Origin of the sequence: Bordetella sp. H567 (assembly GCF_001704295.1) — a bacterium.
Taxonomy (GTDB): domain Bacteria; phylum Pseudomonadota; class Gammaproteobacteria; order Burkholderiales; family Burkholderiaceae_B; genus Bordetella_C.
Genome location: NZ_CP012334.1, coordinates 55955 through 112415 on the forward strand (window position 1 = coordinate 55955; position 56461 = coordinate 112415).

Below are 56461 nucleotides of genomic sequence, written 5' to 3' on the forward strand. Positions count from 1 at the left end.
AATCGTTGCCGGACGATGCATCGATCCTGGATCTCTTCCACGGCTGGATGGCCACGCCGGAACAGCGGCAAGCCATCTTCGTGGACAATCCCTGCGAGCTTTATGGGTTCGAACCGCCGGCGCAATCCCGGGCGGGCGCCGGCTAGACCCGGGCGAACCCATCAGCCGGCGCTGCCGGCCTCGAAGGCCACGGCGATATCCGCGGCGAATTTGCGCAGCACGGGGACATTGCCGACCATCTGCTCGTGGTCCATGCGCGCCGTCGGCGCGGAGACGCATAGGCCGATAAAGGCATTGCTGCGCAGCGGAATGCGCACACCCACGCCCACCACGCCCGCGTTCCACTCCTCGTTGCACGAGGCCCAGCCCTGGGCCCGGATCTCGTTGAAGTGGGCGCGCAGCCGGGTTTCGCTGGTGAGCGTGCTGCCGGTGAACTTGCGCCGAGTGGAGGAACGCAGCCATTGCGACAACGCCTCTTCCGGCATGTGGGCCAGGTGCAGCTTGCCGATGGACGTGCAATGCAGCGGCCCCTTATTGCCCTGTTCCAGGTGCAGGCCGCCCGGCCGCCGCACCGCGGCGGCGTCCACGCACACCAGCTCGCCGTCCACCACCATGCTGATTTGCGCGAATTCGCCCAAGGAGATCGCCAGCGACTTCAGCAAGGCGTGCGGCTGATCGGCGTTCAGCGAGGTCTGCACGGCGTCGATCCCCAACCTGGTAAGGCGGGCCCCCGGCATTACGCGCTTGGACGACAGGTGCCGGCTGAGCACGTTGCGGTCGATCAGTTGCACGACCAGCCGGTGCGCCGTCGGCATCGCCAACCCCGTCAAGTCCGAAATCTCGGTGACGGAAAGCGGGCGGCGCGAGGCCGCCACGGCTTCCATGATGGCCAGTGTCTTGTCGATGGGGGCGTCATCCATGGCGCGATCCGGATTCCTAAATTTGAGAACAAAAATTCCGGATTCCGGGAAATCCGGCTTGTTGCGGGTAGGGGTCGAGCATAGCATCGACCCGACGCCGGACAGATCGGCGCATCCATATACAAGGGGTTTTTCATCATGGCTCACATCGGCAGCACTCCCGCGGGCGGCCACGCCGTCCCGCACGACGACAAGGCGCTCATCGCGAAGGCCGCGCGGCGCCTCATTCCGCTGATCATGGTCCTGTACGTCTGCGCCTACCTGGATCGCGTGAATATTTCCTTCGCCGCCCTGCAGATGAATGCCGACCTCGGGCTGTCGAACGCCGTCTATGGCTTCGGCGCGAGCATGTTCTTCGTCAGCTATTTCCTCTTTGAAGTGCCCAGCAACCTGATCCTGGACAAGGTCGGTCCGCGCCGCTGGATCGCGCGCATCATGATCACCTGGGGCATCGTTTCGGCGTGCATGGCTTTCGTGCAGGGAGAGAAAAGCTTCTATGTCCTGCGCTTCCTGCTTGGCGTGGCCGAGGCGGGCTTTTTTCCGGGCATCGTCATGTACATCAGCTACTGGTTCCCGAAGTCGTACCGGGCACGCTTTACCAGTATTTTCATGATGTCGATTCCCATATCGGGGTTAATAGGCAGCCCGATCTCGGGCTATGTGCTGGACGGCATGAATGGCGTCGGCGGCTTGCCGGGCTGGAAGTGGATGTTCATCATCGAAGCCCTCCCGGCCGTGGTGCTCGGTGTCGCCTGCCTCTGGCTGCTGACCGACCGTCCTTCCAAGGCGGGCTGGCTGTCGCCCGCCGAGCGCGAGCGCCTGGAAGGAATACTCGATGAAGAGCGGCGCGGCCTGGAGGCCGTGCGCAAGTACAAGCTGTCCGAGGCGTTCACGTCCCCCGGCGTGCTGTTGCTCGCCGGCATTCTTTTCTGCATTGTTTTCGGCGTCACGGGCATCGCCTTCTTCCTGCCGCAGATCATCAAGAGCTTCGGCTTTTCCAATACCGCCGTGGGCCTGCTCAGCGTGTTGCCCTTCCTGGCCGGCGTGTGCGCCATGTATCTGTGGGCACGCCATTCCGACATCAAGGGAGAGAAGATCCGCCACCTTGGCGTGGCGCTGGTCCTGGCGGCGGTGGGCTTCGTATTCACGACCTTCATGCTCGGCAACCACGCCGCCGCGCTGGCCGGACTGATCGTCGCCGCCGCGGGGGTATATGCCGCCAACACCATGCTCTGGACGCTGCCTACCTCGGTGTTGACCGGGACGGCGGCCGCCGCGGCGGTGGCGCTGATCAATTCGCTGGCCAATCTGAGCGGCATCCTGGCGCCGCCGCTGCTGGGCTGGAGCCGCGACGTGACCGGTGGCTTCGCCGCGACCGGCGCGATCTTCGCGGGTTTCGTTATATTGGGCGCGCTGTTGACCTGGGCCTTCTCGCATAGCGAGCTGGCCAAGGCCGAGCGCATGAATCAGGAGAATAAGCCTCATGCCCTTGCAGCACATCGCCGTTCGGCCTGACGGGGATGCCCGCCTGGCGCCCTACGGCCTGGTCTTTCCGGTCACGCCGGGCGACGAACGCATCCCTATCCCCCTGGACGCCATCGGGGCCGAAGCGCGCGGCGCATTCACGGCCACGGTGATCCGCGCGCGCTCCAGCCGGGCGGCGGGGCCGCTCGGCATCCTGGAACGGCATCCGTATTCGGTGCAGGCCTTCGTTCCGCTGGGCGCGTATCGGCTGGTGGCCGTGGCGGCGCCGCGCGGACAGCCGCCGACGCGGCTCGGTCAATTGACCGCCATCCATATTCCCGCGGGCTGGGGTTTCGCCTGGCACCCCGGCGTCTGGCACACTGGAATGATGGGCGACGGCATGGACGCCGCGCTTGTCTCCATGGTGCGCCGCATGCCGGACGGCGCCGACACCGAAACCACCGCCCTCCCGTTTTCCATCGACCCCGCGGAGCCTCACACCGATGTCCAATAGCAATCATCCGGTGCGCGACCTGGCCGGATACGGCAGGACGACGCCCGATCCTCAATGGCCCGCGCAGGCGCGCGTCGCCGTCAATATCGTGATCAATGTCGAGGAAGGCTCCGAGCCCTCGGTGCCCGACGGCGACGCCGACAGCGAGGTCGGCCTGATCGAGACAGGCGGGCGGGCATTCGCCGGCCGCGACCTGGGCGCGGAATCGATGTTCGAGTACGGCAGCCGTGCCGGCTTCTGGCGCTTGTGGAAAATCCTGCAGCGCCACGGGGCGCCCGCGACCTTTTTCGCCTGTTCCCTCGCGCTGGAACGCAATCCCGCCATCGCCGCGGCCATACGCGAGGGCGTCGCGGCCGGAACCTATGACGTGTGCGGCCATGGACTGCGATGGGAACGCCACCAGACGCTCAGCGCCGAGGCCGAAGCCCGCGCCATCCATGCCGCCTATGATCAGATCGCCGCGCTGACCGGCGCGGCGCCGGCCGGCTGGTATTGCCGCTATGCGCCCACTGTGCATACGCGCGAGATCGTGGCCGCGCATGGCGGCTTCCTGTACGACAGCGACGCCTATAACGATGACCTGCCTTACTGGACCACGGCCGGCGGCCGCCCCCATCTGGTGGTGCCTTACACCCAGGTCATGAACGACGCGAAATTCCTGCGCGGCGGACTGAACACCGGGGGCGATTTCTTCGAGGTGCTGCGCGAACAATTCGATGCGCTGTGGGATGAAGGCGCGACCGAGCCGAAGATGATGTCGATCGGCCTGCATTGCCGCGTGGCCGGCCATCCTTTCCGCGCGACCGCCTTGTCCCGGTTCCTGGAATACATCGCCCAGCGCCCGAATGTGTGGCTGTGCCGCCGCGCGGACATCGCGCGCCACTGGATGAAGCACCACCCTTACCAGCCGCCCCGGTGACATCGCTCGTGGTGTAAACCACGATTCACCGCGGCCTGGCCGCCGCGGCTACTGCTGCTTCTGCTGCTGGTTCAGCGCCTGCGCCATTTCCAGATGGTGGCGCAGTGCCGGCAGCAGGCCTTGCGCGAAGGCGCGGATATCGGCGTCGTTGGCCCCGCTGGCGGCGGTCTCGAACTGCTTGATGGTCGCCTCATGCGCGGCAATGCCGATGCGGTCCACATAAGCCTTGTCGAAGGCATTGCCGGAGAACAGGTTCAAGCCCTTCAGCTCGGTGGCCTGCATCATGGACGGCGCGGTGGGCGGGTTGTAGCCCTTGCGCGTCGCCAGCGCGACCAGCTTCTCGTTGGCGGCCGTATGGTCCTTGATCATCGTTTGCGCGAAGGCACGCACTTCGGAACTGCTGCTCTTGTCGAGCGCCATCTTGCTGCCCTGGATCTCCGCCTGATTGCCTTGCGCGGCATTTTCCAGGAAGGTTTGGTCACTGCCGGACAACATGGGCCCGCGACCGCCGTTGTCGCGGCTGGCACAGCCGGCAAGGCCGACGAACGCGGCAATGGAACACAGCAAAGCAGCACGGTAGAGTTTCATAGTCTATCCTTCAGGATCTTGGGTTGGAGCGCGCGAACAGCACGGGCCATGCCCGCATGCTCACGAACCGCCATCCCTGACCGCGTCCTCGCGCTGTTGGCGCGCGCGGTTGCCGCCCTCCACGCCGGTATCGGCCGGTGAAGGCCGATACAGCGCACCGTCGGTCGACCCTGCCGGCGGCGCATCTTCCATCTGCTTCTTGTGCTGCATATCGGCGGCGATGGATTCCGTCATGCCCGGCAGCAAATGGTGCATGACGTACACGCCGCGCGCCTTCCAACCCACCGGCAGCGTGTCCTGGGGATGCACGGACACCCATACGATCGCGTCCACCACCGTCTGGGGGTCGTCCATGGACACCATGCGCGGGGTGCGGCCACTGTAGTTGGCCGCGTGCTGCAGCACCGGCGTATCGGCCGCCCAGGGCAGGACGGTGGCCACGCTGATGTCCCGCTGCCCGCTCAGGCGTATCTCCTGGTCCAGCGCCCGCCCCAGGCTCAGCACTGCCGCCTTGCTGGCCGAATACGACGCGTGATAGGCCAGGGGCACGACGCTTTCCGCCGAACCGACGTTCACCAGCGTCCCGTGGCCTTGCGCGCGAAACAGGCGCATGGCGGCATGGCTGCCGTAGATGACGCCCATCACATTGGTCTGCACGAGGCGCGCATGGTCTTCGACGGGAATGTCCTCGAAGCGGCCGATGGCCACCACGCCCGCGTTGTTGATCCACACATCCACGGCGCCGAAGCGGGCGACCGCGGCCTCGGCCAGATGGCTGACGTCCTGCGCCTTGCCGACGTCGGTCTCCACCACCAGCGGGACGCCGCCACGGCCGCGCACCTCGTCGGCCACCTCCTGCAGCACCGTCGCCCGCCGCGCTGCCAGCACCACGTTGGCGCCCTGGCCGGCCAACTCCAGCGCCACGCCGCGCCCGAATCCGCTGGAGGCGCCGGTCACCACGAAGGTCTTGCCGGCGATACGCGGCCGGTCGTCCGGCCCGATGCGCGGCGATATGGCGCAACCGCCCAGCATGAGCGCAATCAGCAGGGCAACGAACACGCGCACACGGGGGAGGAGGATTCCGATAGGGACAGGCGGGCGCATTTCGCTCTTCGGCTCCATAACAGGGGGCGGCACGCGCAACCGCCATGCCGGGCACGGGCGGCGCGTTGGCGGCAGGCGCGCCGCTTCCGCGTGGACGTGATCATGATCGTACGCGTACGATGGCATCAATGGCGCGGCTGAACCTTGAACGCCGGTGGCGGACCCGCACGGCGGCGGAGACCTAGCATGGCACGATTACTGTCGGTCAACGTCGGCTTGCCGCGCGACGTCGAATGGAAGGGGCGCACCGTCCGCACCGGGATCTGGAAGTACCCCGTTGCCGGCCGCTGCCACGCCGGGCGCCTGAACCTGGACGGCGACGGCCAGGGCGATCTCGCCGGCCACGGCGGCGAACAGCGGGCCGTCCTGGTCTACCAGGTCGAGGCGTATCGCCACTGGGAAACGACGCTGGGCAGGAAGGACTTCGTCCTTGGCCAATTCGGCGAGAATTTCACCGTCGAAGGGCTGGCCGACGCCGAGGTCCGCATCGGCGACCGCTACCAGATCGGCACCGCCCTGTTCGAGGTCACGCAGCCGCGCGTCACCTGTTATCGCGTCGGCATCCGGACCAACGAGCCCAGGATGCCGGCCCTGCTGACCTCCAGCGGACTGCCGGGTTTTTACTTGCGCGTCCTGCGTGAAGGCGAGGTGGGCGCCGGCGACGAGATCACGAAGGTCGGCGAAGCACAGGACGCGTTGACCGTGGCGGAAACCAACGCGCTGCTCTATTCGCCGGCGCATCCGCGCGAACAGCTGGAACGCGCGCTTCGCATCCAGGCGCTTTCGCCGGGATGGCGCGCGTCGTTCGAGGCGCTGCTGAAACAGCCGGCGAATTCCCCGGCGGGCGGCAATGCCGGGCTCGCGCCCACGGCGGCGGGGCATCCGGCCGCGCCGGGGTTCCGGCGGCTTGCGGTGGCGGCCGTGCGGGCCGAATCGGCCGACGTGCTGTCGCTGACGCTGCAGGGCACCGATGGCCAGCCGCTGCCCGCGGCGCTGCCCGGGCAGTATGTCGTCCTGCGCCTCCCACTCGCCCCGGATGGCCCGCCCATCTTCCGCAGCTATTCCCTTTCCAGCGCCGACGCCGCGCAAGGGTACCGGATCAGCGTAAAAGTCGAACCCAACGGCAAGGCCGGCAACTACCTGCGCGAGCATGTGCGGGTGGGCGACGTCCTGGACGTCAGCGCGCCGCGCGGCAGCTTCACGCTGCAGCCCGGCGACGGGCCGGTGGTGCTCCTGAGCGCGGGGATCGGCGCGACGCCGGTGCGGGCAATGCTGCACGCCCTGTCGGAGGCACGCTCCACGCGGCGGGTGCTGTGGCTGCACGCGGCGCGCGATGGACAACACCACCCCTTCGCCGCGGAAGCGCGCGGCCTGGTGCAATCGCTGGCCCATGGCAGCAGCCGGGTCTGCTATAGCCGACCCGGCCCGCTGGACCACGCGGGCCGGGACTTCGATGCCCTGGGACATTTGTCGCCGGAGACCCTGAAGGCATTGGACGTGTTGCCCGCCGCGGATGTCTACCTTTGCGGACCGCCCGCATTCATGGCGGATATGAAAGCGGCGCTTGCGTCCCTGCACGTCGCGCCGGAGCGCATCCATGCCGAGATCTTCACTGGCGGCGAATCGCTGACCCCGGGCATCGCGCCCGCTCCCGCGCGGCCACCGCATCCCCCGAAGGACGAGGCGGACGCGGGGCCCCTGATATCGTTCGCGCGCAGCGGCATCGCGGCACACTGGAACGCCGCCACCTATCAAAGCATCCTGGAACTGGCCGAGGCCTGCGACGTACCCGTGCGGTGGTCATGCCGCGCGGGCGTGTGCCATAACTGCGAAAGCGGATTGGTCTCCGGCACCGTCGTGTACCAGCCCGATCCGCTCGATGCGCCGGCCGCCGGCAATGTCCTGATCTGCTGCGCGCGGCCGCGGGGCGATGTGGTGGTGGATATCTAGAGCCTGTTGACGCTACTGGCATTGCCGTACAAGCCATGCGGCCGGATCGACGTCACGGCTCCTTGGCCGGTGGCGGACGACCTTCACCCTGGCGTCGCGTATACGTCGGGCTTGTAGATTTCCATGAAGATATGGGGCGACTTCAGCGGCGTCCACCCCAGCTTGGCATACAGCCATGGCCGTCTCCTTCGCATGGTGGGGCGATGATAAAGCCGTTATGCTAACGCGCTGTCGAGGGACGCTCCGCTGCCGGGAGCGGCACCGTTTGCCTGGACTCCGGACAGTACCCACCTGGAAAGGCGCCATGCCCGCTCTTCAACGTATCGTTTCCGGCCGTGCCGTACTGGCCGCGGAAACCGTCGGTACCGGCCATCCCGTTGTCTTCCTGCACGCCGTCGTCGGCGATCGGCGCATGTGGTCGGCGCAACTCGATGCCACCGGCCGCCAGTGCCAGGCCATCGCCTACGATCGGCGCGGCTTCGGCGAAACAAGCGCGCAGGAAGAAGATGCCTCGGCCGTGGCGGATCTGATGGCGGTCATCGACGGCGTGGCGGGCGGCGCGCCCGCCATCCTGGTCGGATGTTCGCAAGGCGGCAGGATCGCGCTGGACGCGGCACTGCGCCATCCCACGCGGGTGCGCGGCCTGGTGCTCATCGCGCCCAGCGTCACCGGCGCGCCGGACATCACCCATCCGCCCGAAATCGCGGCCATGCTGGCCCGGCAAAAACAGGCGGAAGACGCGGGCGACCTGGACAGGCTCAACGCGATCCGGGCCCGGCTCTGGCTGGACGGTCCCCTGGCGCCGGAAGGGCGCGTGGCGGGCCCTGCCCGGGCGCTGTTCACGGACATGAACGCCATCGCGCTCCGGTCCCCGCCCGTCGGAGCCAGCCTGGATACCGCTGCCGCCTTCCCGCGCCTCGGCGAAATCAGCGCGCCCACGCTGCTGCTCTGGGGAGAGCTCGACTTCCCGCACATCCAGGAGCGTTCCCGCCATATCGCGCACACGATGCCCAACGCGACGGGCCAGGCGATCGCGGATACCGCACATCTACCCAGCCTGGAGCGCCCTCAGGACGTAACGCCATTGATCCTGGACTTCGTCCAGCGCTGCGCCCGCGCTGGTCATTAGCCGTGCCCTGGCGCTGCGCACCGCACATTCCCGAATGCCTGGGGACGGGCACACAGGTCGCCTGGCGCCTGGGATGGCGGTCGATAGCCGCTTACTCGACCGTCACGCTCTTCGCCAGGTTCCGCGGCTTGTCCACGTCCGTGCCACGCGCGCAGGCAGTGTGATACGCCAGCAGCTGCAAAGGTATCGTGTGCAGGATCGGGGAAAGCTTCCCATAATGCTCCGGCATACGGATGACATGCGTGCCGTTGCCGCTGGAGATATGGCTGTCCGCGTCCGCGAAGACATACAGCTCGCCGCCGCGGGCGCGCACTTCCTGCATGTTCGACTTCAGCTTCTCCAATAGCGCGTCGTTCGGTGCGATGGTGACTACCGGCATCTGCTCGGTCACCAGGGCCAGCGGACCGTGCTTGAGCTCGCCCGCGGGATAGGCCTCGGCGTGGATGTAGCTGATCTCCTTGAGCTTCAGCGCGCCTTCCAGCGCGATGGGATAGTGCAGGCCGCGTCCCAGGAACAGCGCGTTTTCCTTGCTGGCGAAGCGGGCGGCCCAGCCCATGATCTGCGGCTCCAGCGCCAGCACCGAACCGATGGCCACCGGCAAATGGCGCAGCGCCTTGATGTGATCCGCTTCCTGCTCGTCCGTCAGCCGGCCGTGCGTTTGCGCCAGCGCCAGCGTCAGCATGAACAGCGCCGTCAGCTGCGTGGTGAAGGCCTTGGTCGACGCCACGCCGATCTCCACGCCGGCCCGCGTGATGAAGGCCAGCTTGCATTCGCGCACCATCGCGCTGGTCGCGACGTTGCAGATGGTCAGCGTGTTCCCCATACCCAAGCCGCGCGCATGCTTGAGCGCGGCCAGGGTATCGGCGGTCTCGCCGGACTGCGAGATGGTGACGACCAGCGCGCGCGGATTCGGCACGCTGTCGCGGTAGCGGTATTCGCTGGCGATTTCGACGGCGACGGGAATCTGCGCCAGCGATTCGATCCAGTACTTCGCGGTCAGCCCCGCGTAGTAGCTGGTGCCGCAGGCCAGGATCAATACGGAATCCGTGTCCTTGAAAACGCGGTACGCGCCATCGCCGAACAATTCCGGCGTGATGGTCTCGATGTCCTGCAGCGTGTCGCCGACGGCGCGCGGCTGCTCGAAGATTTCCTTCTGCATGAAGTGGCGATAGGGGCCAAGTTCGGCCTCGCCGGTATGCACCTGCACGGTGTTGATCTTGCGTTCGACAGGACGGCCCTGTTCGTCGACGATCCATACGCGCGTCAACTGCAAGTCGACGACGTCGCCGTCTTCCAGATAGATGATGCGATCGGTGGTGCCCGCCAGGGCCAGCGCATCGGAAGCCAGGAAATTCTCGTTGTCGCCGACACCCACCACCAATGGCGAACCCTGGCGCGCGCCGACGACGCGATGCGGCTCATCGCGGCAGAACACCGCGATGGCGTAGGCGCCATGCAGGCGGCGCACGGCCTGCTGCACGGTGTCGAACAGGTCCCCGGCATACAGGTGATTCACCAGGTGCGCGATGACTTCGGTGTCGGTCTGGCTTTCGAAGACATAGCCGGCGGCTTGCAGCTCGGCGCGCAGCTCGTCATGGTTCTCGATGATGCCATTGTGGACCAGCGCGATGCGGGGCGCGTCCTTGCCGAAGCTGGAAAAGTGCGGATGCGCGTTGTGCGTGGCCGGCGCGCCATGCGTCGCCCAGCGGGTGTGCGAAATGCCCGTGAAGCCCGAGACACGGTCGCGGCCGATCTGCTCGGACAATTCGGAGACGCGCTCCGTGCTGCGCGTGCGGCGCAACTCGCCGTCGGCATACACGGCCACGCCGCAGGAGTCATAGCCCCGGTATTCCAGGCGGCGCAGGCCCTCGACCAGGATGGGAGTGATGTCGCGCTGGGCGACGGCGCCGACGATGCCGCACATGGGGAAGCTCCAAAAGACGTTGCGATGCGGGGATTGTGGGGGCGACACAAAGAAATCGGATTTCTTTATTTCTACGAAATTGAAATTATATTGTTTGAAATATCCGTGACGAAATGCGATTTCCAGGAGGGATAGAATATGCTCCATATATTTCATATTCCCCTTCTACACTCCCATGGCCTCCACCGAAACGCCCGATCTGGACGACCTTGACCGCCGCATCCTCGAGCAGCTGCAGACGGATGCATCCCTGACGAACCAGGAACTGGCCGAACGGGTACATGCCTCGCCGCCGACTTGCCTGCGCCGCGTGCGTCGCCTGACCGAAACGGGGGTGATCCAGAAGCAGGTCGCCATCCTCGATCCCGCCAGGCTGGGCAGCACCCTGACGGCCGTGGTCGAGGTCACCTTGGATGTGCAAGCGGCCGAACGCATGGACGAGTTTGAGGCCCGCATGCAGGCGGAACCCGCCGTCCTGCAGTGCTATCGCGTCTCTCCGGGGCCGGATTTCCTGCTGATCGCGCAGGTCAAGGACATGCCTGCCTATCACGCGCTGGTGCATCGCGCGTTCACTGCGCAGGCCAACGTGCGCAACGTCCGGACCTTCTTCTCAGTCCATCGCGCGAAATTCGACACCCGCCTGGCGATGTAGACGTCCTTCAGGACGCCTCGATGCGCCGCGCCTCGCCGCGCTCGCGCAGCAGGCGTTCGAATTGGGCCAGGTAGCGGTCGCCCATGCCGCGCACGTCGTGCTCCGCGCGCACATAGTCATACGCGCGCTGCGCCACATCCTCGCGCAGTTGCGCATCGTCCAGCAGCCGCCCCATGCCTTGGGCCAGGGCGTGATGGTCTTCCACGGGACAAAGAATGCCGCGGCCGTCGGCCAGGCTTTCCTTCAGACCGCCGGCGTCGGTCGACACCACCGGGACGCGGCGCAGGAAAGCATCGAACACGCTGCTGCCCAGCGCTTCCTCGCGCGAGCTCATGGCGAACACATCCATGGCGGCGTAGAAATCCTCCACGCCCTTGCGAAAGCCGGCGAACAGGTAGACCGATTGCAGGCCCAGTTCGGCCACCAGCGCATGGGCCTGGGCCTCGTTGTTGCCCCCCGCGCCGAAGTGCACGAAGATGAAGTCCAGCCGCGTGCTGGCCAGTTCGCCCACGGCGCGGATCATCGTCAAGGGATCCTTGTCGTGAATCAGCGCGGCCGAGGTGGCGATGATTTTCTTGCCCGGCAGCTTGAATTCGGAAGACAGCCGGGCCAGGTTGGCCATATCGACCGGCGCGGGCAGCACGGCACTGCGGATGATGACCGGCTCGATGCCCAGCCGCCGCGGCTCGGCGGCCGCCATCTCGCTGATCGCCACGAACAGATCCACGCGGCGCCACTTGCCGCCCGTCTTCCATTCCTCGTTGGGCTTGACCACGAAGGACGTGCGCCGCGAAAAGGCGATGGGGCGGCCATGCAGCGGCTTGGTCAGGACCGCCCAGGTAACCGTGTTCGCCGTCTGGGCGTGGATGATGTCGTAGCGCCGCCCGCGCGCGGCCAGGAAGCCGATCTGCCCGGGCACGTGCTTGACGGCGTGTACCGTGAACCCCTGTTCCGCGGCACGCTGCGCCAGCGGGCCGCCCGCCCGCGCCAGCAGTTCGACGTCGTGCCCAGCATCGCGAAACGCCATCATGCAGTACAGGGTTTGTCTTTCCCCGCCCCGCCAGCCTTTCTCGAAATTGAGCTGCAGGATCTTCATGCGCGCCCGATGCCCTCGTAATCGAAACCCATGGCCTTGAGCTCGGCCGCGTTGTACTGGTTGCGGCCGTCCAGGATCAGGGGCGACTTCATCAGGCCGAGAATACGTTCGAAATCCGGCGCGCGGAAGGCCTTCCATTCCGTGACGAGCAGCAGGCCGTCGGCGCCGTCCACCGCTTCGTACATATCGGCCACGAAGTCCACCTTCGCCAGGACACCGTTCGCTCGCTCCAGCACCTTGCGGGCCTCGTCCATGGCAACGGGATCATAGGCGCGGATGCGCGCGCCGCGGCGCGCCAGTTCCTCGATGACCGTCAGGCTGGGCGCCTCGCGCATATCGTCCGTATTGGGCTTGAACGCCAGCCCCCAGAGCGCGAAGGTGCGGCCGCCCAGGTCCTCGCCATAGCGGCGCACGATCTTCTGCGACAGGCGGAACTTCTGCGCTTCGTTGGCGGTTTCCACGGCGTGGATGACGCGCATGGGCAGGCCATGCTGTTCGGCCGTGCGGACCAGGGCCTGCACGTCCTTGGGAAAGCAGGAACCGCCATACCCCGGACCCGGATAAAGGAATTGATAGCCGATGCGCGGGTCCGCGCCGATGCCTCGGCGCACCTGCTCGATGTCGGCGTTCAGGATCTCGGCCAGGTTGGCCATCTCGTTCATGAACGAGATGCGCGTGGCCAGCATGGCGTTGGCGGCGTACTTGGTCAGCTCCGCGGAGCGCACGTCCATCACCATGAGGCGGTCGTGCGTACGCTGGAAAGGCTCATAGATGCGCCGCATGACACCGATGGTGTAGTCGTCGTCCGCGCCCACGACCACGCGGTCGGGGCTCATGAAATCCTGGATCGCCGCGCCTTCCTTCAGGAACTCGGGATTGGAGGCCACGCTGAAGGGATGATCCACGCCGCGCTGCGCGAGCACCTGCGCCACGGCCTGGCGCACCTTGTCGGCCGTGCCCACCGGCACGGTGGACTTGTCGACGATGATCTTGCGGCCGGCCATGTGGCGGCCAATATTGCGGGCAGCTTCCAGCACGTATTGCAGATCGGCCGAGCCATCCTCGCCCGGCGGCGTGCCGACGGCGATGAACTGGACGTCGCCGTGGCGCACGCTCTCCGCGACGTCGGTGGTGAAGTGCAGGCGCCCGCCCTTGGCATTGCGGCGCACCAGCTCTTCCAGGCCGGGCTCGTAGATGGGAATGTCGTTGCGCCGCAGGCGCTCGACCTTGCCGGCGTCGACGTCCAGGCACATGACGTCGTTGCCCATTTCCGCCAGGCAGGCGCCGGAAACCAGGCCGACGTAACCCGTACCCACCACGGTGATCTTCATTGCTGATTGCCCTTCATGGATTCATCGCCCGCGTGACCCGGGCCATGGCGGCATTATAGGAGGGGCAATGAAAAGCCCGCGACGCCGCTACGCCGCCGCCCGCGTGATCGGACAATCATGAAATAAACCGGCTGCGGGCGATGTGTAAACCGGCCACGGGCAATGCGCGCCGCCCGCTTTGCCATGAAATAAATCGCGTCCGGATGCAAGCCGCCGCCGCCACGGGCGCCCGCTTTTGCGGGGTAAACGCGACAGGCCCTAGCTTTTGCGGGCGGTCGCGGGCGTGGCCACCCGCGAGAAGCGCACCGTGTTCACCAGGACGGCCAGGCCGGCGCACACCGCGCCCAGGATGATCGCCACCAGCGGCCCGCGCGTGGGCGCCAGGCCGAACGCGGTCGCCACCAGCGCGGTGCCGAAACTCTGGCCGAAGACCCGGGTGGTCGCCTGCACGCCGCCGATGGCGCCGCTGCGGCTGCGCGGCGCGGACGAAATCATGGCGCGGTTGTTGGGCGTCTGGAAGAACCCGAAGCCCAGGCCGCAGATCAGCATGCCGGCGATGATCCAGGCGTTGGACGCGCTGTGGGGCAGCACCGCCAGCCACACCAGGCCGAATGTCATGCAGGCGGCGCCCACGCCGCTGAGCGACGCGGCCGAATAGCGATCCGATAGCCGGCCCGCCAGCGGGGCGATCACCGCGGTGCCCACGGGCCAGGCCGCCAGCAGCATGCCGACTTGCAGGTACGGCCGGCCCAGCACGGACTGGAAATAGAAGGGCAGCGAGACATAGGCGCTCATCTGCGCGGCGAAGGTGCATGCCGACGCCGCCACCGCGTAAGCCACCGGCTGGATACGCAGCAGGTCCACCGGCACGAGCGGCGCGGTCTGGCTGCTGGCGCGGCGCACCAGCAGGATGCCCGCCAGCACCGATATCGCCACCATGCCCAGGCCGCGTATCAGGTCTTCGTGCAGGTTGTCGACGCCGGTGATGAACACGCCCAGCACCACCATGCAAAGCAGGGCGCTGATCACGTCGAAGGGCGTGGTATTGCGCGGCGGATCAGGCAGGAAGCGCACGAGGAACAAGCCGAAAATGCCGATCGGCACGTTCACCGCGAAAATCCACGGCCAAGCGGCCACGGACAGGATCGCTGACCCCAGCGTGGGGCCCAGCACCGACATGACGGCCACCAGGGTGGCGTTCAGGCTGATGCCCCGGCCCAGCTTGGCCAGCGGATAAATGTTGCGTACCAATCCGCCGAACATGCACATCAGCGATGCGGCACCCACCCCCTGGAACATGCGCGCGAGGATCAGCGTCGTCAGGGAGCTGGCCATGGCGCAGCCCAGCGACGCCAGCGTAAACAGCGCCAGCCCCAGGCCGAACATGCGGCGGAAACCCACCCGCTCGGCCAGGGCTGAGAGCGGCAGCAGCATGACGACCACCGACACGCTGTACGCGTTGACGATCCACACCGCGCTGGCGGGATTGATCCGAAGGTCCGCGGATATCGTCGGCAGGGCGACGTTGGCGATGGTGGCGTCCAGCACCGCCAAGGTCATGCCCAGCATGACGACGCCGGCCGCCCAGTAACGCCGCGGGGCAGGCAGTCCTTCGAAAACCGGCTTGGGCGCTTCGGCGCCGGCCCCCTTCGACGGGGCGCCGGGTTGTTCGTCGGGAGGCAGGCTGGTCTGGTCCTTCACGATTTCTTCTTGACGGGGCGTTGCCAGTTCTCGATGGTGGTCGGCCGCGCGCGCGATACCGTCAGCTTGCCGGCCGGCGCGTCGCGGGTCAGCGTCGTGCCGGCGCCCAGCGTGGCCCCCTGGCCGACGCGCACCGGCGCGACCAGCTGGGTATCCGAACCGATGAACACATCGTCCTCGATGATGGTTCGATGCTTGTTCGCGCCGTCGTAGTTGCAGGTAATGGCGCCCGCGCCCACGTTGACGCGCGCGCCGATATCAGCGTCGCCGATGTAGGCCAGGTGATTCGCCTTGCTGTCCTCGCCGACGCGGCTGTTCTTCACCTCGACGAAATTGCCGATGTGCGTGCGGTCGGCCAGCGCGGTGCCGGGACGCAGGCGCGCGTAGGGACCGATGCGCGCGTCGCGACCCATGGAGGCGTCATGCAGATGGCTGAAGGCTTCCACGATGGTGCCCGGGCCGACGCGCACGTCGCGCAGCACGCAGTGCGGGCCAATGCGCACGCCGTCGGCCAGTTCGACCTCGCCTTCGAAGACGCAGCCCACGTCGATGAACACATCGCGTCCGACGCGCAGGCTGCCGCGCAGATCGAAGCGTGCGGGGTCCGCGATGGAGGCGCCGGCCTCCAGCAGGCGGCGCGCCTGCTCGCGCTGCCAGACGCGTTCCAGTTCGGCCTGTTGCACACGGCTGTTGACGCCCAGCGTTTCCCAGCCGGCGGCGGGCTGCGCGCTGCCGACCGGCACGCCGTCCTTGACGGCCAGGCCGACGACATCGGTCAGGTAATACTCTCCCTGGGCGTTGCGGTTGTCGATGCGCGTCAGCCAGTCCTTCAAGCGCGCCGTGGGCGCGGCCAGGATGCCGGTGTTGACCTCGGCGACGGCCCGTTCGGCGTCCGACGCATCCTTGTGTTCGACGATACGGCGGATGCCGCCTTGCGCGTCGCGAAGGATGCGGCCATAGCCGGTGGGATCGGCCAGCGTTTCCGTCAGCACGGCCATGCCGGTACCCCGGGCGGCCAGCAGGCGCTGCAAGGTCTCGGGCTGGACCAGCGGGACGTCGCCGTACAGTATCAGGGTCACGTCCTCGTCATCGCCTTCGCGCAGCAGCGGCACGGCCTGGGCCACGGCATGGCCGGTGCCGTGCTGCGGCTGCTGCAGCGCAAAGGAAAGATCGGGCTGGTCCGCGAACGCGGCCTTGACGTGATCGGCGCCATGCCCCACCACTACGACGATCCGCGCGGGGTCGAGCGCGCGGGCACTGTTGACGACATGTCCCAGCATGGGACGGCCGGCAAGCGTATGCAGCACCTTGGGCAGGTCCGATTGCATGCGCTTGCCCAGCCCGGCAGCGAGAATGACAACGTTGAGCATGGATTTCCGACAAGAATGCGCCGCCTCGTGGGCGGCGCATGGCTAGAAGGGAATTACGACTGATCAGGGTCCGATTGTATTTTGTTTTTCTTGACGGCCGTTTTACGAGACGTGGCGCGGTGGGCCGCGGTGGCGTTCTTTTTGCCGCTGGCCGACCCGGATGCGGAAGCAGCCGGCTGCGAGGCGCCGTGCCGGTTTGCAGGTCCGGCGTGGGGGTGTTCTTGCGTGGCGGCGCCCCCAGGCGCCGCGCCGCTGGTCGAGGCGCCCTGTTGCGCGCTTCCCGCCCCCTGCGCTCCGCCCGGCATGCTGGCGGCGGTCGCCGCCGCCAGCTGATTGAATTGCTGCTGCAGCATGCCCCACCACGCTTCCGACGCCGATTGCGCGGCCTGGCTCATGGCTTGGGCGGACCCGGACGAAGGCACGCCGGCACCAGCCTGGCCTTCGGGCTCCGGTGGCGCGGCGGCGGCGTCCTGCCTCGCGCCGGCCGCCCGCGCGCCGGTATCGACGCCCGGCTCGCGGGCATCCGCGCCCGCGCCGCCCCAGGATCGTGCCTGGGGCTCGGGTGGGATATCCGCGGCCGATCGCGCGTCGCGCGCCTGCCCGCCGGCGGCCGCGCCCGACCTGCCCGGCGCCGGTTTCAGGCCGAGGACGACTTCCAGTGGGGAGGCATCCCCCCAGCTGGCAGGATCCTGGGCCTGGGCGCCAAGGTTATCGACGAAGGAACGCAGGGTGGCGATCGTGGACCGCTGCACCTCCATGCCCTGGATGGTGCTGCTCAGCATGGACAGATTCATGCGCAGCCAGCTTTCGACCGCGCGCAGCTCGGCAATGCGCCGCTCCAGTTCCTGCAGATTCATGGGGGGCGTCATGGGCATGACCTGCGCCAGGCCGCCCGGCCCGGTCAGGCCGGCCCAAGCTTGGCGCATCATCTCCATGCTGGCCAGGAGGGGGTTGCCCGCGGCATCGCCCGAAGCTTGTCCCATGCCGGGCAGAACGAAGGGATTGCTGTTTTGGTCGGTCATTTCGTCCTCTCGCCCGTGCTCGGGGATTCAACCTGGCAGCAGCTGATTGTTTTCAACGCGTATCGCCTGTCCGGGCGCGTACTGGAAGGGCGTCGCGCTCTGGAACGTATGGGTGCGTCCGTCGTTGGTCCGCGCCACGAGCTGATAGCGTGTCACGGTCTGTTGCTGCTTGATATTACGCTCGATTTCGCGGCCTGCCAAAGCACCGCCTACCGCGCCCAGCACGGTCAGCGCGGTGCGGCCGTGGCCGCCGCCGAACTGGTTGCCGACCACGCCACCCACCACCCCGCCGGCGACCGTGCCAACGATGGGTTCGCTCTGGTTCTGCACCGGGACCTGCACGGTATTGACCGACACCACCACGCCGCATTGCGGGCACGCCGCGGCGCCGGGCTGCGATGGGGCCGGAGCCTGACCGGACGGTGCCGGCGCCTGGCCTTGGCGTGGCACCGCCGGCGTGGCGGGCGCCTGGGCGACGCGCTGCGGCGGGGCCGCTGCCGGCGGCGCGGCCGTGGCCCGCGGCGCGCCGGCGGTGCCCGCCTGCCCGGGCAGCGGCGCCAGATTGGCGTCCTCCGGCCCGGCCGCGCTGGCCTCCTGCTGGACGGCTTTGCCCTGCTGCGCGCTGGGCGTGGGCAGCCAGCCCATGATGGCGGCAATGGCCACGCCGCTCAGTGCGATGACGCAGACGGCCGCAATGGCGACCAGGGGATGCAGGCCGCGCCGCGAGGCCAGCCCCTGCAATGGCGCTGGAGTGTTCATAACAGTCTCCTTGGAGAAACGACGGCCCGATGTATAGCACCGGGTCCTATTTTCAGCGTATTGCCAAAGTGACCGTTTGAAAGTTTTGCAAGGCCCGGACAGGGCGCGCCGGTAACGTTGAACGCGTTGCGCGCGTTGCGGCATCCCTTTGCGCGCGGTTCTGGGACAATCACCCGATGGATAACGCCATTCCTATCACCCGGCTCGAAGACGCTATCAACTATTGGCGCAATCGCATTCCCGCCACGGGCGAGGAATCGCGCCTGTGCGCGCAGGCGGCTGCGCTGGCCACGCCCTATGCATTGATGATCGTGACCGGGCGCCGGGATATTCCCACGGCGGAACTGGACGAGCCCGCACAGGCGGCCTTCGCCGCCTGGGAAGCGGCCGTGGGGGGCACGATCAGGCCAACAGCGCCTTGATGTCGTGCGCTAGCGATTGGACGTCCGCGCCGTTGCCGGCCAACACTCGCGCTTCGCCCTTGGTATCCAGCAGGTAAAAGGCCGCGCTGTGGTCCATGCTGTAATCCGTGCCGTTCTTGGCCGGCACCTTGGCGTAATACACCTTGAAGGACGTAGCGGCCTGCTTGACCTGCTCCGGCGTGCCGGTCAGGCCGACGAAGGATGGATTGAACGTCTGCACGTACTGCTTCAGCACTTCAGGCGTATCGCGTTCCGGGTCCACGGTGATCATGGCGACCTGCACGCGTGAGGCATCGGGCCCCAGCGCCTGCATGACCTGCGCCAGTTCCGCCAGCGAGGTCGGGCAGACGTCGGGACACTGCGTATAGCCGAAGAACACCACCAGCACCTTGCCCGCGTAGTCCGACAGCGTGCGCGGCCGGCCGTCTTGGTCGACCATGGACAGGTTCTTGCCCAGGTGCGTACCCGTGATATCGCTGCCCTTGAAGGACGGCGCGTCCTGCCCGCAGGCCGCCAGCAGGGCGGCAATGGGCAAGGCGGCGAAGGTGCGCAGCAGGGCGCGGCGCGGGACGGCGGTGACGGGCATGGAAAGGTCTCGCGGCGGATCAGGCCAGCAGCAGGGCCCAATGATCGATCAGCAGGGCGCCAAACAGCAGCGACAGGTACACGATGGAATAGCGGAACAGCTTGCGCGCCAGCGCATCGGAATAGGCGCGATACAGCTGCCAGGCATAGCCCACGAATACGGCGCCCAGCAGCAGCGCGCTGACCAGATAGATCAGCCCGCTCATGCGGATGGCGTACGGCAGCAGGGTCGTGGCCAGCAGCGCGACGCTGTACAACAGGATGTGCAGGCGGGTGAACTTCTGGCCATGCGTGACCGGAAGCATGGGCAGGCCCGCCTTGACGTAGTCGTTGGTGCGGTACAGCGCCAGGGCCCAGAAGTGCGGCGGCGTCCAGATGAAGATGATCAGCACCAGCAGCCATGCCTGTGCCGGCGTGGCGTTGGCAACGGCCGCCCAGCCCAGGGCCGGCGGCATGGCGCCGGACAGCCCGCCGATGACGATGTTCTGTGGGGTGCGGGGCTTCAGGATGACCGTGTAAATGACGGCGTAGCCGACAAAGGTGGCGAACGTCAGCCACATCGTCAGCGGGTTCACCAGGTTGTACAGCACCAGCATGCCGGCGCCGCCCAGCAGCCCGGACAGGGCCAGCACCTGCTGCGGCAGGATGGTGCCGCGGGCCGTGGGCCGCCGCGCGGTGCGCAGCATGCGCGCGTCCACTTCCTGTTCGATCAGGCAGTTGATGGCGAAGGCCGCCGCGGCCAGCAGCCAGATGCCCAGCGTGGCGTACGCCACCCGTTTCAGGTCCGGAAGGCCGGGCGCGGCCAGGAACATGCCGATGACGGCACAAAACACCGCGAGCTGTGTCACGCGTGGCTTGGTCAGCACCAGGTACTGGCGCAGCAATCCGGAATCCGAGGCAACAAAACTGGTCATGATGGGCGGTATTTTAAACCGGCTGAGCGCCAGGACTTGTCAGCAGGGAAAATGCGCTTCGCCGCATCCCCCGGTTTGCCCGGCCGCGGCCACCCCGCGACAGCCTTCCAGGGTACGGCGCATCTTCCGACAGGTGGACGGCAGAACCGGCTCATGCGGGACTTTCCGCGGGACTGACCGGCCGCGACGCGCGCAGCGCCGGGCGCCCGGCGGTGGACAGGCGCACCAGCAGCGTGACGGTGGCCAGCACCAGGCCGGCCGCGCCGCCGTTGTGCAACACGGCGATCAGCAGGGGCCATTGGAAAAAAATGGTGGTCAGCCCGGTCGCCAGCTGGGCCAGCAGCAGGCCCAGCACCAGGTTGGCGGGGCCGCGCAGCCCGCGCTCCCTGCGCAAACGGACACCCAGGGTACCCAGATAGGCGAAAACGACGAAGGCGAAATTGCGGTGCACCCAGTGGATGGCGGTCAGGGCGTATTGGGAAATCATCTGGCCCGACGGGAGTTCGCCCAGTGCCCGGATGATGGAATAGCCGTCCTTGAAGTCCATGGGCGGCAGCCATTGCCCCTGGCAGGTCGGAAAGTCCATGCAGGCCAGCGCCGCGTAATTGGTGCTGACCCAGCCGCCCAGTGCGATCTGCAGCGTGAGCAGCGCCAGGCCGCCCACCACCCAGCCGCGCCAGCGCGCCGCCGCCGCGCCCAGCGCCTGATAGGGGCGTTCGCGCGCCGCCAGCCAGGTCATGACGGCCAGCGTCAACATCCCGAACAGCAGGTGCGAGGTGACGACCACGGGCATCAGCTGATGGGTGACCGTCCACGCGCCGAACGCGCCCTGCACGCACACGACGACCAGCGCCGCCGTGGCCAGCGCGGGCGAGCGGCCCAGCCGGCCGCGATGGCGCCAGGCCATGTAGACGATGGCGATGATCAGCATGCCCAGGGCGGACCCTGCATAGCGATGCACCATTTCGATCCAGGCCTTGGACAGCGATACGGCGCCGAAAGGCATGGCCTGGTTGGCGGCGTGGATGTCGGACAGCGAGCCCAGGGGGGTCACGCTGCCGTAGCAGCCGGGCCAGTCGGGGCAGCCCAGGCCCGAATCGGTCAGACGCACGAAGGCGCCGAACATGATCAGGTCCAGCGTCAGAAACCAGGTGAAGAACACCAGTTTGCGGTAGCGGCGAATAACGGGGTCCATGGACTCAGCCAATACGCGAGTTGTAGATGAGCTTGCTGACGTCCTTGCGGACCTGCACCGGATCGGCGTCGGGCGGGAATTGCAGCATCAGATGCCCCAGGGGATCGACCATCCAGATCGGCCCGGCGAGCGCTTCGGCGGCGCCGGCGGGGTTGCCGGCGCCCGCATTGCCGCCGGCAATCGCGGCCGGCGGCGACGCCCCGGCCGCCGTGGCCGTACCCGCTGGCGCACCCAGCAGGAAGGGCGCCAGCTGCGCGGGTCGCGCTCGCACCATGACCGTGCCCCGATAGGCATCCAGGACCTTCTGGGGCACGGGCGCGTCGTCGATGATGAACCACACGCGGACGAGCCGGTCGACGTTTTTCCCCTGGCTGGCGTGGGTATTGCGGATGATGAACAGCTTGCGGGCACACGACTCGGGGCACGCGCCGCCGTCGGCCGCCATCAGCAGCCATTTGCCCTTCAGGCTGGCCAGGTCGAAAGGCTGGCCGTCCAGCGTGGCCAGCGGCAGCGCGGCCGCCGCGGGAATGTCGCGCTGCGGCTCTACCAGCGTGCCGTAGTTGCTGCTGTCTTCCGGCCACCATTGCGGGTTCAGGTACATGATCAGCGCGCCCAGTATGGGCGCGAGCGTGATCAGGAAGATCGCGATCATGACGGACCTGGCGCGGCGCCGCGTGGCGGGCACCGCCTGGGACGAGGGAATCGGGGTGGATCTGGCCAAAATGTCTTTCCTGCGATACGGAATTCAGGGTGGCAATGTACACGGGAGGGGCGGGCGCCGCGCTGCCGCACGGGCCTGAACGGCGCGGTGCCGCTAGGGTCCGCGCCCGCGCGCGGCGCGCACGGCCACGACGACGAAGGCGATGCCGGCAATACCGGCGAAGGCGAACCACTGCATCGCGTAGCCCAGGTTCTGGTTGTAGTCCACCGAAGGCTGCGGCCACTCGCGCACCAGCCCGTCGCCCGAGGGCGCATGCTGCTCCATGACCGCCGGCAGCAGGTGCAGGCCGGTGGCCCGGGCATAGGCATCCAGGTCCAGATTCTGCACCGTTGGCGGGCCATCCCGCGATGGCCATGCGGTGGGCAGGACGTCGTCGGACGCGCCGCCAGGGTTCCACAATTCGAACAGCCTGGGCACACGCCGCACCAGTTCGCCCGACACGGTACGCACGCCGTCCGGCAACGCCGGCGCGGCCTCGGGCGGTTCCCCGGGCAGCGTGCGCGGCAGCCATCCGCGCAACACCAGCACCGCGGTGTTCGACCCTTCTTCGAGCATCAGCGGCGTGGCGATCCAGTAGCCCGGCCGCCCGTTCTGGTTGCGGTTGTCCAGGCGCACCGTCATGTCGGCGCGCCAGCGTCCCTGCACCGATACGGGCCGCCAGGGGCGCAGATCGTCGCTGGGCGTGGCGGCCGTCAGCAGCAGGGGCGGCTGGCGCCGGCCGCTCTCAATGGCCGCGAGGACGGCACGCCTTTCGTCGGCACGGCGCAGTTGCCAGCGTCCCAGCGAGGCGAGCAATACCACCATGATGCCCAGCAGCACCAACGCGGTCAAAGTGCGATGCGCACGAGCCATGTCTGCAATAATCCTGGTTTGCACCCGGAGGCACTATGCGCGTCTTAGTTGTCCTGGCTTTTGCCGGCATCCTCGCCAGCCTGGCCTCGGCCCTGGTTTACCTGATGAGGGATAAAGGCACCACCAATAGGACGGTCAATGCCTTGACCGTGCGCATCGGGCTTTCCGTCGCCCTTTTCCTGTTCGTGCTGCTCGCCCACTATTTCGGCTGGATAGAGAGCACGGGGCTTAGATAGCGGCGCGGGCCGCGGGTTCCCGCGCGACGTGGGCGGCCCCGCGCCGCAAGGCCGCGCGGGCGCGGCGCCACCGGCAAGGCAGCGCGCGCCCGGGTGGTCAGAACCAGTAGACGAACAGGTACAGACCCAGCCAGACGACGTCCACGAAGTGCCAATACCAGGCGGCGCCTTCGAAGCCGAAGTGATGATCCGCCGTGAAATGGCCGCGGATCAGGCGGAACAGGATCACGGTCAGCATGGTCGCGCCCATGATCACGTGAAAGCCGTGGAAGCCCGTCAACATGAAGAACAGCGAGCCATAGGCGCCGGAACTGAATTTCAGGTTCAGCTCGGTGTAGGCGTGGTGGTATTCGAAGGCCTGGCAGCCGACGAACAGCGCGCCCAGCAGCACCGTCAGCGCCAGCCACAAAATGGCCTTGCCGCGGTGATCCTCGCGCAACGCATGGTGCGAGATGGTCAGCGTGACCCCGGAGCTCAACAGCAGCGCGGTGTTGATCGTGGGCAGCCAGAAGGGACCGACCGTCGCGAAGTGCTCGACCACGCCGGCCGGCCCGAAGTTGGGCCACACGGCGTTGAAATCGGGCCACAGCAGCAGCTTATGGTCCAGGTCGCCCAGCCACGGCGTCGTGATGGTGCGCACGTACCACAGCGCGCCGAAGAAGCCGCCGAAGAACATGACCTCGGAAAAAATGAACCAGCTCATGCCCCAGCGGTACGACACGTCCACGCGCTTGCTGTTCATGCCGCGTTCGGATTCGCCGATGGCGTCGCCGAACCAGCGGAACAGCACCGCGATGAGGCACAGCAGGCCCAGCAGCACCAGCCATTTTCCTACCTGCACGCCGTTGACCCAGCATGCCGCGCCCGACGCGATGATCAGCAAAGCGATTGCGCTGCGCACCGGATGGCCCGAATCCGCGGGCACATAGTAGTAGGGCGCCTCTTTCGCTTGAACCGAGTGTCCTGCACTCATGGTCTTCTCCCTGGTACTTATACGTCGAATAGTGTTTCAGCTCTGACTTGCCACGACCCAGTGCACGATGGTCACCAGGACCACCACGAAGATCACGCCGGCCAGAACGCCGGCGATGATCAGGTGCACCGGATTCAAGCGCGCGTCTTCCTGGTAGCCCGTGCCCTTGCGGATGCCCAGCATGCCCCAGGCCACCGCCTTCAGCGTCTGCAGGAAGCTGGTCTTGCGTTGCGGGGAATCGGGCTGCGTGGCCATGGCTGCGTCCTCAGTCCACGCCACCGGCGAACAGGTTGCCGCCCTTGAGCATCGCCCAGGCGAACACCGCCACGACGAAGGCCAGCAGCACCAATCCGACGATGCGGTTGCGGCGGCGTTGTTCGGGTGTCATGGCGGATCCTGCCTGCATTTGCCTGTGGCCTTTACCTTACTTCACTTCGGGCGGCGTTTCGAAGGTATGGAAGGGCGCCGGCGACGGCACCGTCCATTCCAGCCCTTCCGCGCCCTCCCACGGCTTGGCGGCCGCCGGTTCGCCCTTGCCCGCATAGCAGCGCAGGATGGCGTACAGGAAGATCAGCTGCGACAGGCCGAACCAGAAGGCGCCGATCGTGGCGACCTGGTGAAAGGTCGTGAATTGGGCGGCGTAGTCCGCATAGCGGCGCGGCATGCCGGCCAGCCCCAGGAAGTGCATGGGGAAGAAGGTCACGTTGAACGAAATCAGCGACGACCAGAAGTGCAGCTTGCCAAGCTTTTCGCTGTACATGCGGCCGGTCCACTTCGGCATCCAGTAGTAGGCGCCGGCGAACAACCCGAACAGCGAGCCCGCCACCAGCACGTAGTGGAAGTGCGCCACCACGTAGTAGGTGTCATGCACCTGGATGTCGATGGGCGCCACCGACAGGATCAGGCCGGTGAAGCCGCCCATGGTGAACACGAAAATGAAGCCGATGGCCCACAGCATGGGCGTTTCGAACGTCATCGACCCGCGCCACATCGTGGCCACCCAGTTGAACACCTTCACCCCGGTCGGGATGGAGATCAGCATGGTCGCGTACATGAAGTAAAGCTGGCCGGTCACCGGCATGCCGGTGGTGAACATGTGGTGCGCCCACACGATGAAGGACAGCACCGCGATGGCGGCCGTCGCGTACACCATGGAGGCGTAGCCGAACAGCGGCTTGCGGGCGAAGGCCGGGACCACAGCGGAGACGATGCCGAAGGCCGGCAAAATCATGATGTAGACCTCGGGATGCCCGAAGAACCAGAACACGTGCTGGTACAGCACGGGATCGCCGCCGGCGGCCGCATTGAAGAAATCCGTGCCGAAGTGGCGGTCGGTGAGCACCATGGTGATGGCGGCGGCCAGCACCGGCATCACCGCGATCAGCAGGAAGGCGGTGATCAGCCAGGTCCAGCAGAACAGCGGCATCTTCATCAGCGTCATGCCCGGCGCGCGCATGTTCAGGATGGTGACGATGACGTTGATCGCACCCATGATGGACGAGGCGCCCATGATGTGTATGGCGAAGATCGCCAGGTCCATGCCGGGGCCCATCTGCAGCGACAGCGGCGCATACAGCGTCCAGCCGGCGGCGGTGGCGCCGCCCGGCACGAAGAAGGACGACGTCAGCAGAATCGCCGCCATCGGCAGGATCCAGAAGCTGAAGTTGTTCATGCGCGCGAACGCCATGTCCGATGCGCCGATCTGCATCGGGATCATCCAGTTCGCGAAGCCGACGAAGGCCGGCATGATGGCGCCGAACACCATGATCAGGCCGTGCATGGTGGTGAACTGGTTGAACAGTTCCGGACGGAAGAACTGCAGGCCGGGCTCGAACAGCTCCGTGCGCAGCAACAGCGCGAGCGTGCCGCCTTCCAGCAACATCAGGAACGAGAAGATGAGATACATCGTCCCGATATCCTTGTGGTTGGTGGCGAACAGCCAGCGCCGCCATCCGCTGGGGATGGCGTGGTGATGGTCATCGTGACCATGGCCGTGCCCGTGGCCCGGCTCGACGTGGTCTACAGTGACGCTGCTCATAGTCTCAACTCCTTCCTGCATGTTGCCAGGCCGTTCCACGGCCTGGCTGAGGTATTCGGTATCTGACGAATGCGCGCATGTCCGGGCGGCTGCCCGGACGCGGCGCTAGTGCGGCGACGACTTGACGGTGGACGGCTGGACGGTCGGATCCTGGCCCTTGCCCGCATTGCTCCAGGCATGGCGGGTATAGGAAATGACCGCGGCGACTTCCACGTCGTTGAGCTGATTCATGAAGGCCGGCATCGGCGTGCCGGGACGCCCGTGCAGCACGGTCTTGATCTGCTCGGCCGGCGGACCCAGCACGATCTTGTCGCCGTCCAGGGCCGGGAAGGAGCCCGGAACGCCCTTGCCGTTGGCCTGGTGGCAGACCGCGCAATTCGCGCCGAAGACCTTTTCGCCGCGGGCGATCAGATCGCCTTCGGCCCATTGCTTGTTGGGGTCGTCGGCCGCCGAGGCCAGTTTCTTCTTCTGGTCGTCGGCCCACTTGGCGAAGTCTTCCTTGGACTTGACCTCTACCACGATGGGCATGAAGGCGTGGTCCTTGCCGCACAGCTCGGCACACTGCCCGCGGTAGGTGCCGACCTTCTCGGCGCGGAACCAGGTGTCGCGCAGGAAGCCGGGAATCGCATCCTGCTTGACGCCGAAGTCCGGCACCATCCAGGAGTGGATGACGTCGCCGGCCGTCAGCACGATACGGACTTTCTCGTCCACCGGCACCACCAGGGGATTGTCCACTTCCATCAAGTAGAACTCGCCCTTGGGTTCACGGCCTTCGATCTGCGCACGCGGCGTGGAAAGCGTGGACAGGAACTTGACGCCGGTAGCCGGCCCGTCCACGTATTCGTAGCCCCACTTCCATTGGTAGCCCGTGACCTTGACGGTCAGGTCGGAACTGGACGTGTCTTTCATGGCAACCACCGTCTTCGTGGCGGGCAGGGCCATGGCGATAACGATGAAGAAAGGGATGACGGTCCAGGCGACTTCCACGCCGACGTGCTCGTGGAAGGTGGCCGGCTGGTGCCCACGCGATTTGCGATGCGCCCAGATGGAATAGAACATGACGCCAAAGACGCCGATGAAGATGACCAGACAGATGCTGAGCATCATCCAGTGCAGCCACGTCACCTCCTGGGCAATCCGCGTAACGCCTTCATGCAGGTTTAGCTGGTCGACCCTGGGGCCTCCGGGCATATCCTTGACCTGGGCACAGGCAATGCCGCTTGCCAGCATTGCGCACGTTCCCAGTATCCCTCTCCACTTCTTCATGCTGACCCTCTATCATGACGCGTCCAGGGCCGTGCCGATGTGGCAGGGTGCTGCCGGTACCTACACGGGAAAACGCGCGATTATTGGACGGCAGATTTCGAGACGGGCGTAAAACCACTGCCGACCCGCGTCGGTTCTGCTCGAATCACAAAGAAACCGCCGGATTATAGCGGAGCCGGCATTCCCCCGTATCGCCGCGCGCCAAAGCCGGCTTGGCGCCGCTTCCCGTGCGGTCCCCGGCAAGGCGGGCGCGGGCGCGCTGCCCCATGGCCGCGGCCGCGAATAAGCCCCTAAAATCCCGCCATGCAGCACACCTTCCCGTCTTCGCCCTATCCGCCCCTGCCCGACGACCTGTATGCGGCGCTGCGCCATCGCGCACAGGAACCCGTCCCGCCATCGTCGCGCGGCCTGTATATCGCCGGCCGCCGTTGCGGCCAGGCAACCCTGGCGGCCTGCGACGCGCTGCGCGGGCAGCCCGGCGTGCGCATCGAGGCGGACAGCCTGCGGCTGGGCGAGGGCGTGCGTGCAGGCCCGGACCTGGACGCGATGCTCGCCGCCGTCGCGCATACCTTGCGGCAAGCTGACTGCCTGCGCGGCTGGCGCGATGAGCTGCTGGACATCCACGATGAATCGGACCTGCGACTCGGCGCCATCGAGCGCGCCGCGGTACGGCCGCTGGGCATCCTGACGCGGGCGGTGCACCTGAATGCCTGGACGACGGACGGGCGCCTGTGGGTGGCGCGGCGCGCCCTGAACAAGGCGACGGACCCGGGCATGTGGGACACCCTGGTGGGCGGATTGGTCGCCAGCGGCGAATCGCTGGACGTGGCGCTGATCCGGGAATGCGAGGAAGAAGCGGGCCTGGCGCCGCGGCATATCCGTGCCCGCGATCCCCTGCGCACCGTGCTGCGCATGCACCGGCGCCTGCCGGAAGGCTACCAGGTGGAAGACCTGCTGGTCAGCCGCTGCGTGCTGGCCGACGACGTGCGACCGGCCAACCGCGACGGCGAGGTGATGGAATTCGCGACCGTGACGCCCGGGCAGGCGCACGCCATGGCCGCGAACGGCGAATTCACATTGGAAGCGGCGCTGGTCGTGATCAACGATATCCGCGCGCATGGCGCGGCTCGATGAATAAGAAACGAGCTGATATTTGCGCGGTTCCTGCCGCCTGACCTTCACGTCGATAAGCTGCGCCGGGGTGCCCGCGACCATGCATGGTGCATGGTCGCGGCGCCCCGTTTTTGCACTCGCATGAAGGAGCGACCACATGGCGGACGTCATCGTTTTTGGTTTGAGGATTCCCGTTAACTCCGATTTTCGGCCGCCGGCACGGCCGGCAGGTCCGGAGCGGAATGTTTTTGTGGCGGTGGGCCCGCCGTCATCGGCGGAAGGCTCCGGGGCCGTAGCGGGCGGCCGCACGCACGTGACCGCGTCGGGAGAAAGCGCGGACCCCTCTTCCGAAATGCTGGAGGCCACGATGACGGCCGCGGCCTCATTCGAAGCGTTTGACGCCTGCAATCCGCCGGGTGGGCGCGCCCTTACCGCGCAGGAAAAGCAGGCCCTGGACCAATACGTGGAAGAGGGCCGCTGGCCGGAGCGGCGCGCCGAAGCCGTGGACCGCATCAGCAGCCTGATCCGGGAAGGCCGCACGTCGCTGGTGATGACGGACCTGCGCCTGACGCGCCTGCCCGATCTGGTGACGACGCTGCGCCTGAATACGCTGGATGTCTCCGGCAACCAGCTGCACGAACTCGCGGTTCCCGCGAAGTGTTCATTCTTCTATGTATCGGGCAATAAGCTGTCCTCCATGCCCGTGCTGCCGGAAGACACCCGCATGGTGTTCGCTTCGGACAACCCTATCCGCGAATTTCGCGGGCCGCTGCCGTCGACGCTGCATCATGTGCAGGCCGCGAACAATGCGTTGGACACGATCCCGCCGCTGCCGCCGTCGGTCACATACTTCAACATCGCGGGCAACACGGGCCGGCTCGCGCAAGCCGACGTCGACGCCCGGATGCGCGGGACGCGCGGGGCGGCGGTTGCCTGATGCCGGGGTGCCATCATGTATCTATCCAATAGCGTCCCGCTCGATGGGTTCTCGACCTGGTATGTTCCGCCGCCGCCGGACGCATCTCAGGGACCCCACGAACCCCATGCACCCCATGCCGCCGCCAGTGCATCGGCTGTCAGCGGCCCCTCTACGAGGTGGCCAGCGGAAAATGGCTGGTCGGCCGCTTCGAAGAAGAGCACCCGCTGGCGGCATGCCTATGCATGGCCTGGATCGAACGCTGCGCCCCGCACACCGTGCGAAATCTTCCGCCGACGGAACTCATGCTGGACTACCGTCCGCACGGCAGCCCGGCCGAGCAGGCCGCGGAATGCGTCCGTTTGCTGAGCTGCGGCGCCATGTCCCTCTCGCTGGACGGCAAGCCGCATGGGGAAGCCATGGAGACAATGGCCGGGCTGCTGTCCGTGCATGGCTGCGGCATCCTGCTGACCCCGGGACATGCCAGGGTGCTGGACAAAATCGAGCGCCCGCTCGCCGACGGATATGTGATCACGCTGCGCGATCCCGATACCTGCTCGGCGCGCGTCATCCGCGACCATCGCGAATTCTGGGAGGACAACGCGGCGTCGCCGGACGTGACGCCGATGGCCGACGATAGTATCCACGGCCCCGGCGACATCCTGATCGTGCCGCCCCGGCCGCTGCGCTTTCCGCTTTCGCCGGCGCTTGCATAGGGCCGCGGCGCCCACGGGCGCGGGCGGATAAGGCTGGCCTTTATCCGCCCGGGCTATCCCCGGCGATGTCGCTCATGGCCAAGATCGCGGCTTCGAACTCAGGTTCGCCGCTGGCGGCCATGGCGCGCGATCGCTGGGGATCAGGCCGAAAGACGCGAGTCCCGGATAAGCACGGGCGCGCATATCCTGGCGTCGACGGCGGCCTGCGTCAGCTTGCCGCCGTTGCCCTCGATATCGAATTGGACCATGGACGCCGGCATCGACGGCAGCGCATCCAGCATGTTATTCGGTGCGTACACATGGCTGAGCGTGCTGGGCAGCGGCCCGCGGAATTCGCGAATGGGGTTGTCCGCCGCGAAGACCATGCGGGTGCCTTCGGGAAGGACCGGCATGGCGGTCAAGGCATTGCGGGATACATGCAGGAAGGCCACTTCGGCGGGCACCGCCAGCTCCGCAAGCTTGTTCCCCGAGACATCCAGCGTATCCAGGCGCAGCGTTTTCACGATGTCGGGCAGGCGGGTCAGGCCCAGATCACTCAGTGACAGCGCGCTGGCGTTGGACCCGATGAAGCAGGCTATCCGCTCGGCAGCCTTCGCCCGCTGTTCAGGCGGCTTGCCTTGGCTTACGTATTCGTCCAAGGCTTGTTTCTCCTCTGGGGTCAGCGTGCGTGCCACGTTCTGGCGTTTCGGTACGGCGAAGGCACGCTCCTGCTGGTGCAGCTGCGCCAATTCCGATGCGAACGACGCGGCGAATCCCTGGTCGACATGCTTCGACGTGATCAAGCCCAGCTCCCGGCCTTGTTGAGATCCGAGCGCGATGTCCTGGCCCCGTGCGGATGCCTTCAACATCAGGTCGTTCCGGTCCCGTGGAGATGCCACCAACATTCCTGCTTCCCGGCCCCCCGTTTCCAATCCCTGGGCCGATTCGGACGGCCGGTCCGATACCGCAGCCGACGCGAATTTCGATACCAGGCCTGCTGCCGTGATATCCAGCAGTCTGCCTATCATTCCGCCCACGATAGGCGTGTCGCCCGGAAGCTGCCAGGTATGGGCAGAGACACCTAATCCCATCATTGATACGTCGCTCATGTCGTCGCTCCTTCATGCGAGTGCAAGGGGGCTGGCTGCGCCGATGCGCGGATGCATCGGCTACATCGCCCCGGGCGAGCTTAGCGACGTCACGCTCGTGCGACGGAAACCGAAGGAATATCAGGCGCGTTAACAGCGCAAGGGTTGGTGGTTGCGCGATCGGCCCAGGGCCACGCACGCCGTTCCTGCTTCACGGCTTCCTCACGATCAATGCGAATGCCTGGGGTCGCCGAGCTTCTCCACGACTTTCAAGTAGAGGGTCGCGGGCTCCAGGCACATGCCGGTGGATAGCTGCCCGGTCATGCCGCGGAAGATTTCCTGCCAGGGCGTCTGCGGCGGCGGTATCTGGAAGGCCGGGCCGCCGCGGCGCGCTTCGAGTTCCGCCGGGTCGACCTCCAGCGTCACGGTGCGAGCGTTCAGGTCCACGCGGATGCGGTCGCCAGTGCGCAGCAGCGCCAGGCCCCCGCCCGCCGCCGCTTCCGGCGACATGTTCAGGATCGACGGACTTGCCGATGTACCGCTTTGGCGGCCGTCGCCCATGCAGGGCAGCGAGTCGATGCCCTGCTGGATCAGCCGGGCGGGCGGCGCCATGTTGACCACCTCCGCGCCACCGGGATAGGCAATCGGCCCGGCGCCGCGTATGACCAGCATGCAGTGTTCGTCGATGTTCAGGTCCGGGTCGTCGATGCGCGCGTGGTAGTCCTCCGGGCCATCGAACACGATGGCGCGCGCCTCGAAGGCGTTTTCGTCGCCGGGCGCCGACAGGTAGGCCTTGCGGAAATCCTCGCCCACGACGGACATCTTCATGATGGCGCTGTCGAAGAAGTTTCCCGACAGCACGATGAATCCGGCGCGCTGCTTCAGCGGCGTGTCGCAGCTGCGGATCACGTCGCGGTCCGTGGTGGCCGCGCTGCCGGCGATGTCGGCCACCGTCTTGCCGGACACGGTCAGGCAATCGCCATGCAGGCGGCCCGCGGCCAGCAGTTCATGCTGCACGGCCGGCACGCCGCCGGCGCGATGGAAGTTTTCGCCCAGGTATTCGCCCGCCGGCACGCAGTTGACCAGCAGGGGAACGTCTTCGCCGAAGCGCTGCCAATCCTCCAGCGACAGGTCCACGCCCATGTGACGCGCGATGGCGATCAGGTGAGGCGGGCAGTTGGTGGAGGCCCCCAGCGCGGACGCCACGACGATGGCGTTTTCGAAGGCGCGCCGCGTCAGGATGCGCGACGGCCGCAGGTCCTCGCGCACCATGTCGACGATGCGCAGGCCCGTGGCATAGGCCATCTGCCCGCGCTCGCGGTACGGGGCCGGAATGCTGGCGCAGGTGGGCAGCGACATGCCCAGGGCTTCGGCCAGCGAATTCATGGACAAGGCGGTGCCCATGGTGTTGCAGTGGCCCACCGAGGGCGACGAGGCCGTGGCCAGCGTCATGAAGCCTTCGTAGTCGATCTTGCCGGCGGCCATCAGGTTGCGGGCGTGCCAGATCACCGTTCCCGAACCGACGCGCTTGCCTTCGTGCCAGCCGTCCAGCATGGGGCCGCCGGACAGCACGATGGCCGGGATGTCGACAGTGGCCGCCGCCATCAGGCAGGCCGGCGTGGTTTTGTCGCAGCCCGTGGTCAGCACCACGCCATCCAGCGGATAGCCGTGCAGGATTTCCACCAGCCCCAGATAGGCGAGGTTGCGGTCCAGCGCCGCCGTGGGACGCCGGCCTTGTTCCGCCAGCGGATGCACCGGGAATTCCATCGGAATGCCGCCGGCATCGCGGATGGCGGCCTTGGTGCGCTGGGACAGCTCCAGATGGTGGCGGTTGCACGGCGCCAGGTCGCTGCCGGTCTGCGCGATGCCGATGATGGGACGTCCCGACTGCAGTTCGGCGCGCGTCAGGCCGTAGTTCAGGTAGCGCTCGACATAGATCGCCGTCATGTCGGCATGGGTGGGATCGTCGAACCATTTCTGGCTGCGCAGTCGGCGGGGGGCGTCGGACATGGTGAATCTCGTATGAATGTTTGCGGGGGCCGGCCACCGTGGCCGTACCCCGTCTCGCCCGCCGGAACAGGCACGGCGGAGGCCGGCCCCGGAATCGGCGGGCCGGCGCTTGCACAGGTCTATCGCTGCCCGGAAATCGCCTGTGGGCAGCGATCCTCCATCAGCCCTTGCGGACCTTGTTGATCTCGTCCTGCAGCTGCTTGACCAGCTCCGGCCCCAGGTCCTGCGTGTACTTGTCGACCACGGGCTGCGCCTTCTCGCGCAGCCGCTGCAGTTCCTCGGGCGACACGGCGTTGATCTTCATGCCGGCGTCCTTCAGCACCGCCATCGCCTTGGTGGAGTCGGCGCGGCTGTCCTTGCGCTCGAAATCGCGCGAGGAGGCGGCGGCCTGGCGGATCAGCTTCTGCTCGTCGGGCGACAGCGTGTCCCACCATTTCTTCGATGCCAGCAGCACCCACGGCGTGTATACGTGGCGCGTCAGGCTCAGGTAGGGCTGCACTTCGTAGAACTTGCTGCTCTGGATGGTGGTGACCGGGTTCTCCTGGCCGTCGACGGTGCGCGTCTCCAGGGCGGTGAACAATTCGGAGAACGGCATGGGCACCGCGTTGGCCCCCAGTGCGCCGAACACACCCAGCGCAATCTGGTTCTGCATCACGCGCAGCTTGATGCCCTGCATGTCTTCCGCCTTGGCGATCGGGTGCTTGGAATTGGTCACGTTGCGAAAACCGTTTTCCCAATACACCAGGCCGACCAGGCCCTTGGCGTCCAGCATCTTCAGCAGCTTTTCGCCGAAGGGGCCGTCCAGCACGGCATCGGCTTCCTTTTCGTCGTTGAACAGGAAAGGCAGATCGAAGACGCCGAATTCCTTGACCATGGTCGCCAGGGGCGCGGTGGAGCCCACCATCATTTCCTGCGCGCCACCCACCAGGGCCGCCTGCATCTGCTCGTCCGAGCCCAGGTTGGCGGAACCGTAGGTGCGCATCTTCAGCTTGCCGCCGCTGATCTTGCCCAGTTCTTCGGCCAGGTAGCGCGCCGCGCGGCCCTGGACGCTTTCTTCGTTCAGGCCGTAGCCGAAGCGGATGATCCGCGTCTTGACTTCCTGGGCGTGGGCCAGGCCCGCGGTGGCGCACGCCGAAACGGCGGCCAGCGCGATGGCCAACTTCTTCATGGAGGTAAACATGGTGGAGTCTCCTTGGGGTTATCGCTTCAAAGCGGCTACGGTTGTCGTTTCGGGGACATCGCTACCCGGGCCCCCGGTCTCGGCCGGGTGGGATGGCGGGCCTCAATGTATCCATTTCGCCGGCACGGTGATCAGCTCCGGGAAGATCACCATCAGCAGGAGCAGCAAGGTGTAGGCCACGACGTAACGCCACGCCCCGCGGATGATGGTCTCCATTCGGATGCGCGCGACGCCGGCCACGACGTTCAGCACGGTGCCCACCGGCGGCGTCAGCAAGCCCACGCAGCCCACCATGACGAACATCACGCCGAAGTACACCGGGTCAATGCCTGCCTTGGTGACCACCGGCATCAACACCGGCGCCAGGATCAGGATGGTGGGCGTCAGGTCCATCGCCGTGCCCACCAGCGTGAGCACGATCAGCATCGCGAACATCAGCCACTTGGGATGGTTCAGCAAGGGCTCCAGCAGCGCGACCAGGTCCTGCGGCATGTCGGCCAGCGTGATCATGTACGAGGACACCATCGCGGCGGCGACCAGGAACATGACGATGGCCGTGGTGCTCGCGGCGCGGACGAAGATCGGGCCGAGGTCGCGCAAGCCGATTTCCCGGTAAACGAACAGGCTGATCAGCAGGGCATAGACGGCGGCCACCACGGCCGCCTCGGTGGGCGTGAAGATGCCGCCGCGCAGGCCGCCGATGATGATGACCGGCAGGAACAGCGCCCACAGGGACTCGCGTACGGAGCGCAGTCGCGCGCCCCACGGTTGGCGCGGGGTGGGCGCGACATGGCCGCCACTCCTGCGGGCGGTCCACGACCACACGGCCACCAGCGTCAGCGCCATCAGCAGTCCCGGCGCGATGCCGGCGAAGAAAAGCTTGGTGATCGACACATTGGTCGCCACGCCGTAGATGATGAACGAGATCGACGGCGGAATGATGGGCGCGATGATGCCGCCCGCCGAAATGAGGCCGGCCGCGTCGCCGGCTTCGTAGCCTTTTTCCCGCAGCATGGGGATCAGCAGCGAGCCGAGCGCGGCCGCGTCGGCCACCGCCGAGCCCGACAGCGCCGCCAGCAGCACGCTGGCGAAGATGGCGACATAGCCCAGCCCCCCAGGGATGTGTCCGACGAACATGGCGGCCAGCTTGACGATGCGCCGCGAGATGCCGCCCTCGTTCATCAGCTCGCCGGCCAGCATGAACAGCGGCACGGCCATCAGCGTGAAGCTGTTGGCGCCGCCCAGCATGTTCTGCGCAAGGATTTGCGGGTCGACGAAATCCAGCTGGAACATCATCGGCACGGCGCTGATCATCAGCGCGAAGGCGATCGGCATGCCCAGCGCAAGGAGGCCCAGGAGCACGATCAGGAAGACGGAGAGAATCATGACGTCGGATGCAGGAAGATGGCGGCAGGGGCCAGGACGGAAGCTGCCCGGCGCGTGCCGGCCGTCGGCCGGGCCGACGTTGCGCGGGCAGGATCACGGGCCATGGGCGGGGGAAATCAGCTCAGAGGATCGACGGCGCTGGCGTCCAGCGGCGCCTCCGCGCCGCCCAGCGTCAATACGATGTCGGCAAGCGTCAGCAAGGCCATGACGACGGCGGCATACAGGCAGGCGATGTTGAATACGCCGGCCGGCCACCCCGTCACGGGCAGGCGCGTGCCCATGCCGATCACGGTCTGGTCCCAGCTGCCCTTGATCAACATGAGCAGTACGCCCAGGATCAGTACCTGGCAGAACAGGTGCGTGACGCGGCGCGCGCCCGCCCCGAAGCGTTCCACCAGCATCGTCACGCCCATGTGGGTGTGCTCGCGCAGCGCCAGCACCGAGCCGATGAAGATCAGCCACACGAACGCCAGGCGCGAGACCTCGTCGGACACATTGATGCCGGAGTTAAACAGGTAGCGCAGCGCGACGTTGCCGAACAGGAGCACGACCATGACGACCAGGCAGGCCATCATGAGCCAGCGCTGCAGGCTGAAGACCAGATCGAGTGCGCGGCCGAGCGGACCGCGCCCCAGCGCCGGCGAAGGAAGGGTTTGCATCGCTGTCTCCTGATGTTTTTTGGCGTTGCGATCGATGCGAAGCGCGATGTTAGCGCTATCATGCAATGCTTGCCAACCCCTGCCCGGGTTTGTCCCAAGGCCGCGTTTGGGTCAGACTACGGCCTTTTGCTTCCCCTCAGCCATGACGGTCCGCAAGTCCCGCAGCTCGCGCCATAACGGCGTCACCATGGCAGACGTCGCGCGCACCGCCGGCGTCAGCGCCATCACGGTATCGCGCGCGCTGCGCACGCCGGACAAGGTGCAGCCGGCGCTGCGGGCACGCATCCAGGCGGCGTGCGATAACCTGGGCTACGTACCGAATCACGCGGCCAGCGCACTGGCATCGGCACGCTCGCGCACGGTGGTGGTGCTGATCCCGTCGCTGAGCAATATCGTCTTCGTCGATATCCTGGCGGGCATCAAGGAAGTGCTGGATGCCCATGCGCACCATATGCATATCGGCCTGACCGGCTATTCCGCCGAGGCGGAAGAAGCCCTGCTGCGCACGTATCTGCAGCATTCGCCGGATGGACTGATCCTGACGGGGATCGACCACCGGCCGGGCGTGTGGAAACTGCTGGAGGCGCTGAAGATCCCCACCGTGCATACCATCGAAACGCTGAACGGCGGCGACGGACTCAGCGTGGGTTTTTCGCAGTTCGATTCTGGCTACGCCGCCGGCCGCCATCTGGTGGAGCGCGGCTATCGCCATATCGGCATCATCGGTGCGCAGCTCGATCCGCGGTCGCTGCGCCGCTGCGAGGGCTGCCGGCAGGCGCTGCGCGATGCGGGCATGCACGACCCGGCGCTGGAAATCATGACGCCCAGCAAGTCCTCGCTGAGCCTGGGTGCCGAACTGCTGGACGCGATGCTGCGCGAGCACCCCGAATGCGATGGCCTGTTTTTCTGCAATGACGACTTGGCGCAGGGCGCGGTGTTCCAATGCGGGCGCCTGGGCATCGCCGTGCCGGAACGCATGGGCCTGATCGGCTTCCATGACCTGACCGGCACGGCGTGGACGACGCCGCCGCTTTCCACCATCGCCACGCCGCGTTATGAAATCGGCCGGTCGGCCGCCACGCTGCTGATGAACGCGCTGCAGGGACGGCCCAATTCGCAACGGCATCTGGACCTGGGATTCCGGCTGGTGCAGCGGGAGACGACCTAGGGCCATGCCCGGCAAGGGCGCGACGCTTCAGGAAGCGGCCGTCGGCGGCGCCGAGGAGAACTGCTTCCAGACTTCAATGGCGCGCAGGCGCTGCCGCGCCACTTTTTCGATGCGTTCGCGCAAGTCGGCATCATGCGCGAGCAAGGCGCGGAAATCGCGCGCGGACATCATCAGCAGCTTGCTGTAGCCCAGCGAGGTCACGTCCGGCACCAGCGCCTGTTCGCCGAGAAGCGCCAGCTCCCCGAAGAACTCGCCGCTGCCCAGCTCGACGGTGGTGTTGTCCGGCAGATGCACCGCCACCGCGCCCGACGCGACGAAGCACATTTCGTCCCCCGCGCGGTCCTTCAGCACGGCCTGGTCCGGCAGCGCCAGCCGTGGCCTGAGCAGCCGCGAGATCGCGCGCAGCGAGTCGGCGCTCAGGTTCTCGAACAAAGGCACGCGCTTGATGAGCTCGGCCGCGCTCAACTCGATATCCAGCGGCGGATGCCGGTCGATATGCGCCCAGCGATGCTCCAGCTGGCGGGTCAGGTCGGCATAGACTTCCCCGCTGATCAGGAACTGGTCCAGCATATCCCGGTAGCGCATGCGTTCCAGCTGTCGCGCCACGCGCCCCAGATAGCTTTCCTGCAGCCACAGCGCATAGGTCGGATACTGCAGGTTCAGCGCCTGCAGCGCGTTCTCGACGGCATCCAGCCGCCGCTGGTGGGCCGTCACGATGCGCTGCGTGGCCTCTTCGCCCAGCATGACCTTCAGTTGCTGCCCCGCGAACAGGATCACGCGCTGCGCCACCGACCGCTTGCACATCAGCGCGGCAAACCGCTGCGCCAGTTCGCGCGACAGCCAGCTCTGGAAGCCGAACAGATAGTGCAGCCGCAGCGCCGCGCGGAAGGACCGCGAATAACGCACGTCGGCCGCGATGGCGTTCTCGAACCCGGCCACGCCGCCCGCACGCACGGCGTCTTCCAGGCGTTCGGCGCGAGCCAGCAGGGATTCGGCCATGCGCCAGTCGACGATCTGCGCCTTCAGGATGTCGAAGAACATTTCCTCTTCGCGCCGCGCCAGCGTGGCCAGCCCGATGTCTACGCGATCGGCCACGCTCATATGGCGCACCTCCGCATCGCGCAACTGGCCCAGCGTGCGGTCGAACACCGCGTGGATGCGCTCGCGCACTTCCGGCCCGATGTGCTCGGCCGCGGCAACCTCGTCGGTTTTTTCCTGCAGGTCGCCCAGCGCCACGGCCAGCGCCTGGTCGCGCAGGGTGGCCTCGTGCCGGGACAGTTCGTTCAGGCGCAGCATGCGGATCAGCGGGCGCAGGCTGATGCCGTTGATGAACAGCGTCAACAGCACGAACCCGGTCGTGGCCACGGCGACGAACTCGCGTGCTTCATAGGGCACGTCGCCGCGCTCGGTGACGGCCAGGGCCAGCGCCAGCGATACCGCGCCGCGCAAGCCGCCCCACAGCATGACGGTCTTGTACGCGCGGTTCACCCGCGTGCCCAGCCGCGTCATGCCCAGCAGCGGCACCAACCCGAACACGGCGACCGCGCGCGCCGCCAGCGCGGCGACGAAGAGCACCAGGATCAGGGCAATGTCGCCCAGCGTGGCGTCCGCCATCAGCCGCGGGATCAGCATGGCGGCGAACAGGAAGATCAGCGAATTCGCCCAGAAGCCGAACTGCTCCCATGCGCTGGTCAGGTGCTCGAAGGTGGTCGGCGCCATGCGCGTGCGTCCGGTCGAACCCACCACCAGGCCCGCGATCACCGTCGCCACCACGCCCGATACGTGCAGATAGTGGTCGCAGACGAAGAAGGTCAGGTAGGCCAGCGTCAACGTCAGCGTGATCTCCGCGGCGGGAAAGCCGCGCAGCACCGCGAAGAGCATGCACGCCGCTCGGCCCATGGCATAGCCGGCCAGGCCGCCACCCAGGAAGCTGACGACGAAGTCCACCAGGATGTGGCCCGCGGACATTTCGCCATGGCCGGCCAGCACGCCCACCAGCACGGAATACAGGGCGATCGACGCGGCGTCGTTGAACAGGCTTTCGCCTTCGACCAGCGTGGTCAGCCGCTTGGGCGCGCCGACCTCGCGAAAGATCCCCACGACGGCGGCCGGGTCCGTGGTGGCCACGATGGCGCCCAGCAGCAGGCAGACGACCAGGCCATACGAAGACAGGCCGTTCAGCGTAATGCCCACGACCACCGTGGACAGGAACACCGCCACGATGGCCATCATCAGGATGGGTCCGATGTCGTCCATCAGGCGCCTGACGTTCATCGACAGCGCGGTTTCGAATAGGAGGACGGGAAGGAAAACGGTAAGGAAAGTTTCCGAGGAGATCTCGAACTTCTCCAGCGAATCCAGCATACCGGCCAGTACGGGCGGCGCCCAGCCATGGATATGGATGACGATACCGAGCAGACATCCGACGATGGCCAGCAGCACGGAATACGGCAACCCCAGCCGGCCGGCAAGCGGAGGCATGAAGCAGACCAGCGTCAACAGCGCCGCCAAGCCGAAAACCAGCAAACCCACATCCATCTAATTCTTTTCCGCGCCATGGTTCATTTAGCGGAGAGGATAGCTGGTTTTGCCGCGGGCGCACGTTTCGTTACGGGCGGCACGATTTGGTGGATGCCCGCCGCCGCGTATTTTCGCTAACGTTGGCGGCATCCGCACCGCCGCGGCAGCATCCGCCCATGCCGCGGAGCATGCCGACGGGACAGGATGCATACACCGGAGCCGCCGTTGCACACTATCCCGAAGCCTTCCCTTCCATCGCCGGCAAGCGCCGCCGACCCGGGCGCGAGCGATGCCGCCGACAGCAGGCCCATCGTGGCGCTGCAGCTTACCGATCCCCATCTCTTCGCGACGCCCGGCCTGATGCTGGGCGTGGACACGAATGCGAGCCTGCGCGCCGTGCTTGCCGCCATCCGCCGCGATCACGGCAACGCCGATGTGCTGCTCGCCACGGGAGACCTCTCCCATGACGGCAGCGAGCTGTCCTATCGCCGCTTCGCCGACGCGCTCACGCCGCTGGGTATCCCCGTGCGCTGCCTGCCGGGCAATCACGATACACCCGCCACGCTCAAGCGAGCGCTGGGGGCGTGGACCGAGCCCATCGGCGATGTCGGCGCGTGGCGCATCATCCTGCTGGATTCGCGGACCGACGGTTCCAATGCCGGCCACCTGGAGCGCGACCAGTTCGAACTGCTGGACCATGGCCTGTCGACCGCGCAGGGCCGGCCGGCCCTGGTGGCCGTGCATCACAACGCGGTGCAGGTCAGCCCCGAATGGCGCGACGCCATGATGCTGGACAACGCGGCGGAACTGTTCCGCCATCTGACCCGCTGGGGCAATGCGCGCGTTCTGCTATGGGGCCACGTCCACCAGGAATTCGACCGCCGGCGCGGCAATGTCCGCATGCTGGCCACGCCATCCACCTGCTTCCAGTTCACCATCCGCGACGGCCGCCACCGGCTGGATCCGCAGCCGCCCGGCTATCGCTGGCTGAAGCTCTATCCGGACGGTTCGATCGCCACGGGCGTGCGCCGGCTGGACGCCGCGCTATGGCGTGCCCTGGTGCAGGAATGGAACGAGCCGGAGGAAATCCCCATCGCCGTGGACCCGGCCGCGGACCGCGATGCGCCGGCCGTGCACGCCGAAGGCGCATAAAAAACGGGGCACCGCTTGTGGGTGCCCCGCCAAACACCTGTCTCATAGGGGAGGGGAAAGAGGAGAAGCCGAGACAGGTGAGAAGACGACGGGCCCGGAATGCTCCAGGCGCGTGGTCTACGTAAGGTTAGGCTGGGTGCCCATGAGAAAGTTTCGCCGATACGGCGGATTTCCCGTGGCGAGATGTATCAGGATTTAACGAAAAAGGCCCTCAAGAGGGCCCTCTGGGGAGACGCCGCCGGAGGCCGGCGGTAAAGACCCCGGCCCATGGGGCCGGCCGGTCTCGTGTTACGCCGGCTGCAGGCTGCCGCGCATCTTCTTCAGCGCGGCGGCCTCGATCTGCCGGACGCGTTCCGCGGAAATGCCGTATTCCTGGGCCAGCTCGTGCAGCGTGGCGCCGCCGTCATCTTGCAGCCAGCGCGCCTGCACGATGTGGCGGGACCGCGGATCCAGGGCTTCCAGGGCATCGTTCAGGCCCGTGCTCTGCAGCTTGTCCATGGCCTTGCGCTCGAGCACGCGAGTAGGTTCCTGCCGCCCTTCATCGGACAGGTAGGCGATGGGCGCGTAGGCGTCCTCGTCATCGTCCTGCGCTTCGAGCGCCATGTCGCGGCCGGACAGGCGGACTTCCATCTCGCTGACGTCTTCCGGGCGCACGTTCAGCTGGCGGGCGATTTCGTCCACCTGTTCCGTATCCAGCGTCTTGCCGTCGGGCCGCATGCTGCGCAGGTTGAAGAACAGCTTGCGCTGAGCCTTGGTCGTGGCCACCTTCACCAGGCGCCAGTTGCGCACGATGTACTCATGGATTTCGGCCTTGATCCAATGCACCGCGAACGACACCAGCCGTACGCCGCGCTCGGGATCGAAGCGCTTGACCGCCTTCATGAGGCCGACGTTGCCTTCCTGGATCAGATCGGCATGCGGCAGGCCGTAGCCCAGGTACTGGCGGGCGATGGACACCACCAGGCGCAGGTGCGACAGCACCAGTTCACGGGCAGCGTCCAGGTCGCCGCCGTCGCGCAGGCGGCGGCCCAGGGAGACTTCCTGCTCCGCGGTCAGGATCGGCAGGCGGTTCACCGCGGAAATGTATGCGTCGATCGTTCCCAGCGCGCCTGGATTGGCGATGGCCAGCGTCAGGGCGTTGCCGGGTAAGGCCAACGAGGAACTCGGTTGTTTCATGGTGTTGTGCTCCAGGAAACCGCTATGGGTAGAACGCATTCGTGTGATGTTAGCACTCTGAATTAGGGAGTGCTAATTCGACCCGCGACAGCGTCCGAAGTTCAACGGGCGCGCCATGCAGGCCCCTGAAAGACCGGCTACCAGCCGCGCTGCTTCAGCGCGTCCTGCGTGGCGGCGTCCTCCGGGCGGATGAACAGGGCGCCGCGGGGGTCCACGAACACGCGGTAGCGCGCGCCATCGAACATCGGCATGTAGGCCCCGCTGCCGTACTGTACGTCCACGAAGGGCAGCCAGCCCGGGAACCGCTGCTTCAGCGCCCCCAGGTCAGGCATGCCCGCCGGACCGAGCGCATAAACCGTGCGCGGTTCGGACTGATCCGCCGCCGGGTCGGTGTAGCGGCCCGACAGGCGCTCCAGGCGATACAAGGGCGGCACGCCCGCCAGCAGGGCAGGCAGCCGCCACCGCACCATCCGCGCATCGATCTGCCACTCGTCGCCGCGCAGGGTGTAGTCCTCGGGCGCCTTGCCCGGCAATTCCGCCGTGGCCACGAACTGCCGCGGCGCCTGCTGGCGCAGCACGATGCGGGCCACGGGCTCGTCCGCGGTCAGGCGGAAGAACTGGTACAGCGTAACGGCGAACATGGCCGATACGCAGGCCAGGGCCAGCAACAGCAGGCCCACCAGGCGCCGCATCGGCCGCAGGCGGAACTGGCGGCGGCCGCGCGCATCGCGGGGGCCGCCCCTGCCCAGGAACAGCCCGAAGCCGATGAGCAGGGCCGCGATGGTCACCACCGCGATCCAGACGGATGGAGCGACGCCTTCGATCAATGCGATCCTCGCGAAATGCCCACGGACAATTCCAGTATATAGAGGGCGTCAAGCCCCGCCATCGGCCAGGACTTCCGGCGTGGCCGCGCCCTGCAGGCGCTCGGCATGGAAGCGGATATGGTCTTCCATGAAGGTCGAAATGAAGTAGTAGCCGTGGTCGTAGTCCGCGTGCCGCCGCAGCTGCAAGGGCTGCCCGGCCTGGGCGCAGGCCGCTTCGAAAGCGTCCGGATACAGTTGCTGCGCCAGGAAGCGGTCGGCCAGTCCCTGGTCGACCAGTATGCCGGCCGGATACGGCGCGCGGCTGGAAGCCATCAGCGCGCTGGCGTCATGGGTGGCCCAGGCGTCGGAATCCGTCCCCAGATAATTGGAGAAGGCCTTCTGGCCCCAAGGACAGCGGCTGGGCGCCGCGATGGGGGCAAAGGCCGAGACGGAACGGAACCGCCCGGGATGGCGCAGCGCCAGCACCAGCGCCCCATGGCCGCCCATGGAATGGCCGAAGATGCCGATACGGCTCGGCACAGCGCCCAGTTGCGCCGTCGCCATGCCGTAGAGCTCCTGCGCGATGTAGCTTTCCATGCGGTAGCGCGGCGCCCACGGCGCCTGTGTCGCGTCCAGGTAGAAGGCCGCCCCGGTCCCCAGATCCCAGTCCTGGTCCTCGCCCGGCACGCCGGCGCCCCGCGGGCTGGTGTCGGGCGCGATCAGCATCACGCCGTAGCGGGCCGCCCAGCGCTGCGCGCCCGCCTTGATCATGAAGGTTTCCTCGTTGCACTCCAGCCCGGCCAGGAAGAACAGCGCCGGCACCGGGCCGCCGTCCGCCTGCGGTGGGGTGTACACCGAGAAGCGCATGGGCAGCCCGATGACGGCCGACTCATGCCGGTAGACGCGCTGCCAGCCGCCGTGGCAGCGATGCTGCGCCAGGACTTCCAGGGCCGCCATCAGTACAGCACCACCGAGCGGATGGACTCGCCGCGCTTCATCAGGTCGAAGCCGTCGTTGATCCTGTCCAGGGGCAGGGTATGGGTGATGAGGTCGTCGATGTTGAGCTTGCCTTCCATATACCAGTCCACGATCCTGGGAACGTCGGTCCGGCCGCGCGCGCCGCCGAAGGCCGATCCTTTCCATTCCCGGCCGGTCACCAGCTGGAACGGCCGGGTGGCGATCTCCTCGCCGGCGGCGGCCACGCCGATGATGATGGATTTGCCCCAGCCCTTGTGGCAGCACTCCAGCGCCTGGCGCATCAGCTTGGTATTGCCTACGCATTCGAAGGAATAGTCGGCGCCGCCGTCGGTCAGCTGGATCAGGTGGTCGACGACGTTTTCGACCTCGGACGGGTTGACGAAGTGCGTCATGCCGAACTTGCGCGCCAGCGCTTCGCGGCGCGGATTGATGTCCACGCCGATGATCTTGTCGGCGCCCACCATCTTGGCCCCCTGGATGACGTTCAGGCCGATGCCGCCCAGGCCGAAGACGACCACATTGGCGCCGGCCTCCACCTTGGCGGTATAGACCACGGCGCCGACCCCGGTGGTCACCCCGCAGCCGATATAGCAAACCTTGTCGAACGGCGCATCGTCGCGGATTTTGGCCAGGGCGATTTCCGGCACCACGATGTGGTTGGCGAAGGTGGAGGTACCCATATAGTGGTGGATGGGCTTGCCCCCCAGCGAAAACCGGGACGTGCCGTCCGGCATCAGCCCCTTGCCCTGGGTGGCGCGGATCGCCTGGCACAGGTTGGTCTTGCGGGACAGGCAGAACTTGCACTGCCGGCACTCCGGCGTGTACAGGGGAATGACGTGATCGCCCGGCTTCAGGCTGGTCACGCCCGCGCCGGTTTCCAGCACCACGCCAGCGCCCTCGTGCCCCAGGATGGCCGGGAACAGGCCTTCCGGATCCGCGCCGGAAAGCGTGTAGTAATCCGTGTGGCAGATACCGGTCGCCTTGATCTCCACCAGGACCTCGCCGGCCTTGGGGCCTTCCAGGTCGACGTCCTCGATGGTCAGGGGGGCGCCGGCTTTCCAGGCGATGGCGGCTTTGGTCTTCATGGTTGCTCCAGGCGATGCGCTTCGGTCGGGAAATGTTAACGCGTTACCGGGGTAACCTTACTGTTGCGCGCGGCCGTTTACGCGGTACCATTTATTTTCCTGCGCGAACGTCCCGTTCCCTGCATGTCTCGGTCCTGACATCCCTATGGCTCGCCTGCCCCGACTGTACGCTCCCGGACTGCCGCAACTCGTGCAGGCCAACTTCATCAATCCCCTGGCGGCCCCGTCGCAGCCGGCGCCGGCCGACACGCTGAACCAGGTGGCGACATGGCTGGGCGAGACCGCCACCCGCAACCGCGTGGCGCTGCACGGCTGGGTGCTGGCCACGGACCGCATCCTGCTGCTGGCCACGCCGGTGGACGGCGAAGGGCTGCCGCGGCTGATGCAGACCTTGGGGCGCAACCTGGCGGCGCGCCTGCGCGGCGGCCGGGTGTTCGCCGGCCGCTATCGTTCCGCGCTGGTGGAGCCGGGCGCCTGGGTCCTGCCCGCGCTGGTCTGGCTGGAAACCTATCCGGTGCGCAGCGGGGCCACCCACGATGCAGAACTGTGGCCGTGGTCTTCCGCGGCCGGCCATACCGGCTCCGGCCAGCCCCAGGTGGCCTGGATGTCGGACCACGCCGACTACTGGTCCTGCGGCAACACGCCTTTCGATCGGCAGGCGAACTACCGCAAGCGCCTGCAGGAAGGCCTGACCCGCGAACAGATCCAGCGTATCGACCAGGCCGTCCAGGGCCAATGGGCGCTGGGCGGCACGGATTTCATCGCCATGCTGGCGCACACGGCCAGCCGCCGCGTCACCCCCGGGCAGCGCGGCCGCCCGCGCAAGAATCCCGTGCCGCCGCCGGCGGAAACGGAACCTACCGGCTCCTGACCCGCTTCGCCGTCGTCTCCACTTGCCCGTTTGCGCGCAAATATAATATGTCCCCAAATAAAACAAGGTCTAGGGGCCACGCGATTTTATAGGGGACGCACCCCTATTGTTTTGCTTGCGAGCCTAGGGTGACCCCTGTATCTTCCCGGTTTGCGCCGCAACAAAGTGTGGCAGTCCCTTCTTTTTCAGCGGCCCCGGCCCTGGAGCGCTTCATGACCGTACCGACTTCCCCCGACGCCTGTCGCCCCGCGCCGGCGCGTCCCATCGACGCCACGCGCATCGGCCTGCCGGCTGCCCAGGGCCTTTACGACCCGCGCAACGAGCATGACGCCTGCGGCGTGGGCTTCGTCGCCCATATCAAGGGACGCAAAAGCCACGCCATCATCCAGCAGGGCCTGAAGATCCTGGAAAATCTGGACCACCGGGGCGCCGTGGGCGCGGACAAGCTGATGGGCGACGGCGCCGGCATCCTGATCCAGATCCCGGACGCGTTGTACCGCGAAGAACTGGCCCAGGGCGGCGTCATCCTGCCCCCGCCGGGCGAATACGGCGTGGCCATGGTCTTCCTGCCCAAGGAAACCGCGTCCCGGCTGGCCTGTGAGCAGGAGCTGGAACGCGCGGTACGGGCCGAAGGCCAGGTGGTGCTGGGCTGGCGCGACGTGCCGGTGGACGTGGACATGCCCATGTCGCCCGCCGTGCGCGAGCTGGAACCCGTCATCCGCCAGCTGTTCATCGGCCGCGGGGCCGACGTCATGGTGCCGGACGCGCTGGAACGCAAGCTGTACGTCATCCGCAAGACGGCCAGCCATGCCATCCAGAACATGCGGCTGGCCCACGGCAAGGAATACTTCGTGCCGTCGGCATCGGTGCGCACCGTGGTCTACAAGGGCCTGCTGCTGGCCGACCAGGTGGGGCGCTACTACCGCGACCTGGCCGACACCCGCACGATCTCGGCCCTGGCCCTGGTGCACCAGCGCTTTTCGACCAACACCTTCCCGGCCTGGCCGCTGGCCCACCCGTATCGCATGATCGCCCACAACGGCGAAATCAACACGGTCAAGGGCAACTTCAACTGGCTGCGCGCCCGCGAAGGCATGATGCAGTCCGCCGTGCTGGGCGACGACCTGCCCAAGCTGTACCCCATCGTGTACGAGGGCCAGTCGGATACGGCCACCTTCGACAACTGCCTGGAACTGCTGGTGAATTCCGGCTATTCCCTGGCCCACGCCATGATGATGATGATCCCGGAGGCCTGGGAACAGCATACGCAGATGGACGAAAGCCGCCGCGCCTTCTACGAATACCACGCCGCGATGATGGAACCGTGGGACGGCCCGGCCGCCGTGGCCTTCACCGACGGCCGCCAGATCGGCGCCACGCTGGACCGCAACGGCCTGCGCCCGGCGCGCTACCTCGTCACCGATGACGACATGGTCATCATGGCGTCCGAAGCCGGCACGCTGCCCATCCCGGAAAACCGCATCGTCAAGAAATGGCGCCTGCAGCCGGGCAAGATGTTCCTGATCGACCTGGAGCAGGGCCGCATCATCGACGACGTGGAAATCAAGTCGCAGCTCGCCAACTCGCGGCCCTACCGCCAGTGGATCGAGCGCCTGCGCGTCAAGCTGGAATCGCTGCCCGCGCCCCGGCAGCCGGCCAACCCGCCGGCGCCCGCCGCATCGCTGCTGGACCGCCAGCAGGCCTTCGGCTGGACACAGGAAGACTACAAATTCATCCTGGAGCCCATGGCCATCTCGGGCGAGGAAGCCATCGGCAGCATGGGCAACGACGCGCCCCTGGCGGTGCTGTCGAATCGCGCCAAGCCGTTCTACAACTATTTCCGCCAGTTGTTTGCCCAGGTCACCAACCCGCCCATCGACCCCATCCGCGAACAGCTGGTGATGTCGCTGGTGTCCTTCATCGGGCCCAAGCCCAATCTGCTGGACATCAATAACGTCAATCCCCCGCTGCGCCTGGAAGTGTCGCAGCCGGTGCTGGATTTCGCCGCCATGGCGCAGATCCGCGACATCGAGCAGGTCACCGGCCACAAGTTCCGCAGCATGGAGCTGGATATCAGCTATCCGGCCGCCTGGGGCCGCGAGGGCATCGAGGCCCACGTGGCGGCCCTGTGTGCGCGCGCCGTCGATGCGGTGCGCAGCGGCTACAACATCCTGATCGTGTCGGACCGCCGCGTCGATGCCGAACGCGTCGCCATCCCGGCGCTGCTGGCCACCTCGGCCATCCACCAGCACCTGATCCGCGCCGGCCTGCGCACCAACACGGGCCTGGTCGTGGAAACCGGCTCGGCGCGCGAAGTGCACCACTTCGCCCTGCTGGGCGGCTACGGCGCGGAAGGCATCCATCCCTACCTGGCGCTGGAATCGCTGGAAAAGATGGCCGAGCCGGAAAAGGCCATCAAGAACTACATCAAGGCCATCGGCAAGGGCCTGAACAAGGTCATGTCCAAGATGGGCATCTCGACCTATATGTCCTACACCGGCGCACAGATCTTCGAAGCCGTCGGCCTGCAAAGCGCCCTGGTCGAGAAGTACTTCACCGGCACGGCCAGCACGGTGGAAGGCATCGGCATTTTCGAAGTCGCCGAGGAAGCGCTGCGCCTGCACCGCGCGGCCTTCAGCCAGGACCCGGTGCTGGCCAACGACCTGGACGCGGGCGGCGAATACGCCTATCGCGTGCGCGGCGAAGAGCACATGTGGACGCCCGATTCCATCGCCAAGCTGCAGCACGCCACGCGCGCCAACAACTACCGCACCTACAAGGAATACGCGCAGATCATCAACGACCAGAGCCGCCGCCACATGACGCTGCGCGGCCTGTTCGAATTCCGCTTCGATCCCACCCGCGCGATCCCGCTTGAAGAAGTCGAGTCCGCCAAGGACATCGTCAAGCGCTTCGCCACGGGCGCGATGTCGCTGGGCTCGATCTCGACCGAGGCCCACTCCGTGCTGGCCGTCGCGATGAACCGCATCGGCGGCAAGTCCAACACGGGCGAGGGCGGGGAAGACGAAATGCGCTATCGCGCCGAAATGCGCGACGGCAAGAGCCCGGTCAAGGACGGCGACACGCTGGCCTCCATCCTGGGCGGCGAACGCATCGAGGCCGACGTGCCGCTGAAGGCCGGCGATTCCCTGCGTTCCCGGATCAAGCAGGTGGCGTCGGGCCGCTTCGGCGTCAGCGCCGAATACCTGAGCAGCGCCGACCAGATCCAGATCAAGATGGCGCAGGGCGCCAAGCCGGGCGAAGGCGGACAGCTGCCGGGGCACAAGGTCTCCGAATACATCGCCAAGCTGCGCTATTCGGTGCCGGGCGTGGGGCTGATCTCGCCGCCGCCGCACCACGACATCTATTCGATCGAAGACCTGGCGCAGCTGATCCATGACCTGAAGAACGTCAATTCGCGGGCATCGATCTCGGTCAAGCTGGTGTCCGAAGTGGGCGTGGGCACGGTCGCGGCGGGCGTTGCCAAGGCCAAGGCCGATCACGTCGTGATCGCCGGCCACGACGGCGGCACGGGCGCTTCGCCGGTATCGTCGATCAAGCAGGTCGGCACGCCGTGGGAACTGGGCCTGGCTGAAACCCAGCAGACCCTGGTGCTGAACCGCCTGCGCAGCCGCATCCGCGTGCAGGCCGACGGCCAGATGAAGACGGGCCGCGACGTCGTCATCGGCGCGCTGCTGGGCGCCGATGAATTCGGCTTCGCGACGGCGCCGCTGGTCGTGGAAGGCTGCATCATGATGCGCAAGTGCCATCTGAACACCTGCCCCGTCGGCGTGGCCACGCAGGATCCCGTCCTGCGCAAGAAGTTCCAGGGCAAGCCGGAGCACGTGGTCAACTATTTTTTCTTCGTTGCCGAGGAAGTGCGCGAAATCATGGCCCAGCTGGGCATCCGCAAGTTCGACGAGCTGATCGGCCGCAGCGACCTGCTGGATACCCGCACCGGGATCGACCACTGGAAGGCGCGCGGGCTGGACTTCAACCGCGTGTTCTACCAGGCGCCGTCCGAAGGCCCGGTGCGCCAGACCGAAAGCCAGGACCACGGCCTGGCCGCGGCGCTGGACCACCAGTTGATCGAGCGCAGCAAGCCGGCGCTGGAGCGCGGCGAGAAAGTGTCCTTCATCGTGCCGGTGCGCAACCGCAACCGCACCATCGGCGCCATGCTGTCCGGCGCGGTGGCGTCGCGCTACGGCCACGACGGGCTGCCTGACGACACGATCCATATCCAGTGCAACGGCACGGCGGGCCAAAGCTTCGGCGCCTTCCTGGCCCACGGCATCACGCTGGACCTGGTGGGCGAAGCCAACGACTACGTGGGCAAGGGCCTGTCGGGCGGCCGCATCGTGGTGCGTTCGCCCAACGATTTCCGCGGCTTCGGTCCGGAACACATCATCGCCGGCAATACCGTCATGTATGGCGCGCTGGCGGGCGAAGCCTTCTTCAACGGCGTGGCGGGCGAACGCTTCGCGGTGCGCAATTCCGGCGCCGCGGCGGTGGTGGAGGGCACGGGCGACCATGGCTGCGAATACATGACCGGCGGCACGGTGGTGGTGCTGGGCGCCACCGGGCGCAACTTCGCCGCCGGCATGTCGGGCGGCGTGGCCTACGTCTGGGATCCGGACGGCAGTTTCCGCACGCGCTGCAACCTGGCGATGGTGGAACTCGAAGCCGTGCTGCCGCACGCCGAGCAGCAGCACATGAACAACATCGACGTCTGGCACAGCGCGCAGCGCGGCGACGAACGCGAAACCGACGAGAGCATCCTGCGCCGCCTGATCGAGGACCACTTCCGCTATACCGGCAGCTTCCAGGCGCGCGACATCCTGGGCAACTGGGAAGTTTCCCGCGGCAAGTTCGTCAAGGTCATGCCGACCGATTACCGCCGCGCATTGGGCGAAATGTGGCGTGCGGCCAACCCGCAGAAAATGGCCGCTTAAGGAAAGACCATGGGCAAAATCACCGGATTTCTCGAATACCAGCGCCTGCAGGAGGCCTATGAGCCTCCGGCCGCGCGCCTGAAGACCTGGCGCGAATTCGTGCTGCGCCTGGACGACAACGCGTCCAAGGTGCAGGCCGCGCGCTGCATGGACTGCGGCATTCCGTTCTGCAACAACGGGTGCCCGGTCAACAACATCATCCCCGACTGGAACGACCTGGTGTACCGGCAGGAATGGCGCAAGGCGCTGGACGTGCTGCATTCCACCAACAACTTCCCCGAGTTCACGGGCCGCATCTGCCCCGCGCCCTGCGAGGCGGCCTGTACCTTGAACATCAACAACGATGCGGTGGGCATCAAGTCCATCGAACACGCCATCATCGACAAGGGCTGGGAAGAAGGCTGGGTGGTGCCGCAGCCGCCCTCGCGCAAGACGGGCAAGAAGGTGGCCGTGGTGGGCTCGGGCCCCGCGGGCCTGGCCTGCGCGCAGCAACTGGCCCGCGCCGGCCACGCGGTGACGGTGTTCGAAAAGAGCGACCGCATCGGCGGCCTGCTTCGCTACGGCATCCCGGATTTCAAGCTGGAAAAGTCGCAGATCGACCGCCGCATCGCGCAGATGGAAGCCGAAGGCGTGGAGTTCTGCCCCTCCACCTACATCGGCAACGCCGGCGACCCGGCGGCGGACGGCCTGACCGCCCGCACGCCCGAATCGCTGCGCGAGGAATTCGATGCGGTCGTCATGGCGGGCGGCGCGGAAACCCCGCGCGACCTGCCCGTGCCGGGGCGCGAATTGCAGGGCGTTTACTTCGCCATGGACTTCCTGCGCCAGCAGAACAAGGCCGTGGCGGGCGACCGCCTGGTCAACCAGACGCTGGCCAAGGGCAAGCACGTGGTGGTCATCGGCGGGGGCGACACGGGTTCGGACTGCGTGGGCACCAGCAACCGGCACGGCGCCGCATCGGTCACGCAGTTCGAGTTGATGCCGCAGCCGCCCGAATCGGAAAACAAGGCGCTGACCTGGCCCTACTGGCCGGCCAAGCTGCGCACCTCGTCCTCGCACGAGGAAGGCTGCGAGCGCGATTGGGCCATCACCACCAAATCCCTGGTCGGCGAAAAGGGCGTGGTGCGCAAGCTGGTCGCGGCGCGGGTGGAGTGGGTCAAGGACGAAGCCACCGGTCAGCTGAAGATGCGCGAGGTCGAGGGCTCGGAATTCGACATCAAGGCCGACCTGGTGCTGCTGGCCATGGGCTTCGTGTCCCCGCGCCAGCAGGTACTGGACGCCTTCGGCGTGGACCGCGATACGCGCGGCAACGTGCGCGCCAATACCGACGACTACCGCACCAGCATGGAAAAGGTCTTCGCCGCGGGCGACATGCGCCGCGGACAATCCCTGGTGGTCTGGGCTATCCGCGAAGGCCGCCAGTGCGCGCGCGCCGTGGACGCCTTCCTGATGGGCGAAAGCGACCTGCCGCGCTGAGCCCCCGCCCGCCAGCCAGCCCGCGCCCCACCGCGCGGGCTTTTTTCTTTTCCAGTCCTAAGGAGGCCATGCGCGCCGGCCACCCTGCTCATCCGTCCGTTGACCGAGGTCAAGCCGCCCGCATCCCCGGTGCGAGACCCTGTTGATTCCTATCGATCACATGGAGAATCAACATGCTACCCCTCACCGCGCGCCCGCGTGCCGCCCTCCTTGCCGTTTTGCTGGCCGCCGGCGCCCATGCCCTGCCGGCGCAGGCGCATGAGGCCGGCGATGTGCTGTTCAAGGTGGGTGCGACGCAGGTGCGGCCGAAATCCGGCAACGGCAGCGTGCTGGACGGCAGCGTCGACGTGGACGTCGGCAACAGCGTGCGCCCCAGCTTCACGCTCACCTACATGGCGACGCGCCATGTCGGCATCGAGCTGCTGGGCGCGTGGCCGTTCGAACACGATATCCGGGGCAGCGGCGGGCTGGGCAAGATCGGCTCCACCAAGCAATTGCCGCCCACCCTCAGCCTGCAATGGCACTTCCTGCCGGACAGCACGGTGCAGCCCTACGTCGGCGTCGGCGTGAACTACACCCACTTCTTCGATACGAAGAGCGAAGGCGCGATCAGCGGATCGGATCTCGAACTGCAGGACTCCTGGGGTGTCGCCGCCCAGCTGGGCGTGGACGTGAAGCTGAGCGAACGCTGGTTCATGACCGCCGACCTCCGCTACATCGATATCTCGTCCAAGGTAAAGCTGGACGGCCAGCGCATCGGCACGGCGCACATCGATCCCTGGGTGGCCACGGTGGGTGTGGGCTATCGCTTCTAGCAGTGGCCGGGCATGCCCACTCGCGGGGCAGCGATGCCAGCGCCGGTTTACGCCGACGCGGCGCTTGCCATTAAGTCTGGAGACAACTGCCCCGGGTAAGATGGCGGCAATTCTTCCACCGAACGCGTCATCGTGCGCCCGTCCGCCACGTCCCCCGCCCCCGCCACGCTCGCGCAAGCGCCGACCCTAGGCCAGATCTTCACGGCGTTCGCCAAGATCGGGCTGACCAGCTTCGGGGGTGGCCTGAGCGGCTGGATGCTGCGCGAGTTCGTCCAGGCGCGGCGCTGGCTGTCCGAAGCGGAATTCCTGAGCGGCCTGGCGCTGGCCCAGGCGTTTCCCGGTGTCAACGTGGTGAACCTGTCCATCTGGATCGGCTTTCGCCTGCGCGGCGGCCGCGGCGCCTTCGTGGCGGCGCTGGGCATGATCGTCCCGCCGGTGACCAGCGCCATCATCCTGGCCGCGCTGTTCGCCGAGCTGTCCCACTCTCCGTCCGTGCATATCGTGCTGGCCGGCATCGCCGCCGCCGCTGTCGGCCTGTCCCTGCAGATGGGGCTGCGTGCCGCCTACCGCGCGGCGACGGGCACCCTGCCGATCCTGGTCATGGTGATCGTCTTCGGCACCATTTTCGTTGCCGGCCTGCCGCTGCTGTGGGTGGTGGGCCTCATGGCGCCCCTGTCCATCCTGCTGGCGTATCTGCGGCTGCGCCGCGAGGGGAAAAGGCCATGACCGGTGGATCGGCGCTTTGGGACCTGTTCGCCGTCTTCGCCCCGCTGTCCTTCCTGACCGTGGGCGGGGGACAGAGCGTCGTGGCGGACATTCATCGCCAGGCGGTGGACGTCTACGGCTGGATGAACGACGCCCAGTTCCTGGACCTTTTCGCCCTGTCCCGCATCACGCCGGGGCCGGGGTCGCTGCTGGTCACGCTGGTGGGCTGGCAGGTGCGCGGCGTCCTCGGGGCGGTGGTGGCGTCCTTCGCCATCTTCGTGCCCAGTACCGTGCTCATTTATGCGCTGGCCCGCGTCTGGCAGCGCTACAACGGCCGGCTCTGGATCCGCGCCATCGAAAGCGGCCTGGCCCCGGTGGCGGCCGGCATGATCCTGGCGGCGTCATGCACGATTTTGCGCGCCGCCGAGGGCGGCGCCTGGGCCTGGGCGGTGGCCATCGCCTCTACGCTGCTACTGTTGCGCACCCGCGTCAGCCCCTTTTTGTTGCTGGGCGGCGGAGCGCTGGTCTTTCTCGTCGCGCTCAGATAAGACCCGATTACCGTCGAGCTACAATGCAGGGCCGTGGGGACGGACCGCCCCCGCCCAACTTGTTGCCGTATGCCGACTGATCCAGACGCCCGCACCGTCCAAGCGCTGAAGTTCACCGACGTTTCCCTGGGATATGGGGATTTCACGGTATTGCAGGGCATTTCCATGACGGTGGCGCCCGGCCAGGTCATCGCGGTCATGGGGGGCTCCGGCTCCGGCAAGACGACGATGCTGCGCGCCGCCACCGGCCAGTTGCAGGCGCGCACCGGCCAGGTCCAGGTGTTCGGCCACGACATGAGCCGCGTCTCCCCCGACGAGCTGCAAAGCCTGCGCAAGCGCATGGGCGTGCTCTTTCAGCAGGGCGCCCTGTTCACCGACCTGGATGTCTTCGAGAACGTCGCCTTCCCGCTGCGCGAACATACCGCCTACAGCGAGGCGGAAGTCCTGGAACGCGTGCTGGACAAGCTGCACGCCGTCGGCCTGCGCGCGGCCGCCCATCTGCAAGTGTCGGAGATCTCCGGCGGCATGGCGCGCCGCGTGGCGCTGGCCCGCGCGGTCGTGCTGGAACCGGAATTGATTCTCTATGACGAGCCTTTCGCCGGACTGGACCCTATCTCCATGGGCATCACGGCGCGGCTGATCCGCGACCTGTCCGACCGGCTGAAGTGCGCGTCCGTGCTGATCACGCACGACGTCCAGGAGTCGTTCTCCATCGCCGACCAGGTGTACCTTGTGGGACAGGGACGCCTGGTGGCCTCGGGCCGGCCCGACGAGCTATCGGCCTCCACCGACCCCTACGTGCGCCAGTTCCTGCACGGCGAACCGGACGGCCCGGTCGCGTTTCATTATCCCGACACGCCGGCCTTCGACCGCTGGCTGGCCCGACAAGAAGGACGCAGGCCATGAGCGATTCCCACTCCGCTTCCGTGGGACCGATCAGCCGCCTGGGCGGCTGGGTCGCCGATACCATCGGCGGCATCGGCTACTTCACGCGCTTCTTCGGCGCCTTGCTGGCCAAGAGCGGCATCGCGCTGCGCCGGCCGCGGCTGGTCTCGCAGCAGGTGCATTTCATCGGCAACTATTCGCTGATCATCATCGCGGTGTCCGGCATGTTCGTCGGCTTCGTGCTGGGCCTGCAGGGCTACTACACGCTGCGCCGCTACGGGTCCGAGGAATCCCTGGGCCTGCTGGTCGCCCTGTCGCTGGTGCGCGAACTGGGGCCGGTGGTGACGGCGCTATTGTTCGCCGGCCGCGCCGGTACCTCGCTGACCGCCGAAATCGGCCTGATGAAAGCAGGCGAACAACTGGCCGCGATGGAAGTCATGGCGGTCGATCCCATGCGGCGGGTGCTGGTGCCGCGGCTGTGGGGCGGCATCATCGCCATGCCCGTCCTGGCCGCGGTGTTCTCGATGGTGGGCATCATGGGCGGCTGGCTGGTGGGCGTCGTGCTCATCGGCGTGGACGCCGGCGCCTTCTGGTCGCAGATGCAAAGCGGGGTGGATGTATGGAAGGATGTC

Annotated in this window: 52 protein-coding genes (2 of these 52 cut by a window edge); 22 read left to right on the plus strand and 30 right to left on the minus strand. The window is 66.9% G+C overall.

What is annotated here, in order from left to right:
* Window positions 1–146: the final stretch of an amidohydrolase family protein gene (locus AKI39_RS00275; RefSeq protein WP_083228548.1), read on the plus strand. It extends 751 nt beyond the left edge of the window; the window shows 146 of its 897 coding nt (coding positions 752–897); its start codon lies beyond the left edge, outside the window; it ends in the stop codon at window positions 144–146.
* Between the two features lie 15 nt (window positions 147–161).
* Here the strand turns inward: AKI39_RS00275 and AKI39_RS00280 are convergent, their stop codons facing one another.
* The gene (locus AKI39_RS00280; RefSeq protein WP_066631343.1) at window positions 162–920 is read right to left on the minus strand and encodes an IclR family transcriptional regulator; all 759 of its coding nucleotides are present in this window, start codon (window positions 918–920) and stop codon (window positions 162–164) included.
* Between the two features lie 138 nt (window positions 921–1058).
* Here AKI39_RS00280 and AKI39_RS00285 point away from each other — a divergent pair, with 138 nt between their 5' ends.
* Genes AKI39_RS00285 through AKI39_RS00295 form a run of 3 tightly spaced genes read left to right on the plus strand, consistent with a single transcriptional unit; the run spans window position 1059 to window position 3817 of the window.
* Window positions 1059–2435, plus strand: coding sequence for an MFS transporter (locus tag AKI39_RS00285; RefSeq protein WP_066631345.1), 1377 nt, complete (start codon window positions 1059–1061; stop codon window positions 2433–2435).
* The gene (locus AKI39_RS00290; protein ID WP_066631347.1) at window positions 2404–2898 is read left to right on the plus strand and encodes an ureidoglycolate lyase; all 495 of its coding nucleotides are present in this window, start codon (window positions 2404–2406) and stop codon (window positions 2896–2898) included. Before AKI39_RS00285 ends, AKI39_RS00290 begins: the two co-directional genes overlap by 32 nt.
* Window positions 2888–3817: a polysaccharide deacetylase family protein gene (locus AKI39_RS00295; protein ID WP_066631349.1), complete on the plus strand. Its 930-nt coding sequence runs from the start codon at window positions 2888–2890 to the stop codon at window positions 3815–3817. The genes AKI39_RS00290 and AKI39_RS00295 overlap by 11 nt, the downstream gene beginning before the upstream one ends.
* Window positions 3818–3865: 48 nt before the next feature.
* Here AKI39_RS00295 and AKI39_RS00300 read toward each other — a convergent pair whose 3' ends face one another.
* Together AKI39_RS00300 and AKI39_RS00305 are read right to left on the minus strand one after the other, a co-directional pair.
* Window positions 3866–4405, minus strand: coding sequence for a DUF4142 domain-containing protein (locus tag AKI39_RS00300; protein ID WP_066631351.1), 540 nt, complete (start codon window positions 4403–4405; stop codon window positions 3866–3868).
* A 60-nt stretch (window positions 4406–4465) separates the two neighbouring features.
* Window positions 4466–5470, minus strand: a complete 1005-nt coding sequence (locus tag AKI39_RS00305) for an SDR family NAD(P)-dependent oxidoreductase (RefSeq protein WP_201258536.1) — start codon at window positions 5468–5470, stop codon at window positions 4466–4468.
* 225 nt (window positions 5471–5695) lie between these two features.
* On the opposite strand from AKI39_RS00305, the gene AKI39_RS00310 reads away from it, so the two are divergent.
* Together AKI39_RS00310 and AKI39_RS00315 are read left to right on the plus strand one after the other, a co-directional pair.
* Entirely contained in the window at window positions 5696–7459 is a 1764-nt protein-coding gene (locus AKI39_RS00310) for an MOSC and FAD-binding oxidoreductase domain-containing protein (protein ID WP_066631353.1), read from the plus strand.
* Between the two features lie 304 nt (window positions 7460–7763).
* Window positions 7764–8588 carry an alpha/beta fold hydrolase gene (locus tag AKI39_RS00315; protein WP_066631355.1) on the plus strand — a complete coding sequence of 275 codons (825 nt, stop codon included), beginning with the start codon at window positions 7764–7766 and terminating at the stop codon, window positions 8586–8588.
* Window positions 8589–8679: 91 nt separating this feature from the next.
* Here the strand turns inward: AKI39_RS00315 and glmS are convergent, their stop codons facing one another.
* Entirely contained in the window at window positions 8680–10512 is a 1833-nt protein-coding gene (glmS, locus tag AKI39_RS00320) for a glutamine--fructose-6-phosphate transaminase (isomerizing) (protein ID WP_066641892.1), read from the minus strand.
* 175 nt (window positions 10513–10687) lie between these two features.
* Here glmS and AKI39_RS00325 point away from each other — a divergent pair, with 175 nt between their 5' ends.
* Complete coding sequence (locus AKI39_RS00325) at window positions 10688–11164, plus strand: Lrp/AsnC family transcriptional regulator (protein WP_066631359.1); 477 nt, start codon at window positions 10688–10690, stop codon at window positions 11162–11164.
* 7 nt (window positions 11165–11171) lie between these two features.
* Here AKI39_RS00325 and AKI39_RS00330 read toward each other — a convergent pair whose 3' ends face one another.
* The 6 genes from AKI39_RS00330 to AKI39_RS00355 all read right to left on the minus strand — a co-directional run bounded on the left by AKI39_RS00330 (window position 11172) and on the right by AKI39_RS00355 (window position 18443).
* A complete protein-coding gene (locus AKI39_RS00330; protein ID WP_066631361.1) occupies window positions 11172–12260 on the minus strand; it encodes a glycosyltransferase family 4 protein in 1089 nt (362 codons plus the stop codon).
* Window positions 12257–13591, minus strand: coding sequence for a UDP-glucose dehydrogenase family protein (locus AKI39_RS00335; RefSeq protein ID WP_066631363.1), 1335 nt, complete (start codon window positions 13589–13591; stop codon window positions 12257–12259). Before AKI39_RS00335 ends, AKI39_RS00330 begins: the two co-directional genes overlap by 4 nt.
* Window positions 13592–13849: 258 nt before the next feature.
* Window positions 13850–15199, minus strand: a complete 1350-nt coding sequence (locus AKI39_RS00340; RefSeq protein WP_066641894.1) for an MFS transporter — start codon at window positions 15197–15199, stop codon at window positions 13850–13852.
* 89 nt (window positions 15200–15288) lie between these two features.
* Window positions 15289–16662 carry a bifunctional UDP-N-acetylglucosamine diphosphorylase/glucosamine-1-phosphate N-acetyltransferase GlmU gene (glmU, locus tag AKI39_RS00345; RefSeq protein ID WP_066631365.1) on the minus strand — a complete coding sequence of 458 codons (1374 nt, stop codon included), beginning with the start codon at window positions 16660–16662 and terminating at the stop codon, window positions 15289–15291.
* A gap of 53 nt (window positions 16663–16715) precedes the next feature.
* The gene (locus AKI39_RS00350) at window positions 16716–17684 is read right to left on the minus strand and encodes a PhaM family polyhydroxyalkanoate granule multifunctional regulatory protein (protein ID WP_066631366.1); all 969 of its coding nucleotides are present in this window, start codon (window positions 17682–17684) and stop codon (window positions 16716–16718) included.
* A gap of 27 nt (window positions 17685–17711) precedes the next feature.
* Window positions 17712–18443 carry a glycine zipper 2TM domain-containing protein gene (locus AKI39_RS00355; protein WP_066631367.1) on the minus strand — a complete coding sequence of 244 codons (732 nt, stop codon included), beginning with the start codon at window positions 18441–18443 and terminating at the stop codon, window positions 17712–17714.
* 176 nt (window positions 18444–18619) lie between these two features.
* On the opposite strand from AKI39_RS00355, the gene AKI39_RS00360 reads away from it, so the two are divergent.
* Window positions 18620–18865, plus strand: a complete 246-nt coding sequence (locus AKI39_RS00360; protein WP_066631368.1) for a DUF3717 domain-containing protein — start codon at window positions 18620–18622, stop codon at window positions 18863–18865.
* Here AKI39_RS00360 and AKI39_RS00365 read toward each other — a convergent pair.
* From AKI39_RS00365 to AKI39_RS00385, 5 genes are all read right to left on the minus strand, one after another.
* Complete coding sequence (locus AKI39_RS00365; protein WP_066631370.1) at window positions 18846–19451, minus strand: SCO family protein; 606 nt, start codon at window positions 19449–19451, stop codon at window positions 18846–18848. The genes AKI39_RS00360 and AKI39_RS00365 overlap by 20 nt on opposite strands.
* Window positions 19452–19470: 19 nt before the next feature.
* On the minus strand, window positions 19471–20364 hold the full coding sequence (gene cyoE, locus AKI39_RS00370; RefSeq protein ID WP_066631372.1) for a heme o synthase: 894 nt from the start codon (window positions 20362–20364) through the stop codon (window positions 19471–19473).
* A 151-nt stretch (window positions 20365–20515) separates the two neighbouring features.
* On the minus strand, window positions 20516–21559 hold the full coding sequence (locus tag AKI39_RS00375; RefSeq protein ID WP_066631374.1) for a COX15/CtaA family protein: 1044 nt from the start codon (window positions 21557–21559) through the stop codon (window positions 20516–20518).
* A 4-nt stretch (window positions 21560–21563) separates the two neighbouring features.
* The gene (locus AKI39_RS00380; protein ID WP_066641896.1) at window positions 21564–22211 is read right to left on the minus strand and encodes an SCO family protein; all 648 of its coding nucleotides are present in this window, start codon (window positions 22209–22211) and stop codon (window positions 21564–21566) included.
* A gap of 162 nt (window positions 22212–22373) precedes the next feature.
* The gene (locus tag AKI39_RS00385) at window positions 22374–23132 is read right to left on the minus strand and encodes an SURF1 family protein (RefSeq protein ID WP_066631375.1); all 759 of its coding nucleotides are present in this window, start codon (window positions 23130–23132) and stop codon (window positions 22374–22376) included.
* 35 nt (window positions 23133–23167) lie between these two features.
* Between AKI39_RS00385 and AKI39_RS00390 the strand changes: the two genes are divergently transcribed.
* The gene (locus tag AKI39_RS00390; protein ID WP_066631377.1) at window positions 23168–23368 is read left to right on the plus strand and encodes a twin transmembrane helix small protein; all 201 of its coding nucleotides are present in this window, start codon (window positions 23168–23170) and stop codon (window positions 23366–23368) included.
* A gap of 97 nt (window positions 23369–23465) precedes the next feature.
* On the opposite strand, the gene AKI39_RS00395 is transcribed toward AKI39_RS00390, so the two are convergent.
* The 5 genes from AKI39_RS00395 to coxB form a co-directional block, all read right to left on the minus strand.
* Complete coding sequence (locus AKI39_RS00395; RefSeq protein ID WP_066631379.1) at window positions 23466–24341, minus strand: cytochrome c oxidase subunit 3; 876 nt, start codon at window positions 24339–24341, stop codon at window positions 23466–23468.
* A gap of 36 nt (window positions 24342–24377) precedes the next feature.
* Complete coding sequence (locus tag AKI39_RS00400; protein ID WP_066631381.1) at window positions 24378–24596, minus strand: DUF2970 domain-containing protein; 219 nt, start codon at window positions 24594–24596, stop codon at window positions 24378–24380.
* A gap of 10 nt (window positions 24597–24606) precedes the next feature.
* Window positions 24607–24729 carry a cytochrome oxidase small assembly protein gene (locus AKI39_RS25940; RefSeq protein ID WP_235610716.1) on the minus strand — a complete coding sequence of 41 codons (123 nt, stop codon included), beginning with the start codon at window positions 24727–24729 and terminating at the stop codon, window positions 24607–24609.
* Between the two features lie 36 nt (window positions 24730–24765).
* On the minus strand, window positions 24766–26379 hold the full coding sequence (ctaD, locus tag AKI39_RS00405; RefSeq protein WP_066631386.1) for a cytochrome c oxidase subunit I: 1614 nt from the start codon (window positions 26377–26379) through the stop codon (window positions 24766–24768).
* A 105-nt stretch (window positions 26380–26484) separates the two neighbouring features.
* Entirely contained in the window at window positions 26485–27645 is a 1161-nt protein-coding gene (coxB, locus tag AKI39_RS00410; protein WP_066631389.1) for a cytochrome c oxidase subunit II, read from the minus strand.
* A 303-nt stretch (window positions 27646–27948) separates the two neighbouring features.
* On the opposite strand from coxB, the gene AKI39_RS00415 reads away from it, so the two are divergent.
* From AKI39_RS00415 to AKI39_RS00425, 3 genes are all read left to right on the plus strand, one after another.
* A complete protein-coding gene (locus AKI39_RS00415) occupies window positions 27949–28779 on the plus strand; it encodes an NUDIX hydrolase (RefSeq protein ID WP_145925157.1) in 831 nt (276 codons plus the stop codon).
* 292 nt (window positions 28780–29071) lie between these two features.
* Complete coding sequence (locus AKI39_RS00420) at window positions 29072–29695, plus strand: hypothetical protein (protein ID WP_145925158.1); 624 nt, start codon at window positions 29072–29074, stop codon at window positions 29693–29695.
* Between the two features lie 224 nt (window positions 29696–29919).
* Complete coding sequence (locus tag AKI39_RS00425) at window positions 29920–30390, plus strand: hypothetical protein (RefSeq protein WP_145925159.1); 471 nt, start codon at window positions 29920–29922, stop codon at window positions 30388–30390.
* A gap of 140 nt (window positions 30391–30530) precedes the next feature.
* Here AKI39_RS00425 and AKI39_RS00430 read toward each other — a convergent pair whose 3' ends face one another.
* The 5 genes from AKI39_RS00430 to AKI39_RS00450 all read right to left on the minus strand — a co-directional run bounded on the left by AKI39_RS00430 (window position 30531) and on the right by AKI39_RS00450 (window position 36692).
* On the minus strand, window positions 30531–31478 hold the full coding sequence (locus tag AKI39_RS00430) for a hypothetical protein (protein ID WP_145925160.1): 948 nt from the start codon (window positions 31476–31478) through the stop codon (window positions 30531–30533).
* A gap of 207 nt (window positions 31479–31685) precedes the next feature.
* Entirely contained in the window at window positions 31686–33467 is a 1782-nt protein-coding gene (locus AKI39_RS00435; RefSeq protein ID WP_066631394.1) for an IlvD/Edd family dehydratase, read from the minus strand.
* 160 nt (window positions 33468–33627) lie between these two features.
* Window positions 33628–34647: a TRAP transporter substrate-binding protein gene (locus tag AKI39_RS00440; RefSeq protein WP_066631400.1), complete on the minus strand. Its 1020-nt coding sequence runs from the start codon at window positions 34645–34647 to the stop codon at window positions 33628–33630.
* Between the two features lie 102 nt (window positions 34648–34749).
* Entirely contained in the window at window positions 34750–36033 is a 1284-nt protein-coding gene (locus AKI39_RS00445; protein WP_066631402.1) for a TRAP transporter large permease, read from the minus strand.
* Window positions 36034–36149: 116 nt separating this feature from the next.
* Window positions 36150–36692 carry a TRAP transporter small permease gene (locus tag AKI39_RS00450; protein WP_066631404.1) on the minus strand — a complete coding sequence of 181 codons (543 nt, stop codon included), beginning with the start codon at window positions 36690–36692 and terminating at the stop codon, window positions 36150–36152.
* A gap of 142 nt (window positions 36693–36834) precedes the next feature.
* Between AKI39_RS00450 and AKI39_RS00455 the strand changes: the two genes are divergently transcribed.
* Window positions 36835–37860: a LacI family DNA-binding transcriptional regulator gene (locus tag AKI39_RS00455; RefSeq protein ID WP_066631412.1), complete on the plus strand. Its 1026-nt coding sequence runs from the start codon at window positions 36835–36837 to the stop codon at window positions 37858–37860.
* A 27-nt stretch (window positions 37861–37887) separates the two neighbouring features.
* On the opposite strand, the gene AKI39_RS00460 is transcribed toward AKI39_RS00455, so the two are convergent.
* Window positions 37888–40398, minus strand: coding sequence for a cation:proton antiporter (locus AKI39_RS00460; protein ID WP_066631414.1), 2511 nt, complete (start codon window positions 40396–40398; stop codon window positions 37888–37890).
* 207 nt (window positions 40399–40605) lie between these two features.
* On the opposite strand from AKI39_RS00460, the gene AKI39_RS00465 reads away from it, so the two are divergent.
* Complete coding sequence (locus AKI39_RS00465) at window positions 40606–41532, plus strand: phosphodiesterase (RefSeq protein ID WP_066631416.1); 927 nt, start codon at window positions 40606–40608, stop codon at window positions 41530–41532.
* Window positions 41533–41820: 288 nt separating this feature from the next.
* On the opposite strand, the gene rpoH is transcribed toward AKI39_RS00465, so the two are convergent.
* From rpoH to AKI39_RS00485, 4 genes are all read right to left on the minus strand, one after another.
* Window positions 41821–42708, minus strand: coding sequence for an RNA polymerase sigma factor RpoH (gene rpoH, locus AKI39_RS00470; RefSeq protein WP_066631418.1), 888 nt, complete (start codon window positions 42706–42708; stop codon window positions 41821–41823).
* Window positions 42709–42845: 137 nt separating this feature from the next.
* On the minus strand, window positions 42846–43535 hold the full coding sequence (locus AKI39_RS00475) for a hypothetical protein (protein ID WP_066631420.1): 690 nt from the start codon (window positions 43533–43535) through the stop codon (window positions 42846–42848).
* 48 nt (window positions 43536–43583) lie between these two features.
* Window positions 43584–44471, minus strand: coding sequence for an S-formylglutathione hydrolase (gene fghA, locus AKI39_RS00480; RefSeq protein WP_066631422.1), 888 nt, complete (start codon window positions 44469–44471; stop codon window positions 43584–43586).
* Entirely contained in the window at window positions 44471–45577 is a 1107-nt protein-coding gene (locus tag AKI39_RS00485; protein ID WP_066631427.1) for an S-(hydroxymethyl)glutathione dehydrogenase/class III alcohol dehydrogenase, read from the minus strand. Before AKI39_RS00485 ends, fghA begins: the two co-directional genes overlap by 1 nt.
* A gap of 145 nt (window positions 45578–45722) precedes the next feature.
* On the opposite strand from AKI39_RS00485, the gene AKI39_RS00490 reads away from it, so the two are divergent.
* The 8 genes from AKI39_RS00490 to mlaE form a co-directional block, all read left to right on the plus strand.
* Entirely contained in the window at window positions 45723–46448 is a 726-nt protein-coding gene (locus AKI39_RS00490) for a hypothetical protein (protein ID WP_066631429.1), read from the plus strand.
* Window positions 46449–46660: 212 nt separating this feature from the next.
* Window positions 46661–51400, plus strand: a complete 4740-nt coding sequence (locus AKI39_RS00495; protein WP_066631430.1) for a glutamate synthase-related protein — start codon at window positions 46661–46663, stop codon at window positions 51398–51400.
* A 9-nt stretch (window positions 51401–51409) separates the two neighbouring features.
* The gene (locus AKI39_RS00500) at window positions 51410–52876 is read left to right on the plus strand and encodes a glutamate synthase subunit beta (protein WP_066631431.1); all 1467 of its coding nucleotides are present in this window, start codon (window positions 51410–51412) and stop codon (window positions 52874–52876) included.
* A 173-nt stretch (window positions 52877–53049) separates the two neighbouring features.
* Entirely contained in the window at window positions 53050–53691 is a 642-nt protein-coding gene (locus AKI39_RS00505; protein ID WP_066631432.1) for an OmpW/AlkL family protein, read from the plus strand.
* A gap of 132 nt (window positions 53692–53823) precedes the next feature.
* Window positions 53824–54417, plus strand: a complete 594-nt coding sequence (locus AKI39_RS00510; RefSeq protein ID WP_066631433.1) for a chromate transporter — start codon at window positions 53824–53826, stop codon at window positions 54415–54417.
* Window positions 54414–54944, plus strand: coding sequence for a chromate transporter (locus tag AKI39_RS00515; protein WP_066631435.1), 531 nt, complete (start codon window positions 54414–54416; stop codon window positions 54942–54944). Before AKI39_RS00510 ends, AKI39_RS00515 begins: the two co-directional genes overlap by 4 nt.
* A gap of 69 nt (window positions 54945–55013) precedes the next feature.
* Window positions 55014–55850 (plus strand): ABC transporter ATP-binding protein, encoded by an 837-nt coding sequence (locus AKI39_RS00520; RefSeq protein WP_066631436.1) that lies wholly within the window; start codon window positions 55014–55016, stop codon window positions 55848–55850.
* Window positions 55847–56461: the 5' portion of a lipid asymmetry maintenance ABC transporter permease subunit MlaE gene (gene mlaE, locus AKI39_RS00525; protein WP_066631437.1), read on the plus strand. The gene runs 186 nt beyond the window's last position; 615 of the gene's 801 nt are visible here — the first part of the coding sequence; the start codon lies at window positions 55847–55849; its stop codon lies beyond the right edge, outside the window. The genes AKI39_RS00520 and mlaE overlap by 4 nt, the downstream gene beginning before the upstream one ends.

Excerpts from the sequence above, each read along its gene's own strand:
- fghA (WP_066631422.1), bottom strand. The coding sequence starts at position 44,471 with ATGGCGGCCCTGGAAGTCCTGGCGCAGCATCGCTGCCACGGCGGCTGG.
- AKI39_RS00500 (WP_066631431.1), top strand. The coding sequence starts at position 51,410 with ATGGGCAAAATCACCGGATTTCTCGAATACCAGCGCCTGCAGGAGGCC.
- AKI39_RS00355 (WP_066631367.1), bottom strand. The coding sequence starts at position 18,443 with ATGAACACTCCAGCGCCATTGCAGGGGCTGGCCTCGCGGCGCGGCCTG.
- AKI39_RS00435 (WP_066631394.1), bottom strand. The coding sequence starts at position 33,467 with ATGTCCGACGCCCCCCGCCGACTGCGCAGCCAGAAATGGTTCGACGAT.
- AKI39_RS00425 (WP_145925159.1), top strand. The coding sequence starts at position 29,920 with ATGGCCTGGATCGAACGCTGCGCCCCGCACACCGTGCGAAATCTTCCG.
- AKI39_RS00300 (WP_066631351.1), bottom strand. The coding sequence starts at position 4,405 with ATGAAACTCTACCGTGCTGCTTTGCTGTGTTCCATTGCCGCGTTCGTC.
- AKI39_RS00310 (WP_066631353.1), top strand. The coding sequence starts at position 5,696 with ATGGCACGATTACTGTCGGTCAACGTCGGCTTGCCGCGCGACGTCGAA.
- coxB (WP_066631389.1), bottom strand. The coding sequence starts at position 27,645 with ATGAAGAAGTGGAGAGGGATACTGGGAACGTGCGCAATGCTGGCAAGC.
- AKI39_RS00440 (WP_066631400.1), bottom strand. The coding sequence starts at position 34,647 with ATGTTTACCTCCATGAAGAAGTTGGCCATCGCGCTGGCCGCCGTTTCG.
- glmS (WP_066641892.1), bottom strand. The coding sequence starts at position 10,512 with ATGTGCGGCATCGTCGGCGCCGTCGCCCAGCGCGACATCACTCCCATC.
- AKI39_RS00360 (WP_066631368.1), top strand. The coding sequence starts at position 18,620 with ATGGATAACGCCATTCCTATCACCCGGCTCGAAGACGCTATCAACTAT.
- AKI39_RS00495 (WP_066631430.1), top strand. The coding sequence starts at position 46,661 with ATGACCGTACCGACTTCCCCCGACGCCTGTCGCCCCGCGCCGGCGCGT.
- AKI39_RS00315 (WP_066631355.1), top strand. The coding sequence starts at position 7,764 with ATGCCCGCTCTTCAACGTATCGTTTCCGGCCGTGCCGTACTGGCCGCG.
- AKI39_RS00490 (WP_066631429.1), top strand. The coding sequence starts at position 45,723 with ATGGCTCGCCTGCCCCGACTGTACGCTCCCGGACTGCCGCAACTCGTG.
- AKI39_RS00515 (WP_066631435.1), top strand. The coding sequence starts at position 54,414 with ATGACCGGTGGATCGGCGCTTTGGGACCTGTTCGCCGTCTTCGCCCCG.
- AKI39_RS00330 (WP_066631361.1), bottom strand. The coding sequence starts at position 12,260 with ATGAAGATCCTGCAGCTCAATTTCGAGAAAGGCTGGCGGGGCGGGGAA.
- AKI39_RS00400 (WP_066631381.1), bottom strand. The coding sequence starts at position 24,596 with ATGGCCACGCAGCCCGATTCCCCGCAACGCAAGACCAGCTTCCTGCAG.
- AKI39_RS00430 (WP_145925160.1), bottom strand. The coding sequence starts at position 31,478 with ATGAGCGACGTATCAATGATGGGATTAGGTGTCTCTGCCCATACCTGG.
- AKI39_RS25940 (WP_235610716.1), bottom strand. The coding sequence starts at position 24,729 with ATGACACCCGAACAACGCCGCCGCAACCGCATCGTCGGATTGGTGCTG.
- AKI39_RS00350 (WP_066631366.1), bottom strand. The coding sequence starts at position 17,684 with ATGACCGACCAAAACAGCAATCCCTTCGTTCTGCCCGGCATGGGACAA.
- glmU (WP_066631365.1), bottom strand. The coding sequence starts at position 16,662 with ATGCTCAACGTTGTCATTCTCGCTGCCGGGCTGGGCAAGCGCATGCAA.
- AKI39_RS00460 (WP_066631414.1), bottom strand. The coding sequence starts at position 40,398 with ATGGATGTGGGTTTGCTGGTTTTCGGCTTGGCGGCGCTGTTGACGCTG.
- AKI39_RS00280 (WP_066631343.1), bottom strand. The coding sequence starts at position 920 with ATGGATGACGCCCCCATCGACAAGACACTGGCCATCATGGAAGCCGTG.
- AKI39_RS00325 (WP_066631359.1), top strand. The coding sequence starts at position 10,688 with ATGGCCTCCACCGAAACGCCCGATCTGGACGACCTTGACCGCCGCATC.
- AKI39_RS00415 (WP_145925157.1), top strand. The coding sequence starts at position 27,949 with ATGCAGCACACCTTCCCGTCTTCGCCCTATCCGCCCCTGCCCGACGAC.
- AKI39_RS00520 (WP_066631436.1), top strand. The coding sequence starts at position 55,014 with ATGCCGACTGATCCAGACGCCCGCACCGTCCAAGCGCTGAAGTTCACC.
- AKI39_RS00375 (WP_066631374.1), bottom strand. The coding sequence starts at position 21,559 with ATGGACCCCGTTATTCGCCGCTACCGCAAACTGGTGTTCTTCACCTGG.
- ctaD (WP_066631386.1), bottom strand. The coding sequence starts at position 26,379 with ATGAGCAGCGTCACTGTAGACCACGTCGAGCCGGGCCACGGGCACGGC.
- AKI39_RS00335 (WP_066631363.1), bottom strand. The coding sequence starts at position 13,591 with ATGAAGATCACCGTGGTGGGTACGGGTTACGTCGGCCTGGTTTCCGGC.
- AKI39_RS00390 (WP_066631377.1), top strand. The coding sequence starts at position 23,168 with ATGCGCGTCTTAGTTGTCCTGGCTTTTGCCGGCATCCTCGCCAGCCTG.
- AKI39_RS00450 (WP_066631404.1), bottom strand. The coding sequence starts at position 36,692 with ATGCAAACCCTTCCTTCGCCGGCGCTGGGGCGCGGTCCGCTCGGCCGC.
- AKI39_RS00290 (WP_066631347.1), top strand. The coding sequence starts at position 2,404 with ATGCCCTTGCAGCACATCGCCGTTCGGCCTGACGGGGATGCCCGCCTG.
- AKI39_RS00395 (WP_066631379.1), bottom strand. The coding sequence starts at position 24,341 with ATGAGTGCAGGACACTCGGTTCAAGCGAAAGAGGCGCCCTACTACTAT.
- AKI39_RS00485 (WP_066631427.1), bottom strand. The coding sequence starts at position 45,577 with ATGAAGACCAAAGCCGCCATCGCCTGGAAAGCCGGCGCCCCCCTGACC.
- AKI39_RS00295 (WP_066631349.1), top strand. The coding sequence starts at position 2,888 with ATGTCCAATAGCAATCATCCGGTGCGCGACCTGGCCGGATACGGCAGG.
- AKI39_RS00380 (WP_066641896.1), bottom strand. The coding sequence starts at position 22,211 with ATGATCGCGATCTTCCTGATCACGCTCGCGCCCATACTGGGCGCGCTG.
- AKI39_RS00365 (WP_066631370.1), bottom strand. The coding sequence starts at position 19,451 with ATGCCCGTCACCGCCGTCCCGCGCCGCGCCCTGCTGCGCACCTTCGCC.
- cyoE (WP_066631372.1), bottom strand. The coding sequence starts at position 20,364 with ATGACCAGTTTTGTTGCCTCGGATTCCGGATTGCTGCGCCAGTACCTG.
- rpoH (WP_066631418.1), bottom strand. The coding sequence starts at position 42,708 with ATGAAACAACCGAGTTCCTCGTTGGCCTTACCCGGCAACGCCCTGACG.
- AKI39_RS00505 (WP_066631432.1), top strand. The coding sequence starts at position 53,050 with ATGCTACCCCTCACCGCGCGCCCGCGTGCCGCCCTCCTTGCCGTTTTG.
- AKI39_RS00385 (WP_066631375.1), bottom strand. The coding sequence starts at position 23,132 with ATGGCTCGTGCGCATCGCACTTTGACCGCGTTGGTGCTGCTGGGCATC.
- AKI39_RS00445 (WP_066631402.1), bottom strand. The coding sequence starts at position 36,033 with ATGATTCTCTCCGTCTTCCTGATCGTGCTCCTGGGCCTCCTTGCGCTG.
- AKI39_RS00455 (WP_066631412.1), top strand. The coding sequence starts at position 36,835 with ATGACGGTCCGCAAGTCCCGCAGCTCGCGCCATAACGGCGTCACCATG.
- AKI39_RS00285 (WP_066631345.1), top strand. The coding sequence starts at position 1,059 with ATGGCTCACATCGGCAGCACTCCCGCGGGCGGCCACGCCGTCCCGCAC.